This window comes from Dyadobacter sp. LHD-138 (genome assembly GCF_030929615.1).
Taxonomy (GTDB): domain Bacteria; phylum Bacteroidota; class Bacteroidia; order Cytophagales; family Spirosomataceae; genus Dyadobacter.
In genome coordinates this window covers 1-57,671 of sequence record NZ_JAVFVU010000001.1, presented here as the reverse complement: position 1 = coordinate 57,671, position 57,671 = coordinate 1, and the positions used below count along the sequence as shown (strand labels likewise).

General features: G+C 42.6%; 54 protein-coding genes and 1 tRNA gene (1 of these 55 running past the window's edge). 19 read left to right on the top strand and 36 right to left on the bottom strand.

What is annotated here, in order from left to right; all coding sequences use genetic code 11:
• Positions 1 to 582 carry the 3' portion of a 6-phosphogluconolactonase gene (pgl, locus tag RB622_RS00275; RefSeq protein ID WP_308044466.1) on the top strand. 147 nt of this gene lie to the left of the window's left edge, so 582 of the gene's 729 nt are visible here — the last part of the coding sequence; the start codon falls outside the window, past its left edge; the stop codon is at positions 580 to 582.
• A 117-nt stretch (positions 583 to 699) separates the two neighbouring features.
• Complete coding sequence (locus RB622_RS00270) at positions 700 to 2,040, top strand: sigma-54 dependent transcriptional regulator (protein WP_308044465.1); 1,341 nt, start codon at positions 700 to 702, stop codon at positions 2,038 to 2,040.
• 88 nt (positions 2,041 to 2,128) lie between these two features.
• Here RB622_RS00270 and RB622_RS00265 read toward each other — a convergent pair whose 3' ends face one another.
• The 8 genes from RB622_RS00265 to RB622_RS00230 all read right to left on the bottom strand — a co-directional run bounded on the left by RB622_RS00265 (position 2,129) and on the right by RB622_RS00230 (position 7,144).
• Entirely contained in the window at positions 2,129 to 2,812 is a 684-nt protein-coding gene (locus RB622_RS00265) for a hypothetical protein (protein WP_308044464.1), read from the bottom strand.
• Positions 2,813 to 2,823: 11 nt separating this feature from the next.
• Complete coding sequence (locus tag RB622_RS00260; protein WP_308044463.1) at positions 2,824 to 3,204, bottom strand: GntR family transcriptional regulator; 381 nt, start codon at positions 3,202 to 3,204, stop codon at positions 2,824 to 2,826.
• Positions 3,205 to 3,217: 13 nt separating this feature from the next.
• A complete protein-coding gene (locus tag RB622_RS00255) occupies positions 3,218 to 3,988 on the bottom strand; it encodes a hypothetical protein (protein WP_308044462.1) in 771 nt (256 codons plus the stop codon).
• Positions 3,989 to 4,081: 93 nt separating this feature from the next.
• Positions 4,082 to 4,921 (bottom strand): ABC transporter ATP-binding protein, encoded by an 840-nt coding sequence (locus tag RB622_RS00250; protein ID WP_308044461.1) that lies wholly within the window; start codon positions 4,919 to 4,921, stop codon positions 4,082 to 4,084.
• Between the two features lie 437 nt (positions 4,922 to 5,358).
• A complete protein-coding gene (locus RB622_RS00245; RefSeq protein WP_308044460.1) occupies positions 5,359 to 5,937 on the bottom strand; it encodes a YdeI family protein in 579 nt (192 codons plus the stop codon).
• Positions 5,927 to 6,340 (bottom strand): DoxX family protein, encoded by a 414-nt coding sequence (locus RB622_RS00240; RefSeq protein WP_308044459.1) that lies wholly within the window; start codon positions 6,338 to 6,340, stop codon positions 5,927 to 5,929. Before RB622_RS00240 ends, RB622_RS00245 begins: the two co-directional genes overlap by 11 nt.
• A 6-nt stretch (positions 6,341 to 6,346) precedes the next feature.
• Positions 6,347 to 6,814 (bottom strand): SRPBCC domain-containing protein, encoded by a 468-nt coding sequence (locus RB622_RS00235; protein WP_308044458.1) that lies wholly within the window; start codon positions 6,812 to 6,814, stop codon positions 6,347 to 6,349.
• Between the two features lie 6 nt (positions 6,815 to 6,820).
• Positions 6,821 to 7,144: a metalloregulator ArsR/SmtB family transcription factor gene (locus RB622_RS00230; RefSeq protein WP_308044457.1), complete on the bottom strand. Its 324-nt coding sequence runs from the start codon at positions 7,142 to 7,144 to the stop codon at positions 6,821 to 6,823.
• A gap of 749 nt (positions 7,145 to 7,893) precedes the next feature.
• On the opposite strand from RB622_RS00230, the gene RB622_RS00225 reads away from it, so the two are divergent.
• Entirely contained in the window at positions 7,894 to 8,529 is a 636-nt protein-coding gene (locus RB622_RS00225; RefSeq protein WP_308044456.1) for a peroxiredoxin, read from the top strand.
• 81 nt (positions 8,530 to 8,610) lie between these two features.
• Here the strand turns inward: RB622_RS00225 and RB622_RS00220 are convergent, their stop codons facing one another.
• Positions 8,611 to 9,348: a DUF6962 family protein gene (locus tag RB622_RS00220; RefSeq protein WP_308044455.1), complete on the bottom strand. Its 738-nt coding sequence runs from the start codon at positions 9,346 to 9,348 to the stop codon at positions 8,611 to 8,613.
• 325 nt (positions 9,349 to 9,673) lie between these two features.
• On the opposite strand from RB622_RS00220, the gene RB622_RS00215 reads away from it, so the two are divergent.
• Together RB622_RS00215 and RB622_RS00210 are read left to right on the top strand one after the other, a co-directional pair.
• Entirely contained in the window at positions 9,674 to 12,190 is a 2,517-nt protein-coding gene (locus tag RB622_RS00215) for a TonB-dependent receptor domain-containing protein (protein WP_308044453.1), read from the top strand.
• Between the two features lie 169 nt (positions 12,191 to 12,359).
• Positions 12,360 to 13,061, top strand: a complete 702-nt coding sequence (locus RB622_RS00210) for an MCP four helix bundle domain-containing protein (protein ID WP_308044452.1) — start codon at positions 12,360 to 12,362, stop codon at positions 13,059 to 13,061.
• A 27-nt stretch (positions 13,062 to 13,088) separates the two neighbouring features.
• On the opposite strand, the gene RB622_RS00205 is transcribed toward RB622_RS00210, so the two are convergent.
• Positions 13,089 to 13,988, bottom strand: coding sequence for a glycerophosphodiester phosphodiesterase family protein (locus tag RB622_RS00205; RefSeq protein ID WP_308044451.1), 900 nt, complete (start codon positions 13,986 to 13,988; stop codon positions 13,089 to 13,091).
• A gap of 29 nt (positions 13,989 to 14,017) precedes the next feature.
• Positions 14,018 to 14,926 (bottom strand): patatin-like phospholipase family protein, encoded by a 909-nt coding sequence (locus RB622_RS00200; protein ID WP_308044450.1) that lies wholly within the window; start codon positions 14,924 to 14,926, stop codon positions 14,018 to 14,020.
• 318 nt (positions 14,927 to 15,244) lie between these two features.
• Between RB622_RS00200 and RB622_RS00195 the strand changes: the two genes are divergently transcribed.
• Entirely contained in the window at positions 15,245 to 16,219 is a 975-nt protein-coding gene (locus RB622_RS00195) for a polyprenyl synthetase family protein (protein ID WP_308044449.1), read from the top strand.
• A gap of 6 nt (positions 16,220 to 16,225) precedes the next feature.
• Here the strand turns inward: RB622_RS00195 and RB622_RS00190 are convergent, their stop codons facing one another.
• Positions 16,226 to 17,833, bottom strand: a complete 1,608-nt coding sequence (locus RB622_RS00190; protein WP_308044448.1) for a hypothetical protein — start codon at positions 17,831 to 17,833, stop codon at positions 16,226 to 16,228.
• A 255-nt stretch (positions 17,834 to 18,088) separates the two neighbouring features.
• On the opposite strand from RB622_RS00190, the gene RB622_RS00185 reads away from it, so the two are divergent.
• Positions 18,089 to 19,468, top strand: coding sequence for a leucine-rich repeat domain-containing protein (locus RB622_RS00185; RefSeq protein WP_308044447.1), 1,380 nt, complete (start codon positions 18,089 to 18,091; stop codon positions 19,466 to 19,468).
• 44 nt (positions 19,469 to 19,512) lie between these two features.
• Here the strand turns inward: RB622_RS00185 and RB622_RS00180 are convergent, their stop codons facing one another.
• Positions 19,513 to 21,687 carry a DUF5916 domain-containing protein gene (locus RB622_RS00180; RefSeq protein WP_308044446.1) on the bottom strand — a complete coding sequence of 725 codons (2,175 nt, stop codon included), beginning with the start codon at positions 21,685 to 21,687 and terminating at the stop codon, positions 19,513 to 19,515.
• A gap of 39 nt (positions 21,688 to 21,726) precedes the next feature.
• Complete coding sequence (locus RB622_RS00175; protein WP_308044445.1) at positions 21,727 to 22,044, bottom strand: DUF3817 domain-containing protein; 318 nt, start codon at positions 22,042 to 22,044, stop codon at positions 21,727 to 21,729.
• Between the two features lie 288 nt (positions 22,045 to 22,332).
• Between RB622_RS00175 and RB622_RS00170 the strand changes: the two genes are divergently transcribed.
• Positions 22,333 to 24,927, top strand: a complete 2,595-nt coding sequence (locus RB622_RS00170; protein ID WP_308044444.1) for a TonB-dependent receptor — start codon at positions 22,333 to 22,335, stop codon at positions 24,925 to 24,927.
• 3 nt (positions 24,928 to 24,930) lie between these two features.
• Positions 24,931 to 25,347 carry a hypothetical protein gene (locus RB622_RS00165; protein ID WP_308044443.1) on the top strand — a complete coding sequence of 139 codons (417 nt, stop codon included), beginning with the start codon at positions 24,931 to 24,933 and terminating at the stop codon, positions 25,345 to 25,347.
• Between the two features lie 72 nt (positions 25,348 to 25,419).
• Here RB622_RS00165 and ccsA (RB622_RS00160) read toward each other — a convergent pair whose 3' ends face one another.
• From ccsA (RB622_RS00160) to RB622_RS00140, 5 genes are all read right to left on the bottom strand, one after another.
• On the bottom strand, positions 25,420 to 28,014 hold the full coding sequence (gene ccsA / locus RB622_RS00160; RefSeq protein WP_308044442.1) for a cytochrome c biogenesis protein CcsA: 2,595 nt from the start codon (positions 28,012 to 28,014) through the stop codon (positions 25,420 to 25,422).
• Positions 28,011 to 28,445, bottom strand: a complete 435-nt coding sequence (locus tag RB622_RS00155; RefSeq protein WP_308044441.1) for a cytochrome c maturation protein CcmE — start codon at positions 28,443 to 28,445, stop codon at positions 28,011 to 28,013. The genes ccsA (RB622_RS00160) and RB622_RS00155 overlap by 4 nt, the downstream gene beginning before the upstream one ends.
• Before the next feature lie 5 nt (positions 28,446 to 28,450).
• Positions 28,451 to 28,681: a CcmD family protein gene (locus RB622_RS00150; RefSeq protein WP_308044440.1), complete on the bottom strand. Its 231-nt coding sequence runs from the start codon at positions 28,679 to 28,681 to the stop codon at positions 28,451 to 28,453.
• A gap of 79 nt (positions 28,682 to 28,760) precedes the next feature.
• Positions 28,761 to 29,444: a cytochrome c biogenesis protein CcsA gene (gene ccsA, locus RB622_RS00145; RefSeq protein WP_308044439.1), complete on the bottom strand. Its 684-nt coding sequence runs from the start codon at positions 29,442 to 29,444 to the stop codon at positions 28,761 to 28,763.
• A gap of 64 nt (positions 29,445 to 29,508) precedes the next feature.
• A complete protein-coding gene (locus RB622_RS00140) occupies positions 29,509 to 30,171 on the bottom strand; it encodes a heme exporter protein CcmB (protein WP_308044438.1) in 663 nt (220 codons plus the stop codon).
• Positions 30,172 to 30,429: 258 nt separating this feature from the next.
• Between RB622_RS00140 and RB622_RS00135 the strand changes: the two genes are divergently transcribed.
• Entirely contained in the window at positions 30,430 to 30,657 is a 228-nt protein-coding gene (locus tag RB622_RS00135; RefSeq protein WP_308044437.1) for a FeoA family protein, read from the top strand.
• Positions 30,658 to 30,686: 29 nt separating this feature from the next.
• Positions 30,687 to 32,819, top strand: a complete 2,133-nt coding sequence (gene feoB / locus RB622_RS00130) for a ferrous iron transport protein B (RefSeq protein WP_308044436.1) — start codon at positions 30,687 to 30,689, stop codon at positions 32,817 to 32,819.
• Between the two features lie 109 nt (positions 32,820 to 32,928).
• On the opposite strand, the gene RB622_RS00125 is transcribed toward feoB, so the two are convergent.
• Entirely contained in the window at positions 32,929 to 34,410 is a 1,482-nt protein-coding gene (locus RB622_RS00125; RefSeq protein ID WP_308044435.1) for an NAD(P)H-hydrate dehydratase, read from the bottom strand.
• 251 nt (positions 34,411 to 34,661) lie between these two features.
• Between RB622_RS00125 and rplS the strand changes: the two genes are divergently transcribed.
• Both rplS and dapF read left to right on the top strand, forming a co-directional pair.
• Positions 34,662 to 35,027, top strand: coding sequence for a 50S ribosomal protein L19 (rplS, locus tag RB622_RS00120; RefSeq protein WP_254411048.1), 366 nt, complete (start codon positions 34,662 to 34,664; stop codon positions 35,025 to 35,027).
• Between the two features lie 187 nt (positions 35,028 to 35,214).
• The gene (gene dapF / locus RB622_RS00115; protein ID WP_308044434.1) at positions 35,215 to 35,994 is read left to right on the top strand and encodes a diaminopimelate epimerase; all 780 of its coding nucleotides are present in this window, start codon (positions 35,215 to 35,217) and stop codon (positions 35,992 to 35,994) included.
• A 94-nt stretch (positions 35,995 to 36,088) separates the two neighbouring features.
• Here dapF and RB622_RS00110 read toward each other — a convergent pair whose 3' ends face one another.
• Positions 36,089 to 36,640 carry a hypothetical protein gene (locus RB622_RS00110; RefSeq protein ID WP_308044433.1) on the bottom strand — a complete coding sequence of 184 codons (552 nt, stop codon included), beginning with the start codon at positions 36,638 to 36,640 and terminating at the stop codon, positions 36,089 to 36,091.
• A 249-nt stretch (positions 36,641 to 36,889) separates the two neighbouring features.
• Here RB622_RS00110 and htpG point away from each other — a divergent pair, with 249 nt between their 5' ends.
• On the top strand, positions 36,890 to 38,728 hold the full coding sequence (gene htpG / locus RB622_RS00105) for a molecular chaperone HtpG (protein ID WP_308044432.1): 1,839 nt from the start codon (positions 36,890 to 36,892) through the stop codon (positions 38,726 to 38,728).
• A 69-nt stretch (positions 38,729 to 38,797) separates the two neighbouring features.
• On the opposite strand, the gene RB622_RS00100 is transcribed toward htpG, so the two are convergent.
• The 4 genes from RB622_RS00100 to rho all read right to left on the bottom strand — a co-directional run bounded on the left by RB622_RS00100 (position 38,798) and on the right by rho (position 42,841).
• Positions 38,798 to 39,334 (bottom strand): hypothetical protein, encoded by a 537-nt coding sequence (locus RB622_RS00100; RefSeq protein ID WP_308044431.1) that lies wholly within the window; start codon positions 39,332 to 39,334, stop codon positions 38,798 to 38,800.
• A gap of 35 nt (positions 39,335 to 39,369) precedes the next feature.
• On the bottom strand, positions 39,370 to 39,888 hold the full coding sequence (locus tag RB622_RS00095; RefSeq protein ID WP_308044430.1) for a hypothetical protein: 519 nt from the start codon (positions 39,886 to 39,888) through the stop codon (positions 39,370 to 39,372).
• Between the two features lie 28 nt (positions 39,889 to 39,916).
• Positions 39,917 to 40,813, bottom strand: a complete 897-nt coding sequence (locus tag RB622_RS00090; RefSeq protein WP_308044429.1) for an OmpA family protein — start codon at positions 40,811 to 40,813, stop codon at positions 39,917 to 39,919.
• A gap of 135 nt (positions 40,814 to 40,948) precedes the next feature.
• Positions 40,949 to 42,841, bottom strand: coding sequence for a transcription termination factor Rho (rho, locus tag RB622_RS00085; RefSeq protein ID WP_308044428.1), 1,893 nt, complete (start codon positions 42,839 to 42,841; stop codon positions 40,949 to 40,951).
• A 461-nt stretch (positions 42,842 to 43,302) separates the two neighbouring features.
• On the opposite strand from rho, the gene RB622_RS00080 reads away from it, so the two are divergent.
• The 3 genes from RB622_RS00080 (at position 43,303) to lptC (ending at position 45,907) form a co-directional block, all read left to right on the top strand.
• On the top strand, positions 43,303 to 44,025 hold the full coding sequence (locus RB622_RS00080) for a type III pantothenate kinase (RefSeq protein WP_308044427.1): 723 nt from the start codon (positions 43,303 to 43,305) through the stop codon (positions 44,023 to 44,025).
• Positions 44,026 to 44,101: 76 nt separating this feature from the next.
• The gene (locus RB622_RS00075) at positions 44,102 to 45,304 is read left to right on the top strand and encodes a hypothetical protein (RefSeq protein ID WP_308044426.1); all 1,203 of its coding nucleotides are present in this window, start codon (positions 44,102 to 44,104) and stop codon (positions 45,302 to 45,304) included.
• A gap of 18 nt (positions 45,305 to 45,322) precedes the next feature.
• Positions 45,323 to 45,907 (top strand): LPS export ABC transporter periplasmic protein LptC, encoded by a 585-nt coding sequence (gene lptC / locus RB622_RS00070; protein WP_308044425.1) that lies wholly within the window; start codon positions 45,323 to 45,325, stop codon positions 45,905 to 45,907.
• Here lptC and RB622_RS00065 read toward each other — a convergent pair.
• The 11 genes from RB622_RS00065 to RB622_RS00015 all read right to left on the bottom strand — a co-directional run bounded on the left by RB622_RS00065 (position 45,904) and on the right by RB622_RS00015 (position 55,489).
• Complete coding sequence (locus RB622_RS00065) at positions 45,904 to 46,317, bottom strand: cytochrome c (protein WP_308044424.1); 414 nt, start codon at positions 46,315 to 46,317, stop codon at positions 45,904 to 45,906. The two genes, lptC and RB622_RS00065, sit on opposite strands and share 4 nt — an antisense overlap.
• A 23-nt stretch (positions 46,318 to 46,340) precedes the next feature.
• The gene (locus RB622_RS00060; protein ID WP_308044423.1) at positions 46,341 to 47,006 is read right to left on the bottom strand and encodes an SCO family protein; all 666 of its coding nucleotides are present in this window, start codon (positions 47,004 to 47,006) and stop codon (positions 46,341 to 46,343) included.
• A 6-nt stretch (positions 47,007 to 47,012) separates the two neighbouring features.
• Positions 47,013 to 47,444 carry a viral A-type inclusion protein gene (locus RB622_RS00055; protein ID WP_308044422.1) on the bottom strand — a complete coding sequence of 144 codons (432 nt, stop codon included), beginning with the start codon at positions 47,442 to 47,444 and terminating at the stop codon, positions 47,013 to 47,015.
• 29 nt (positions 47,445 to 47,473) lie between these two features.
• Positions 47,474 to 49,132, bottom strand: a complete 1,659-nt coding sequence (gene recN / locus RB622_RS00050) for a DNA repair protein RecN (protein ID WP_308044421.1) — start codon at positions 49,130 to 49,132, stop codon at positions 47,474 to 47,476.
• A 159-nt stretch (positions 49,133 to 49,291) separates the two neighbouring features.
• Positions 49,292 to 49,519, bottom strand: coding sequence for a hypothetical protein (locus tag RB622_RS00045; RefSeq protein WP_308044420.1), 228 nt, complete (start codon positions 49,517 to 49,519; stop codon positions 49,292 to 49,294).
• Positions 49,520 to 49,558: 39 nt separating this feature from the next.
• Positions 49,559 to 50,479: a DUF4835 family protein gene (locus RB622_RS00040; RefSeq protein WP_308044419.1), complete on the bottom strand. Its 921-nt coding sequence runs from the start codon at positions 50,477 to 50,479 to the stop codon at positions 49,559 to 49,561.
• Positions 50,476 to 51,684, bottom strand: a complete 1,209-nt coding sequence (gene coaBC, locus RB622_RS00035) for a bifunctional phosphopantothenoylcysteine decarboxylase/phosphopantothenate--cysteine ligase CoaBC (RefSeq protein WP_308044418.1) — start codon at positions 51,682 to 51,684, stop codon at positions 50,476 to 50,478. The genes RB622_RS00040 and coaBC overlap by 4 nt, the downstream gene beginning before the upstream one ends.
• A gap of 163 nt (positions 51,685 to 51,847) precedes the next feature.
• Complete coding sequence (locus RB622_RS00030) at positions 51,848 to 52,159, bottom strand: DNA-directed RNA polymerase subunit omega (RefSeq protein WP_308044417.1); 312 nt, start codon at positions 52,157 to 52,159, stop codon at positions 51,848 to 51,850.
• 57 nt (positions 52,160 to 52,216) lie between these two features.
• Positions 52,217 to 53,140, bottom strand: coding sequence for an outer membrane protein assembly factor BamD (locus tag RB622_RS00025; RefSeq protein WP_308044416.1), 924 nt, complete (start codon positions 53,138 to 53,140; stop codon positions 52,217 to 52,219).
• 75 nt (positions 53,141 to 53,215) lie between these two features.
• Positions 53,216 to 53,830 carry a T9SS type A sorting domain-containing protein gene (locus RB622_RS00020; protein ID WP_308044415.1) on the bottom strand — a complete coding sequence of 205 codons (615 nt, stop codon included), beginning with the start codon at positions 53,828 to 53,830 and terminating at the stop codon, positions 53,216 to 53,218.
• Positions 53,831 to 54,001: 171 nt separating this feature from the next.
• Complete coding sequence (locus RB622_RS00015; protein ID WP_308044414.1) at positions 54,002 to 55,489, bottom strand: OstA-like protein; 1,488 nt, start codon at positions 55,487 to 55,489, stop codon at positions 54,002 to 54,004.
• A 238-nt stretch (positions 55,490 to 55,727) separates the two neighbouring features.
• On the opposite strand from RB622_RS00015, the gene tilS reads away from it, so the two are divergent.
• The gene (tilS, locus tag RB622_RS00010; RefSeq protein WP_308044413.1) at positions 55,728 to 57,074 is read left to right on the top strand and encodes a tRNA lysidine(34) synthetase TilS; all 1,347 of its coding nucleotides are present in this window, start codon (positions 55,728 to 55,730) and stop codon (positions 57,072 to 57,074) included.
• A gap of 182 nt (positions 57,075 to 57,256) precedes the next feature.
• A tRNA-Ser gene (locus RB622_RS00005) sits at positions 57,257 to 57,341 on the top strand.
• The last annotated feature ends 330 nt before the right edge of the window (positions 57,342 to 57,671 follow it).

Here is a 57,671-nt window from a genome sequence, read left to right as displayed (position 1 = left end):
ACTTTGCTTGCCGAATCTCCTTACAGCGAGAGTATTCCCTGGGAAAAACTACATTTTTTCTGGGGGGATGAAAGAGCTGTTCCCTACGAGGATTCGCGGAACAATGCCAAAATGGCCTATGACGAACTGTTGCATAAGATCGGTGCAAAAGCCGAGCATATTCACGTGATGCGCACAGACATCGGACCGGAAGAATCGGCTGCGGAATATGAAAAGATATTGAAGCAGTATTTCGATGGAGAAGAAACAACCTTTGATTTTGTATTACTGGGCATGGGCGATGACGGACATACGCTGTCGTTATTCCCGGGTACGCCGGTGGTGCATGAGCAAAAGGCTTGGACCACTTCCTTCTTTTTGCCGGCCCAGGATATGTACAGGATCACCTTAACGGCACCGGTTGTGAACCACGCGGCCTGCGTTGCGTTTTTAGCCGTTGGAGCAGGCAAGGCAGAAACCCTCAAACACGTTCTGGAAGGAGCATTTGAACCGGATACGTATCCTTCGCAGGTGATTAAGCCGGCGAAAGGAACGCTTCACTGGTTTATCGATGAACCGGCTGCCAGCTTATTGAAAGCGTAAGAACGTTTGTTTACATATTAAAAGAAGAATATCTGGCGACAGGTATTCTTCTTTTTGTTTTAGGCGTATCACAATTCCTGCTACATTTGATTATTACTCCAACTCACGAATAAAAGTTTGAAAACTGTACTAATTATAGATGACGAAGAAAAACTTCGTGCACTGCTGGCAAGGATACTGAGAGCAGAGGGTTTTGATGTGCTCGAAGCCGGTGATTGCAAATCGGGCTTGAAAAGTGTTGAACAGCACGAGCTTGATGTGGTGCTTTGCGATGTGAAATTGCCTGACGGAAGCGGGGTGGATATGGTGTCAAAGATCAGATCAAAAAAACCGCAGGTCGAAGTGATTCTATTGACCGCCTATGGAAAGATCAGTGATGGTGTGCAGGCGATGAAAAACGGCGCCTTTGATTACATTGTCAAGGGTGACGATAACGATAAAATTATTCCGCTGCTGCACCGGGCCATTGAGAAAGTACAGCTGCAAAAGCGGGTAAAAGATCTGGAAAAACGTGTGGAGGATAAGTTTTCCTTTCAGGCGATTATCGGAAAATCAAAAAGCATTCAGCAAGCCATTGAGCTGGCTCAGAAAGTAGCGCCAAATGATACCAATGTTTTGCTGACAGGCGAAACCGGGACCGGAAAAGAAGTTTTTGCGCAGGGAATTCATCAGGCAAGTCATCGGGCGGGAAAGAATTTTGTGGCCTTGAATTGCAGCGCATTCGGGAAGGATATCCTGGAAAGTGAATTGTTTGGTTACAAACAGGGCGCTTTTACCGGTGCCAATAAGGATAAAAAAGGTCTTATTGAAGAAGCCAATAACGGGACTTTGTTTTTAGATGAGATAGGCGAAATGCCTTTGGAGTTGCAGGCAAAGCTGCTGCGCGTGCTGGAAACAAACGAGTTTATAAAACTGGGTGATACCAAACCCAGTAAATCCAATTTCAGGCTTATTGCTGCAACAAACCGGGATTTAAAAGTTGAAAGCGAGGAAAAACGGTTTCGTTCGGATCTGTATTTCCGCTTGAATGTTTTTCAGATTCTGCTTCCGCCGTTAAGAGAAAGGGTGAAGGATATTGAGCCGCTTGTCCGTTTTTTTGTGGAACAGTTTTCTGCGAAAATGAACAAAAAAACGCTGATTTATTCGGATGAATTTCTGAAAAAACTCGAAACTTACAAATGGGTGGGCAACATCCGTGAGCTAAGAAATGTCATCGAACGTGCTGTGATTTTAAGTGATGATCAGCTGGATATTGAGAGTCTTCCTTTCGAAATACAGCAGTCGGAGCCGGCGGAGAAAGGTGGTCAGCTTTCCGCTTTTTCCATGGAAAGTGTAGAGAAGCTGCACATTCAGAAAGTACTGAATTATACAAAAGGCAACAAAGCAGAAACGGCAAGGTTATTGGAAATTGGCATTGCTACCCTTTATCGTAAGCTGGATGAGTATAGTATTCATTGAATCCATTTGAAAACTGTATCGGAAAAGAGAACGGGGCGCAGATCATTCTGCTCCCCGTTCTCTTTTCATGGCTAATTGATTTTTGCTTTTATTTCTTCATTAATTTCCTGAGAAGATCTCCCGATAAATTTGCCTTTGCAGTAGTTTCAAGATCAAGATCAAGGGAGGTGAAAACGTCCTGCTGGATGTTTAACGAGCTGCTGTCTTTTATTTTAATAGTGGTATTTCCCAAAACATTGTTTTTGTTAATCTGTAATCCGCTTCCTTTCTGATACGATGCGGTAACATTTTTGATAGAATTGTCATCTAAAAGTGTAAAACTGCTGGTTGACGACAAGTCTAAATGATCCGAATGCCAGCTTCTAATTTTGCAGGGAATATCCTTTATAGAAACAGAAGAGAGCTGTTGGGCTTCAATGTAAACGGCCGGCCAGCGGGCCCAGGTAAGATCCGCTGTCGGATATTTATTTCGTTCTTTTTCCAGGTAACTAATTTTCAACGTGTCTCCGGAAATGGTTTGTTTTACCCGGTCCGCCAGGTCTTTGTTAATCCGTACTTCATTACTTTTACCTTGTTGGATTTCAATAAAACCATGATCATTGCCAATCAGAACAACTGTTTTGAATGCCTTAACCGGTTTGGTCTCATATCCATAGAATAAATCATCCGGTTTAATTTTATTGTATGCCGCTTTTATTTCCAGATTGGTTCCCAACATCGCGATCATGCTAACGAGAATCAGCGCAATGATAAGTTTATTGCTTGTTTTCATGTTCGTTCAAATTAAAGTGTTGCAGGATGAGTTGTCTCAATAAATGTTTTATATCGTTTTTGCAATTCTTCAATGCTGATGTCCAGCAAATAAAGCGTGCGGAAAAAATCCGGTAGTTCGCTTTCCATAAAACGCTCTTTGCGGGATTCTAGAATGCGCTTATTGGTCTGATCGTCAGTGAAATACCCTACACCGCGTTTGTTGTAAATGATATTATTCCCTTGCAAATACTCGTAAGTGCGCATAACCGTATTGGGATTTACTTCCAGCGTACTTGCCAGGTCCCGGACAGACGGTATTCTTTCCCCGGGAGGCCATTTACCAAGTAGGAGCTGCTCGCAGATGTAGTCGGCGATCTGAAGGTAAATGGATTGTTTATCTTTAAATTCCATGAATGTTGATGGGTTAAATTTCTTTTTCTTTCAGCCTGACATAGGCCACCTGCCATAATGCTAATACAAACAGAACCAGGAAAGTTTTGACGGCCAGAAACGTTGTTTTGCTGTATTCTACCTTAATATATGTTCCGTTTCTAAATACATTCCATTTTGCAAGAGGAGGGCCTTGAACGATAGTCCCTGCCTCAACCATCTGATGAACCATGATCCAGTTTACAGAAAAGCAGATAACCAGAAAGGCAAAAAATACAGAGGCAGTTTTAATGTAGGTAGCTTTCGGGAAATAAATAGACCCCAGAAAGGTGACACCATGAACAAGATAAAATATGTAAGAGAAGGCAATCAAAATCTCTGACGGCAGTGGGTTAATTTTTTCATTCGGATATTTCCTGATCAGGATTTCTGAAAACTGATAGTGCATCGCAAAGAATGCGGAAAGCAGCACACTCATAAACAGTATGCTTGATATAAAAGCCGTGATGTATTTCTCGGTCTGGGAAGCCGGAATCAGTATTGTGGCGATCCCTGTTGTAGGTGCAGCGTATTTTTCAAATACCAAAATTGTGAACAGACTGCCACAAAACAGAGCGATGCAATAGGAGAGGATATGTAAAAAAATGGGAGAAAAACCTATTTTTCTGAAATCGACAACGGGATTCATGAGCAGCAGCATAAGTCCGATAATGACGGCCAGAGCGAGTATAGCCTTCTTCCCATTTTCTGCAAAATCCAGTTTCAGTAGTAGCCCGAACCGGCGAAAATTAAAAACCTGATTCATATAAAAAAGTTTTAATGTTTAAAAACGGAGATATTTTCGGCAGTACTTTCAGGATAAAAAATCCGAGTACCAGCAGTATTTGAATCCATATTTTCATGGTTCATGAAAAATTTTCCGGATTCGGCCGGGATTGCTCATTACGGCATTAAACAGGCGTTCAAGATCCACCCGGCTGTCTTCCTGCTCCCAGTTTTCCATGACCACCGTGTAACCTTTTAGTGATGGTTCGGAATACAAAACGCGGCTATCGTCTTCGGTCGTAACAAGGGTTGCAAAGCGCAGTTTTTCACTGATCGTTTCCAGGCTGTGGTGCAGTAATATTTTGCTGTCTTCCAGAATGATGATGGAATCGATCAGGTTATCCAGGTCGCGGACCTGATGCGTAGAAATTAGAATCACCCGGTGTGCGTCCAGTGCGGCGGAAACCAGTTTTCTGAACTGTGCTTTGGAAGGTATATCCAAACCGTTGGTGGGTTCGTCCATGATCAGATATTTTGTGTTGGTCGCCAGTCCGAATCCAATCAATATCTTCTTTTTTTGCCCGTACGACAGGTCTGTGATCTTGTTACCTTCCGGAATTTCAAATTCTTCCAGGTAGCCCCGGAACTGTGCCTCATCAAACTTCGGATAAAAAGGTGCCAGCGTGGCAATGTACTTTTCGACCGTCACGGCTGGTAAATAGATTTCTTCCGGTATCAGGAAAAAATCCTGAAGGAAGGCTGGTTGCCGCTTGCGCGGTTCGTATCCATTTACTTCAATCTTACCTGTCGTTGGAAATAAAAGACCCGCGATGTTGCGCAGCAGACTTGATTTTCCCGCTCCATTTTTTCCGAGTAATCCGTAGATATGCCCGGGATGAAGTTTGACAGACAGGTTTTCGAATAGTAACTTTTTAGGGTTATATCCAAACGACACCGAGTCTACGTGAATCATACAATACTTGTTTAGTGTTCTAGTGTAATAGTACACTTCAAAAGTATTGCTTAAGTTTTATACATTCAAAGTATTTTGTGAAATTATTTTATGAATTGAGGTTTTGAATGAAGAAGGTGTGGTGTTTTAAAATACTTAAATTGAGTGAGTTGTATGACTTTCAGATTAGGTATTTTTATCTTGATTTTAACGAAATCGTCACCTGACATGGTGGGATACTGGCCGAACGGTAAAAAAGGAAGCAGTAAAAAAAATCCCGCCGACCGGAAGTTGGAGGCGAGATAAGGCAGTAAATTATATTGTGAATAGAATTTGGAGATTTCCAATACCGGTAAATAGTAGTGAAAAATTAGTTCATATTGTTGATTTTTATAATAAGCTATTAATCATCCGGTTACTGAGCTAATCGCATATAGCTAATTGCCAACAGCCACTTATTAATCATCCAGTCCTTTCCCTTCTAAAATCCGGGGAACATTTTTTTCCACCCTTGCCTCCCTGGTTTTGGATTGTTTTGGTTGAGAAAAATGCAGGAGATAAGCGCGTTGGCGCCCGGGCGTTAATGCGTGAAAAGCAGTTTTCAAGGCGGAGATTTCGTCTAATTTTACCTGAAATTCTTCCGGGATTGTAAATTCCGTGGTCTTTTTGAGAACAACTTCCAAACCAGCCTTTTCCACCTCAATGGCTTCATAAATACAGGCTTTTATACTGGTTTCCAGCTCCGCTATTTCCTGTACGCTGGTGAACCGAATCTGACGCGCCGCCTGCACATGTTCCGTTTGCTGGATCAGAATACCGTCGGTGTTATCCAGCAATACTCCTTTGAAAAACAATAGCGCGCAATAATCCTTGAACACATGTATTAAAACAATGTTATTCGTATGCAGTGTGTAACAAGGACATCCCCACTTCAATGCTTCGTTTAGCCCGCAGTCCAGAACAATTGTTCTCAATTGTCCGATTGCTTCCTGCCATTGCGTGGCTTGATTAAAGTAAAAATCAACCTTAGGATTCATGCTGTTCATGTATTAATTGAAACGATTTTTCTGTCGGCAGGCGGCGTGTTGCGGGTCTGAAATACCAGGATACCGCAGTCAGGATTAGTAGTAAAATAGGTCCAAAAAGCTCTTTGGCGCTATCTCCGATAGCCAGATGAGAAAAAACCGCGCCCGACATGGCAAAGAAAAAACCTGCATACGCCCATTCTTTTACCAAAGGAAATTTTGGAACCAGCACCGCAGCAACGCCCAGCATTTTCCAAGCGCCAATTATCGTCAGAAAGTAGATGGGATAACCCAGATGCGTCATCATATCGACTTCCTCCTTCATTTTGATTAGCTGCACAATGCCCGTTGATACCATGCCTAATGCAAGCCAGCCGGTTGCAACCCAATAGATGATTTTATTTCGCTTTGTCATGGTTGTTTATTTTAGTTTGTTTACGATTTCCTGTAAGCGGTTATGTGCCCAATTGATACCCTGAGCAAAGGGTAATTTCAGGATTTGGTCTCTAACGCCAACTGATTTATACAGGATATGCATTGTCAGTTTGCTGGTGTCGGCGGTGAGTGGTTCAAATTCCAGGAACTCTAGCTGAATAGGGAAAGGCGTATTCTCCATTTCAAATGTTCGCGTGATTTTCTGGTCGGGGACAAATTCGTGGATGGTCCCGTTGGATTGAAATACCACGTTTCCCTGGGCGTCGGATGTTTCAAACTGGTAACTCCCATGCTTTTTATTTTCAAGTTTCAGCACTTTTGTTCCCATCCATTGTGCAACGATTTCAGGCTCTACGTATGCTTTGAAAAGTAACCCTACCGGCAAATCAAATTCCCTGGTGATCACCAATTCCTGTTTGCCGTCTTCGGCACTGATTTTTGTTTTTCTTTCCATACGATTCTATTTTTCAGGTTTGTAGTTTTTCATGATGGCTTCCAATTTATTAAATCTGTCATCCCACATCTGGCGGAACGGCTCGATAAAGTCGGCTACTTCTTTCATTTTTTTTGCATTGATGTGATAATAAACTTCCCGGCCATTTTGCTCTTGTTCAAGCAATTCACACGCCGTAAGTATTTGCAGGTGTTTGGAAACGGTCGGTCTGGCTGTGTCAAAGTTTGAGGCTATTGCCCCGGCGGTCATGGTTTGTGAAGCGACCAACAGAAGTATTGCCCGTCTTGTCGGGTCTGCGATGGCTTGAAATACGTCTCGTCTTAAATTCATTGCGTAGTTATTTGACTACAAATGTATATGTAGTTAAATAACTACGCAAATTTTTTTCAACATTTTTTTAAAACTGTTAATAAGTAGTAGTGAAAAATTAGTTTATATTATTGATTTTTATAAAAAGCTACTAATCATCCGGTTACTGAGCTAATCACATATAAGCTAATCGCCAACAGCTCCTTATTGCCATGAGTATCAGTTTAGTTTTTCAAAAATCGGGAAAAAAGTGTCCGTAGGGAAGTTGGGATTTACGAACATTTACCTCGGTTGAGTAAATGTTCTGTTGCACTGCTGTGTCATTTTTAACGAAAAAAGAAGGCCCCTAAGCAGAGGCCCCCTTTAAGTATAACTTGTTGCATTTTAATTTTTACAAACCGGGATTGGTCAGTAATGGTGTGGACCGGGACTTGAAATTTAGTTTCCAATTATTAATCAAAGAAGCTTTCCGTTAATTAAAAACGAATTAAACCCGGCTTAAAATGGGGTTATATTTGAGGATCGGGCAGGGGGACGGCGGTTTTTTTGCGGGAATCATTCGGGGTGTGCAGTTTTATAGTTTTAAATGACTTGTGGCTTTGCGCGTGCCTGCAAAATTTCCCAAAACGGCCGTATTGCGCGTTTAACGTTAAATTATTTGCAGCATCTATCAGAGAATTATTTGTATTGAATGTGAAACTATTTATCTAAATTTGCGTTAAACCCTATAATGTTAGTAGATTAGGCTATCCATTTTAAACCCATATTTTATGTCACTTCGATTAGGAGATATTGCGCCGGATTTTGAGGCAAATACTACACAAGGACCGATCCAGTTTCACGAGTGGTTAGGAACAAGCTGGGGACTGTTATTTTCACATCCTGCCGACTTCACCCCGGTTTGTACAACGGAACTTGGTAAAACTGCTCTTTTAAAAGGAGAATTTGAAAAACGTAACGTTAAGGTGCTGGCTGTCAGTGTTGATGATATTGATTCACACAACCGTTGGATACCGGATATCAATGAAGTTAATAACACTGAGGTCAATTTTCCAATCATCGCCGATGAAGGACGTAAAGTAGCTGAACTGTATGATATGATTCACCCGAATGCGAGTGAAAAAGCGACGGTGCGCTCGGTTTTTATCGTTGGACCGGACAAAAAAATTAAACTGACTTTGACCTATCCTGCTTCAACAGGCCGTAATTTCAATGAAATTATTCGTGTCGTAGATTCATTACAGTTAACTGCCAACTATTCAGTAGCAACGCCAGCCGACTGGAAAGACGGTGAAGACGTTATTGTTGTGCCGGCTGTAAGCACGGAAGATGCTGAGAAGAAATTCACAAAAGGCCTGCGTATTGTAAAGCCTTATCTACGTTATACGCCGCAGCCGAATAAGTAATTTGCAGTAAGATAAAAGAAAACTCCCAACCTATATCATTCCGTGAAGGTATAGGTTGGGAGTTTTATTATGAGCAGACCGCTAGTTTTCTATTTCAGATTTTTCCATTTCCTTTTCAGGTTCAATAACCGGCTCTCCGTAAAAGACCATATGCGTGGCTCCCTGGTAATAATACCAAATCGATGCGGCCATCGGAATATGGCTGATATCGTTGAAATTAAACCATGGGCCGAAACTGAATTTCAGAGCGTGGAAACCTGCCGCTGCCGCACCCAATGCCGTGGCAATAAAAATGTATTTGCTGCCGGGATCTTTCTTCTTTTTATATACAAATACCTCGATCATAAAGAGCATCAGAAACAAGCCGTAAAAGGCATGGACTTCAACCACTACGAAATTTAAGGTAACGAAAGTCAGAACAAAGAATATAATCAATTCGATATAATTCATATAACCGAGCCAGGAGCCCAGTTTTGGTTTAAGCAGCGGTTTAATATGCCATATCGCAGCTCTTTCAAATAAAGCAACGGCGATCATACTGGCAAACCAGCCAGGGATTTTGCCCAGCTGACCCGTCACATACAGAAATCCATGTCCTAAAACGCCGCCAATAACCGTAGCTATCCCCATAAAAAGGAAAAAATACTGGATTTGACGATACATACGGTGCGCGCGCCCAAGCCTTCCCAATTGAACAAAAGCATAAAAACAGACCACCGCCATCATAAGACTGGATAACACCGTGGAAGGTTCCAGAATGGTTATGTCAAACAATTTGATCTGATGTACTTTGCTAAAATCTATGGCAATCTCATTCATTAGGTGAAGTTTCTTTTTGGAATTAAGTCCAGGGTTGTACAAAAAATTTGTTCAAAGTAACAACAAATGGAGCCTTGTTTGCAACATTATGTCGTTTGAATCTCTCTTTATTAAAACTATGCCAGTTCGTGAACATGATACGGCACCCGTTTCTTCTTTTTGGGGTACATAAAAAATATAGTTTATCCGGTTAAAAGTACCAGATCGTAGACAAAATCGAGGTGCTGGTCTATTACCGAAATTTATGTTTGTAATATATTATTTCTTTGTATCGGGAAATATGGACCGAAAAGAGACTGACTCTCCTGAACTTAATTAAAAAACCATGGACAAAGTAATTTTAAAAAGTTTTAAAGCATTAATGCTGGCCGTTGTATTGTTTTTGCATGCACAAATGAGCCAGGCACAAGGCCCTTTGGCTCCTGCAAGTGGTGCCCCGGCTTCTGTAACGCCAAAGGGAAATTCCAAAATTTCAGGATTTGTATCCGACTCAGCCACGGCAAAGACCGTAGAGTTTGCCAGTATTGCGTTGGTCAATGCCGCCGACAACAAGGTGATTGACGGCTCGGTAGCCGACGATAAGGGGAAATTTGAAATCACAGGTGTCGCCCCCGGAAAATATAAGGTATTGGTTTCTTTCATCGGTTTTAAAGACAAGACGGTCAATAATATTTCAGTCGAAAAGGGAAAGGACGTGGATTTGGGTAAGATTCAGATGGCTGCCAATACCAAAACGCTGGATGAGGTAACCATTACCGGCGAAAAGTCCATGGTTGAGGAAAAAGTCGATCGTCTGGTTTACAATGCGGAAAAAGACATTACTTCAAAAGGCGGGGATGCATCGGATCTGCTTCGTAAAGTTCCGATGTTGTCTGTCGACCTGGATGGGAATGTTTCATTGCGGGGAAGTTCTAACATCCGTGTATTGGTTAATAACAAGCCTTCGACCATTATCGCGAGCAATGTTGCCGATGCCTTAAAGCAGATTCCTGCCGATATGATCAAATCGGTTGAGGTAATCACTTCACCGTCTGCGAAATATGATGCGGAAGGTTCGGGCGGTATTATCAATATCATTACCAAGAAAAACAATCTTCAGGGACTAACACTGAATGTTGATTCGGGTGTGGGTAACCGCGGTACCAACCTGGGTTTGAACGGCAGTTACCGCAAAGGTAAAATGGGTTTTACACTGGGCGGATTTGGCCGCGCGTTTTACAACAAAGCAACCTCGGAGCTTAATCAGGAAACAAAATCAGGAAGTGACATTTTTGGCACGAAACAGAGTTCCAATGCAAAGGACCGTGGTTTATTCGGGCATTATTCTTTGGGATGGGATTACGATTTAGGGAAAAACCAGGCATTGTCGGCTGGTGTACGTTATGGTACACGTAATTTTCTGCAAAAGCAAAATCTGAGCATTGACCAGTTTACAAACCTGGATCCTGCAACGAACTCACAGCGTAAAGTAAACCGCAAGGATCTATCAGGAACCGTTGATGTGAACGTCGACTATGTAAGAACCTTCAAACCACAGCAGGAATGGAGCTTTTCAACGCTTTTTAGCAGAACTAATTTAACAAATAATTTTGATACAGATATTCTGAACACGGGCGGAAGTGTAGCCAGTAAATTGAAAAACGTCAATCAGAACTATAACACAGAATTTACGCTGCAAACAGATTATCAGACGCCGATTAAGAAAAATCAGCTCCTTGAATTTGGTGCAAAAGGAATTTTCCGTAAGGTGAACAGTGATTATAAATATTTGCTGGCTGGTGAATCAGGTGATTTCGTGATTAATCCTGATAACCCGTCGGGGGCCTTAAATTACAATCAAAATGTAGCGGCCGGTTATGTTTCCTATACTTTGACCACCAAAAATAAATACACGTTCAAGGCAGGGACGCGTTATGAATATACGGGAATCAACGCTGATATGGGTGATAAGGGAGCCGTGAACATTCCTAGTTACGGCAATCTGGTACCGAGCATTAACGTATCCAAAAGCCTTACAGCTTCCACCACGATTAAAGCGGCATATAACCGTCGTATCCAGCGCCCGGGTATTCAACAGCTGAACCCGAACGTGAACCTGGCCAACCCGCAGAGTATCAGTACCGGGAATCCTTTATTGAATCCTGAACTGACTGATAATTTCGAACTAGCCCTAAGTACCAATGTGAAGAAGACGTATCTGAATGTTTCCGTATTTACCCGCAGTACCAATAATTCAATTACGCAGATCCGGACCACTGTTGATACACTTGCCGGCGCCATTGTGACTACTTTTGAAAACATCGGTAAGCAAAGCGCCTACGGTATGAATGTTTTTGCCAACGTGTATCTGACTTCAAAATGGACGGTAAACGGAAGTATTGACCTTTTGCAGTCGCACATGGAAGGGCAGACGACCAATGCTGACGGTCTTTCTGAGTCTGTAAGTAATTCAGGATTCAACTATGGCGGACGGTTAATGTCTCAGATATCGCTTAAAAACGGCTGGGGACTTCAGGCTTTTGGATTTTACCGGGGCCGTGAGGTGCAGTTGCAGGGAACCAGAACTGGTTTTTATATGTATTCACTGGGGTTCAAAAAGGATTTTGCTAACAAGAAAGGAAGTATCGGTTTTGGAGCAGAAAATTTCCTGACCAAAGGTGTGAAATTTACTTCGGATTTGAAATCGCCGATTTTGGCGCAGTCAAGCCAGACACAGTTGTATAACCGCAATTTCAAGATCACCTTTAGTTACTCCATTGGGAAAATGAGTTTTGACGCGCCAAAACGTAAAACACGTTCGGTATCTAATTCAGATGTGAAAGGCGGAGGTGATAGCAACTAGCAGATAGTCAGTTAAATATACTTTAAAAGAGGGCCGGATTTAGTTTCTGGTCCTCTTTTGGCTTTTGTCGCCGGGCAGATAGTTACTGGCATAAACTAATATCCCGTATTATTTGTTTATTTTTGAACTAAGGTATTATTATTTATAACTATACAAAGTAAGTTAAGCCATGAAATGGTCCTTTGTTATTCAGCAAAAGCTAAAAGCGAGTTTACTATTGGGGGGGATAATGCTTGTGATTGTATTGGGGACTATACTTTCGAGGCGTAATATTGATGGGATCGATAAGTCGTTTTCATCCATTTACAAAGATCGCCTGATTCCGGCTACCACCATTATTTACATCACGGAAAATTTATACGGGAAACGTCTTTCTCTTGAAAAATTTCTCTTAAAACCCGACACCAACGATAAGGGGAAGATTTCCGCGCTGCTTGCCAAACATGACAAGAGCATTGATTCGCTGATCGGGGTGTTTGAAAAGACCTATCTGGTAGACCAGGAGGCGAAAAGTCTGGCTGCTTTCAAAAACAGGGTAGGAGAGTACGGGCTTCTGGAAAAGATGATCCTGAACTTACATGCTTCCGGCCATTCAGAGGAAGGAAAGGTCTTGTTTGAGGGAGCCGGTGCCAACACTTTCCAAAGCACGCTGAACAATCTCAATGATCTTACCGAAATCCAGTCCGTTATTGGGGATGAACTGGTGAAAGAGTCTAAAAGTGATTTTGCCAGTTACGCGATAATATCCTTTTTACAGGTCGCATTGGCGATTATTATCGGATTGATTATTCTTGTTTTTATTCAGAATTCCAAAATAATCAACAAGCCCAAAGTACCCAAAGATGAGGGGCAGCATTTTCACCTGAATTAAGCAAAGGTGCTGCCCGCCTTCGGAATGCTATTTTTGAAACAAAGAGTGGACGAAAATAGGTTGATCGGTACAGATTATGTCCGCACCGCTTTCCCATATTTTGTTATACTTTGGAGCGGAAATTTCAGTGTTCAGGGTGTCGATATTCCCATTTGTTCCGAGTGATGTAACAATCTTCATGGAATGGATTTTCATATAGAAGGATTCTTCCTGAAGCTCCTTCGGCGTTAGGGCTACTAGATTTTCCAGAGGAAGTCCCGATTTCTCGACGTTGGTGATATGTTCCCAGCTGTTAAAACCAACGGCGAGCATGAGGGTTGAGTCCAGTGCATGTACCTTTTTTGCTTCATCAACGGAATAACAAATCACCACCGATTTGTGAATGGCATTGTTGTCTTTGAGCATTTTAACGGTTTTGATAATATCCGTTTCCGGCTTTTTATCTACGATCAGCATCAGATTTTTATCCTTGCTCCAATCCAGCACTTCCTTAAATGAAGGGATTCTATTTTTAGTCAAAAGTCCCTTGTCATCCTTTAAACGCAATTGTTTTACATCTTTCCATTGCTGATGGCTTAACAGGCCAGTCCCATTGGTCCGTAATTCCAGCTCATTGTCATGTGAGAGCACAAGCTGACTGTCTGCGGTCATGCGGACGTCAAATTCCAGCAAAACACAGGGTACATTCTGATAGGTATTTTCAAAAGTGGCGATACAATTGCCGGGATAACCGTCTTCGGTTCCTCCCTGATGCGCCATGATCATCGGCACAAACCGGTTGGATGGTTTGAGATGGGCTTTTAAACTTCCATTTTTACTAAAATTGCAATTATCTGTAACCGATGTGAACTGGCGCGAAGGGACACAGGATGTTAAAAACAATAATAATAAAACAGGGTAAGGACTTTTTAAACGTTGTGCTAACATTAGCTGAGTTTTTTAATCAGGTTTTTCGATCATTCTTTTACTTCTGCCACTTTATTCAGCGTCTCGACCGCAACCCGGTAACCTTCAATAATTAATCTTGATATATCTTCCGAATTGAAATGCTGCATATCCAGCACCAGCGGAGACGCGGGCCGGATCACGGTTAATTTCATCGGTACGCCGCGCAAAATGGAACGATCTACGTAAGATTCGGCCCAGATGATATTGCTGTTGGCGTATTCATTTACCGTGATATCCCGGACTCTCTCCACCAGTGTAATCAGATTCCTCGGATTAAGTCCTTCCGGCTGGTACAGATGGGGCGAATGGCAGGCAATGACTACGATTTCCATCGCTCCGTCGGCTATGGCCTGACGAACCGGAGCTACTTCTCTCAGGCCGCCATCCAGGTACATTTCCTTTCCAATCGAAATCGCGGGCATAAGCATCGGGATGGAAGAACTGGCGCGTACATAGTCCAGAAAATGGGGTTCCTGTGGTGATACATATTTAATTTCACCGCTTTGTATGTTCACCGCCCCCACTTTTACCTTAATGGGCGTATGTTTTAAATGTTTGTCCTTCACATTTTTACGGATCAGTAAATGCAAAGGCTCGGGGTCAACCAGACCGTCGAAACGGCTCATTAAAGTATTCATCCCTAACATAACGCGTGACCGCAGCGTTGAAATATCCTGGGGCTGGGTAATATTCTTGACCCAGAACTCAAGAAGTTTCCTCCCGGCATTCGGCCAGGTGATTTTTCCTTCTTCTTCAAACTGTCTGCCCGTTTCGTCGGCCAGGAAAGTAGCGTTAAGCGCCCCGACTGAAATTCCGTAAACCATATCAGGTTCAAAACCGCTTTCCAGAAGGGATTGGATAGCCCCGACCTGAAAAGCTCCTTTCATTGATCCACCACCAAGCACGAGTGCTTTCATAAATATTTACTTTCGGCTGTCGGCATGGGCTCCCAGCTATTGAATGATTGATGCGTTTAATTTTTTCTCGAAATTCAATAGTATAAATTCCGTATTCACATAACGGTTTTTCAACGTTGATCTACTCAATTCCTGCATTTTTGAAAATCATATTTTCAATTTTAAACATTTTCATTCTAAAATAGGTATAAAGAGAAGATTTTATTCCAAATTTGAAGATTAAAGTACAGAAGTATATAAATCAGGTTTTTTTGAACTAAACGACTGTATATCGCCTTTCAATATTCGGAGGTAAAGTAACGACTTCCTATAATTAATATGACCCTTTCAATAAAGGATATTCAAGCTCCTATTGCGGATGAGATGAAGGCTTTCGAGCATAAGTTTCGCCAGTTTATGAAAAGTGATGTAATGCTGCTCGATCAGATCATGAATTACATCGTACGTCGTAAAGGAAAACAGCTCAGGCCGATGTTTGTTTTTTTGTCAGCAGGTGTCTGTGGCCCGATCACCGAATCTTCTTATCGCGGTGCTTCGTTTATAGAACTTTTACATACGGCTACGCTCGTACATGACGACGTGGTGGATGACTCCAATTATCGCCGCGGATTTTTTTCGGTTAATGCCTTATGGAAAAATAAAATTGCCGTGCTGGTCGGTGATTATCTGCTTTCGCGCGGACTGCTGCTTTCGGTGGAACATCAGGAATTTGAACTGCTGAAAATCGTTTCAACTGCCATGCGTGAGATCAGCGAAGGAGAGTTACTTCAGATCGAAAAAGCACGGAGACTGGATATCAACGAGGAAGTATACTACGAAATTATCCGCCAGAAAACGGCTTCGCTGATTGCCTCTTGCTGCGCGGTCGGTGCCTGTTCGGTAGGATCTGATGCCGATACAATAAAGCGTATGCACGCTTTTGGAGAAAAAGTGGGGATTGCATTTCAAATCAAAGACGATCTGTTTGATTACGGCGAGGATGAAATCGGCAAACCTTTGGGCATCGATATAAAGGAAAAGAAAATGACTTTGCCGTTGATCTATGCCCTTAACAAAGCTTCCTGGCTTGAAAAACGTGGGATGATCAATATTATCCGTAACGAAAGTCACAAGCCCGACAAAGTGCTTGAAGTGATTGCTTTCGTGAAAAATTCGGGTGGATTAAAATATGCGCAGCAGGTAATGGAACGTTACGTGGAGGAAGCCAGGGCGCTTTTACACGAGTTTGCGGAATCTGCCCACCGTACAGCTTTGGAACATCTGGTGCAATATACAATCGAGCGCAGCAAGTAATTCACCTTATTTGCTGCGTTCCTCAGAAGTTTTTTGGTATAGTATTTCAAATCCGCTTCTGTACACTTCACGGTAATTTTTTTTGACGAACTGATCAATTTCGGGATACAACGCCAATTGGCAGCTTTCGTTGGTCATCAAACCGCCGGGAAGAGATAGGTCCAGAAAATATTTCGGCATATTCGTTTCCAGATCTTGCAGATATCTTTTCTGGTAATATTTCCCCAGATCCGATTTATACGTGGTTTGGAAGTCAAAATGCATATCCCTGGTTCCCATGATCATCCGGGCTGCATGATTATAGTAGGTTCCCCACCCCCAAACAGCCATTCGGTCGTCTGGCAATCGGTTTGCATAAATGCGGTCTACAAGTTTCTGGTCGATAATATCGTTCAGGTGCTGCTTTTCATTTGCCAGCGTTTTCGCAGCATTTTTAGCATTGATATAAAAAATGCAGACAATGGCCAGGCTGGATAAAGCAGGGAAATATTTGCCCGGAATCCAGTTGTATTTTAAAAGGAGCCAAATTGTGTAACCATAAAGTGGCACGACCAGCAATAAGGTATAGTGGAGAAAATATCTGCCGGGTTTGGCAATACAGTAAGCCGTGATCACAATGGTGGCTAAAAATCCTGCATGGTAAACCAGATCCATCCGTTTAAGGGGGAATTTAATTTTCGAGAAAAACAACCCCGGCAAAACCAGGCCGAAAGCAAGGAGGGGAAGCAGGGAACGGATACTGGATTTTAAAAATGTTTTAAAGAGCTCGGGACTAAACGTGTTGACCGTGGTATAGCGCAGATTTCCAATGATATAGGATTGCACGAAATCATCAAATCCGCCATAAAGCCAAATCGTGAAAAGCGCAATAGTGTGGGTGAGTATAAACCCGGAAAGAAAAATAAAAGCTTCTTTGGGTTTTCCTTTGACCAGAATCAATAAGATAAAACAGGCTCCGGCAAGAAATAAAAAAATGGGCGTGACCTGCAGCTTGGCATAAAAAGAGGCGGCGCAGGCAATACCGGCAATCGTAAGCTGTCCTTTGCTGACCTCAATATGGCAGGCAATAGCTAACAATACGCTGATGACAATGGCCAGAAGAAGCAAAGGGAAATGCTCGCTGGAAGCATGGATAAGATCTGCGTAATAGAAAAAGCTAAAAGTCAGTACCAAAGGAATTACAGTTATGCGTGCTGTGTAAGGACCTGCAATTTTTCGTATTGTGTAAAACAATATCAGAATGGAAGGAATCTGAAAGATCAGCGTGTAGAGAATTCTCAAATCTCCGTATGAAGCCCCATCTGCCGCCTTTAACATGAGCAGAGACGGGAGGAAATTCAAGGGGCCCGATGTCGTCGTATCCAGCGATATCCACGGACGTGGGTCGTAGCCTAAGATTCTGCCACCAGCCAGCATAATACTTTCATCGATATTGAGCATGCCTGCCTTAAACGAAAAAAGTTTGGTGATGAGTAGAAAAAATACGATCCCAAATAAAAACCAGCCATCGTTTTGCTGCAATGGATTTTTTTTACCGGCCATCGTTTTAAAAAGGACGAAGACGGATAAGAAACACAGTCCGGCATTACCAATAAGGTAATAATGCAGATTCATTGGAGCGCAGTAAAGTGGATACTAAGACAGCACAAGCTTCCCGATAAATGTAAGCAACATCGTATTTTTTCGCTATTAACCTTCTGTGAAATACATGGTTTTGGAATAAAAAGTTATTGTGTGGCAGATTTTGTTTGGCTTTTCGGTCTTAGGAATTCGGTTGCTCATTTGACTTGTATAAGAAAATTATATAAAAAAATATTTTCATGACTAACTTTTTAGTTATATTTATGTCTCATATAAATTATAGCCGTCATGAAAATAATACCAGTACTTATACTGTTTCTTTTTGCCGGAAATCTTAAAGCGCAGTCACGCATCTGGACGAGAGCAGATGCGGAAAAAGCAAATTTTCACGTCGATCTGTTGCCCGTGACCTACACGACAGAATTTTCGTCTGAGATTACCAAAGGGATCCATGCGAAACTTGAGGAGTGGTTAGGATCCGTGTTATCGGTCAGAGCAGATCCAGGGATTGGCGTTTTTGTCCAGGTTCTTGTTAGTGATAAAGGCCGTATCGATTATCTGGTTTTTGATGCGGAGCAGTCGAAAGGTTACAGTAAGGATTCCATTAACCAGGTTTTGAAGACCGTGTTTGAAAAGAATGCACCGCAGTGGCAAATGGCCTCAAAACCTGAAAAGCCTTTTCAGGTTTTGACATTGCAGTTTTTTGGAAAACGCATCGCGTATCGTGAAGTAAGGCGGACCGACAGTTCGGTTACGACGGTTAAAGAGGCCCAGGCTTTTATTGATACCTTGAAAATTAAGCGGATATTTTTTAACCAGCTTGAATTAACTGCCTTGCCCGACGAGGTGTACCGTTTCCCGAATACGGAAGAATTATACCTGAGTGGGAATAATCTTACAGCGCTTTCTATTGATTTTGCAAGATTGCCACGACTTAAACAGCTGCATTTGCAAAATAATAAACTCACGGAAAAGGGCCTTGTTTTATCTAAAAACAAAACACTGGACATACTGAACCTGAGAGAAAACAATTTTGCAGACATTCCCGCAGCAGCGAGAAACTGTAAGAAAATGTCCAGCTTATGGCTTGGTGGTAACAAGGTTAAGTCGCTGTCGAACCGAAGTTTCAGAGGACTAAGGCAGGTTAAAGATCTTAATTTTTATAAATCAGAGCTGGTCGTTTTGCCCAGGGGAATTAAGAGGATGAAGAACCTGGAAGTGCTGGATCTTTACTACAATAGATTTGAAAGCCTGCCGAATTCCCTGACCAAATTAAAGAAGCTGACCCATCTGGCGATATCACATAACCAACTCAAAACGCTTCCCGCCAAAATGAACCGGCTGAAAAATGTACATACTTTTTACGCACATCATAACCGGTTGAGCGTACTTCCCGAGAGTGTAGCGAAGATGCAGAAGGTTAATATTCTGGATTTGGGTTTTAACTGGTTTACGAATTTTCCGGCAGAAGTAGCCTCGTTGCAGGGGTTAAAGGAACTGGATATTTCGTCCAATAATTTTCCCGATTTCCCTGCTAAACTGCTCGATATTAAAAAGCTGGATAAGGTTTATTTACAGGGAAATCCATTCGTGGGGAAAGACATGGATATCAAATACGAACACCAGCTGGGGGTGTTGAAAGACAAAAAAGTAGAGGTGTTTTATTGATCAAAAGAAGCTCCCAAAAGGCCGTGACCTTTTGGGAGCTTCTTTTAGAGATTCCACCAATAGGTGAATTTCAATACAATAGCCCGGCTTTTTACCATGAAATTGTCGGGTAAATAGTTGTCCGTGTAAACAATGTACAAATCAGAAGCGGGTTTATACCGCCATTGCAAGCGGGAGTTCAGGTTGATGTTATCGGCCTGATTGTTGTACTGCATGAAAGTCGTGAAATACAGGTTGTTGCGGAACGTTACGTCCACGCGCGGACCTACCAGCCATAGCTGCGTGCGCTTCCATGGTTCAGGCAAATGAATGTCGTTGTAGTTCCCAGCCAGTGCAATCGCGACATAAGGCTGCACACGATAGCCCAGTTCGGTACGTAAATTGGTGCGTCGTCCGTTGCTGTAATAACCGCCAAAAATCCCGGCAAAGGTATAAGTAAATTGTTTTTGCGGGCCTGAAATAATTTCAAATCCAGCCGAAGTCCAGTTATGTTCGGTTCCTGTGGCGAGTTTTTCCTTGCCTAAGTTTGTGGGGTCAAAGGGACGCAGCAGGCGGGTGTAATTGCTCGTCACATAAGCGGACATGGTGGCACGGGTGATAAAATTCAGGTTATAAGAAAATGTCAGCTCACGGTCGCTGAATGACATTTGTTTATCCCAATAAATATTGCTCACGAATTTAGGTCCGTGACTGATAATTTTCGGATTTTTGATAAAAAACAGATAACCGAGGGTCGGATTTATTTTATAATAACCGTTGCGGGGCGCATTGGGTACATAACCGACCTCTGCGTTGTAATTTGCCCCGACATATTCATGCTGCCATTGCCAGAAAAAGTTTGCCTTGCTGAACTTTAAATCGGCCGCGTGTACAAAATCATCACCGGATTTCCCAGGCGTAAACGATTTCAAAAACATGACTTTACCAGTCCACAGGTTATTTACACTGGCAAGGTTGTATTCGGCTCCGATGTTGCGGTTGTAACGATAAGTAGCCGCATTTTTTTCATGGGAATAATTTACAGCATCGCGGTTGATGAAAATAAACCGAACATTGGAACGGGCAAAAACCTGTCTTTGCAAAGCGAAAACAGCATAATTATTTTTAGGGATCGTATCCTGCGCACCGGTTTGTACATCCAGAACGCCAATTCGCCAGTTCTTATTTAATTTCCCGCTCATACGGGCGCCAAATTGTATGGGCACCCCCAAACCGATCCTGCGGGAGAAGAAAGGACGAATGGTAGCGTACCCGAAATTGGCAAACAAATCAGCATTTTCCAGGAAAAACTGTCTTCTCTCCGGAAAGAACAATTCAAAACGGTTCAGGTTGGTCTGCTGAACGTCGACGTCGACCTGAGAAAAATCAGGGTTAACGGTCAGGTCGAGATTCATGGAAGGAGAGAGGCCAATTTTGACATCACCACCGATGCTTGTTTTGTACTTATTGGGTTTGTCGTTCTGAAAATCCCTTGTGAGGCGTGTAGCGGCGTAAGGAATAACAGAAATATTGGGCCCCGGACTTGGCGGTGGCTGATCCCAAACCAGCACGCCGGTATAAGCCAGTGAAGCGGAAGGAAATTGTTTGGGAACCGGAGCCCAGGCAGATTTCTCCGAAATCGTCAGATCCTGGCGGCTGAAATTAATCCCCCAGCGTGAAATTCCTGACTTGTAACGAATACTTTTGAATGGAATGGCGGCTTCCCAGACCCATTTGTCCGGGTCATTTTTTACTTCACTTACCCAGCGGTTATCCCAGCTGAGGTCGACAGATCCACCGTCGCCCATTTGCCCGTCCCAGGGTGCTCCGGCGGCATTTGCGCCAAAGGAAAATCCGTTGGTCCGGTCGTCGAAGGTATCCATGAACAACAAAAAGTTGTCATTTTTACCGAAAGCGAAATCCCGTTTCAATGATTCGACAATAATGGAATTCTTAACGGTCTTATAATTGACAACGAGAATGTACATGTTGTGGTTGTCATACGACATTTTTACTGTCGTTTTGGCACGGGAATAACTGGTGTCCATCGGAGTGACCATGAAAAAATCCGTTGCGGTCTCGGCTGATTCCCAGGCCAGATCATCGGCATTTCCATCTATTTTAATAGGCGACGGAGCAGGGCGGATGTGGTACTGGAACTTTTCATTGGGTTTTTGAGCCAGACAATTTCCTAGAAGAAAAAAGCACAGCAGGAATTTAATTAAGGATTTAGGTAGCACTTTTACGTTACGGGTAGGAATATGGAATAATAGAAAAAATTACATGGAATTACTGTTAGGATACTTAAAGATTTTCGCGTCTGCGATGAAGGTGCCGAATGGAATGATGGAAGCAAAGAAGGCCATAACAAATTTTTTCCATCCCCAGCTAAGTTCGAAAACGACCTGAATGAGCAGGATGACATAAAGAATGAAAAGGATTCCATGTGCCATACCAACCACGCGAACGGCGTGCGGATAACCGGCAATGTATTTCAAAGGCATGGCAATAGCCAGCAAAATAAGTAATGAAGTGCCTTCAAGGAATGCAACTACGCGTAGTCTGCCCAGAGCAGTTTTTAATAAATTGGCTAACATGAACAATTGGGGAAGAAATTTTAAAATGCATCTTTCAAATGTAAAGATAGTATTTAAGCTGTTTCTGATGGAGTAATCGTCAGGGATAATTCTTACGTATATGGAATAAATAGATGTATTCAGTGAAAAATCGAAAACATTCTGTCTAATTATCTGAGTTTTATTCTGGAAATTTTAAATCAAAGGTTAAACTTGTAGAAAAATTATTGAACGGTTACTTTTTGCGCTGCAACCGGCCCTCTTTGAATCATAACAAGCATTCATCATTTAACTAAATCATTTAACGTTGTGATTAGATTTTATTTTTCATTTTTAATGGTCTTCATTGTTTTTCAGTCATTTGCGCAAAAGTATAAGGTGGCTGGAATCATTAAGGACGAGGATGGCAAAGGGATAGCCGATGTTTCGGTCCAGGAATTAGGGACCAATACGAAGGCCTCAACCAATGTGAATGGAATTTATGAAATGAGGGTACATTACGGAAATGCAACACTGGTCGTTATCGGAGAAGGTTTTGAGCCGGTAGAAAGGGAAATTAAGGGGATAGGAACACAAAATTTTACTTTAACAAGCTTAAAAAAGTCAAGGCAGAAAGGTGTTGTCGGATCGAGGAATCTTGCGAAGACTGCAAAGGATCTCTCGTCACCGGTTGATATTATTGATGTAAAAAAGATTGCCAGTCTGAACGGACAGTTTGATCTGTCACAGTTGCTGCAATACGCATCTGCATCTTTCAACGCAAATCCGCAGCTGGGCGCGGATGGGACGGATCAGATTGATGCCACTTCGCTCCACGGCATGGGGCCCGATCAGATGTTGATACTGGTGAATGGGAAACGGCGTCATCAGTCTTCGCTGATCAATCTTTCGGGGACGCGTGGCCGGGGAAATACGAGTCCGGATTTAAGCACCATTCCCGTTGCTGCTATCGATCGTATTGAAATTTTAAGAGATGGCGCTGTTGCACAATATGGTTCGGATGCCGTTGCGGGCGTGATCAACATCATATTAAAAGATAATGTGAACGGATTTACTGCGAATGCAAACGCAGGTATAAGGAAGGCGAAATATAACCTCGATTCCAGCAGTTTTGACGGACTGAGTTATAATGGCAACCTGAATTATGGCAGGACTATTGCGAAAAACGGTTTTTTGAATGTAACGGCAGACTATAATTTTCAGGATCATACCAACCGTGCCGATGCGCGGCCTGATTCGTTGCTGAGAAGGAAGTTTGGAGATCCGAAAATTTACAATGGAAGTTTGAGCTATAATATGGCTTTTCCACTTTATAAAAAGTATGAAGTTTACAGTTTCGGGACGGCAAGTTACAGACAAGGTGAAACGTATGGCTGGACCCGCGGCGCAAAAGATTCTGCCAATTTTGTTAAACGCTATCCGAAGGGTTACGATCCACTTGTGTCAAGAAGCATTGATGACCGGTCCATAACGTTGGGGATAAGGACGGTGTGGAAGAAGTTTAACTTTGATTTGAGCCATACTTATGGATTTAACAAATTCAATTATCACGTAAAAAATTCAATGAACAAATCTTTTGGTTTGGATACGCCGACTTCTTTTGACGCAGGTGCGCTTCAAACCGTGCAAAATACGACGAATCTGGATCTGACGCGGTTTTATGATCATATTCTGGATGGTGTTCATTTGGCTTTTGGCGCTGAATACCGGATGGATGGTTATAAAATAATTGGCGGGAATCCGTTGTCATGGCGTACTTATAATCCGCTGAAAGTGGGCGGAGCTCAGGGATTCAGAGGTTATGGTGAAGCGGAAGAGATTAGCAAAAAGCGAAACAATGCGGCAGGATATCTGGATCTGGAAGCGAAGGTTGATGATCGTTTTTCAGTAAATGCAGCGGGGCGGTTTGACTATTACAGCGACCTGGGAAGTGCGGTGAGCGGAAAAGGCGGTTTGCGATTTGAATTGACGGATATGATTACGCTTCGGGGAAATTACGGTATTGGTTTCAGGGCTCCGTCTCTTGCGCAGCAGCATTTTAGCTATTCCATCATTAAGCCGACGAAGGCGAACCTTGAAATTCCGATGCAGTCTGTTATTGCAAGAACAGGCAGTGATGTAGCGGCGGCGCTGGGCATACATGCGTTGAAAATGGAAAAAACACAGAACGCGAGCGCTGGTATTGTATTTTCCCCAGACAAGAATTTTTCCGTTGCCGTGGATGGATATTTCGTGCAAGTAAAGGATAGGATTATTTTAACGGGCGCGTTTCCATCGACTGATAAGCAGGTAGGCTCTTTACTTAAAAAATTGAATGTTGATAATGCTCGGGCATTTGCCAACACCCTGTCGACTTCGACAGCAGGCGTGGATGTGACGTTAAAGTATACAACAGACCTTGCCGATGGTCAATTCAACACTTATTTGTCCGCAAATTACAATACAATGCGTATTGATTCGATCAAAACAAACGACCGGCTTGTTGGCAAAGGCGCGGTTTTCCTCGATAAGCGGGAACGGTATTTTATACTGGCATCGGCACCGCCGACCAAAATTAATCTGATGTTTGATTACAATACCGGACCTCTGACTTTGATGGTACGCGGGACACATTTCGGTGAGATAAAACTCGTGAACCGTAACTATGGATTGAAGGATAAAACCGGAAAGGATTTGACTGAAAAGGATTATCTGGATGTGTACAAGGCGATGATCCAGGCGGATGCTTCGCTGCGCTATCAGCTCAATGAACAATTATCATTTACCTTGGGAGGAAGCAATCTGCTAAATGCTTATCCAACAATGTCAAAACCAAATCGTACGGAGTCGGGTGGGGCATGGGATTCGGTTCAAACAGGACATAACGGTTCGTTTTTTTATACCCGGATTTATTTCAACTTTTAATTTATGAAGGTGGGTTATATTTTTTGCCTGGTTTTGCTGGCCAATATTGCCTACGCGCAGCCATGTAAGTTATTGACGGATACTTTTCGTGAAGCAGACAAACTGAGAAAAGATAATACGGAATTTCAGCGTTTCCGTTTTAGCAGTGAGCAGCTCGATCAGGTGCAGCTGATGCCTGGGTTGGAAAAAGGTGTGATCGGGATAAAAAATTTACAGAAGGTATTGGATCAGGACTTTGAGTCTTACACGCAGCATTTGTTCTGGCAACTGGATGAAAAACTCGCCACGTATAAGCTCAGTGAGGTTCAAAAAGAGTGTCCGGAAACGAGTTTCAAAGTGTATGCGGATGAAATTGTGTACTATAAATCAAAGTATCGTGCCTTTGATCCGAAGGTTGATAAAAATATTAAAGCGAATTAGGGTTGAGATAGCGGCATAAAAAAATCCGGTCGACTGAATCGACCGGATTTTTTTATGCCTGACGAACCGTATTTATACAGCCGCTGGTGTTCTCTTCGTTTTTGTCTTGTTTGCTTCTGCATGCTCCTTATCACGCATTTTGATAAAGTCTTTGAAGCGGCGAATGGTTGCCATGATAAAACCGATCACGAGTACGAATGTTCCAATCCAGAGAATGTTGATCAATGGTTTTTCAGTCGCTTTCATGACAATAAAATCACGCTGTGTTGTATTGACAGCAAAGGTAAACTTGCCGGTAGCCGGATCGATTTCCTGGAATTGTACACGGAAACCAAGATCCTTGTTAACCTCCGGTTTACGTGCCACCAGACGGTCACGGATTACAAACGAAGGCGTGATCACGTATTCATTGTCTTTATCCAGTACGCGGATAACCGCTTTAACGGCAGCATCCCCTTCACCAAGTTTAATGCCTTCCACTTCTTCCGTACGTACCACATTATCCAGAACGGCCACGTAATCATTGACAAAGAACGTATCACGCATGCTGATGGTAAAGTTTTCAGTCGGGCTCCAAACCGGCTCGGCAGTTGGATTGGTTACCATCGAAACATAGGTGTACAAATCTTTATCAAGCTTGCGCTGAATGTCCGGTGAAGAAACAAGCCCCATTCTCGGGTTGATCTGTGCACGCGGGAAAAGGTTAAATACACGTCCCGAAGGCTCGCGGTATTCGATCTCGTAATAGAAGTTTTCCGGGAAAATTTCCAGCGTATCTCCTTTGGCATAGTACTTTTTCTCGTTGACAACGATATCTCTAAGCGCTACGGCATGGAAATCGTTTTCGATCATATCCACCCAACTCTTTGGAATATATTCAGGAATATGGCGTGGTTCTACACGCACATCACGCCAGGTTAACATATAATCGCCCATTTTTTCAGGTTTATTTAACCAAAGCGTTATGTTTTCCTTGTTCTCTTTGTTGTCGTTATTGGTAAATTCTGCGCTGCGTGAAATCATCAAACCGGAGTTATTGATCGAAACCACCTTGGTATAAGCAGACGAAAACAAGATACCGATCAGCATCAAAGCCACACCAATATGGGTAACGGCGCCACCTGACAAATTGTAGTTTCCTTTAATAATCTGGAACAGAATAGCTCCGTTGGAAACAATCGCAAAAATGGACGTGGTCAATAATACGATGTACTGAATTTCTTTAACGCCCTGATAAGTAATTACCGCTGCGCTGATGAGCAAAGCAACCAGCAAAGGATTGTATAAAGCTTGCAATTTATCCTTGCCTACACGCTTCCACCAGAAATACTGTCCAACACCCGTCAGAACGATAATCAGCGAGAAGAACCAAAGCTGGAATTTGTTATAGTGACCAATCTGATCGGCCGGAAGTGCCATGTTTAGCACACCTCCAAAGAATTCAGCAATTTTGTTGTAAACCGGGATTGAGGTCGTTGCCAAGATCTGGAAACCGGAAAGACAAAGCAGGGTCGCGCCGATAAAGATCCAGAATTCCTGAGAATAAGTTGAAACTTCTTCCTCATCCGAAGGAAGTTCTTTCCAGCGGTAAACCAATAATCCGATGGCAACAATGGTGAAAGTCATTAGATAAATCAGCAGCTGGCCCGATAATCCTAAATCTGTAAACGAGTGAACCGATGCATTTCCTAAAACCCCGCTACGTGTCATGAACGTGGAATAAAGGATCAGGATAAAGGTTGCAATCGTTAATATAAATGAAGTTTTGAGTGCCGTTGCATTTCTTCTCGCAATGATCATCGTGTGAATTGCAGCGATCAGAATCAACCAGGGAACGATGGAAGAGTTTTCAACCGGATCCCAGCTCCAGTAGCTACCGAAGTTTAAGGTTTCATAGGCCCAGTAGGCACCCATTAAAATACCGACTCCAAGAATCAAGGCAGAAAATAAGGCCCATGGCAAAGCCGGGCGAACCCAATCCTGTATTTTTTTTGTCCATAAACCCGCGATAGCAAAAGAGAATGGAATCAGTGTCGTAGCAAAGCCAAGGAACAAAGTAGGCGGGTGAATAACCATCCAGTAGTTCTGCAAAAGCGGGTTCAGGCCGTTACCGTCTTTGGCAATGAAATTCGGGTCCATTTTGTAAACGGGTAGATCCGGCATTACTTCCTTCATTAAAAGGAATGGGGTAGAACCGATTTTTAAATCAAGCCCTGGGATTACAACACCAAGGATCATCGAAGTTAAAAACGCCTGAACCAAAGCGAAAACGGTCATGACCGGTGCTTCCCATGAACGGTTTGAGAAGATCAGAATGCCCCCCAGTACTACGTTCCAGAAAATCCACAAAAGGAAACTACCTTCCTGATCCTGCCAGAAACTGGATATGGTATATCCGGTTGGCAGGGAAAGCGATGAGTTTTTCCAGGCGTAATGATATTCGAAATAATGATTTCCAATAATCCAGTAAAGGGAGAAAACAATGCCAAAAACTGCCACCGCATGAATGGTGAAAACGGTTCTGGCGTATTTTTTCCAGGATGAGATTTCATTCAGGGGAGTGCCCGAGAGCCCTGCCTTGAAATAAGCAAAAGTCGCCAGTAAGGCGGAAGCAAATGCGATAATTGTCAGCAGGTGACCTGCACTTCCAATGGTAGTATGAATCATGATTTTGATGCGGTTGCCTCTGTGGTTTCCATTTTGCCGTTTTCGTATTTAGAAGGACATTTCATCAGGATTTTTTCTGCTGAAAATGTGCCGTTCTCCATTTTTCCTACAACAACAACCTGTTCAGATTTGTCAAAGTCCTGTGGCTTTGTACTTCTGTACACCACTTTCTGGACCATGTTTTTATTGTCAACCAAGGAAAACTCAAAATAATTCGGGTCGATTTCAGGATGGTATTGCATATCCACGATCTGTCCCGCTGCATTTTTTGGTAATTTGCCAACCACGTGAATACTTTCGGTATCACCGTTGTCAGCCATTTCTTTTGCTTTCCCAAAATCAACATAGGTACTGGCATCGCCCGCAGTTGAAACAATAATTCCAATCGCCACGGCAATAATGATGAGACCGAATATTTGGATCTTTTTCATACTAATTACTTGATATTTAATTCTTTTTCTATTTTCCTAAGCTTGAAATCGATTCTAAGCATATTGATTGCAATGCCGGCAAAAACGAGAGCAACCACCAATACGACAACCCAGATCTTTCCGTCTTCGCGCATTTTATCGGCCATCGGGACATAGTCAGGATCGGCCGTCGCTTGTGCAAACAAATTTCCTGACAGAAAGATCAGATATAGAAATAATAAGGAAACTCTTTTCATGGTATTCATACAGACTGAATTCTTAACGAATTTTTGATTTGAAATGTTTACTCTGGCTTTGCAATTTTTTAGCGGGTAATTATTTTCTGTTGTTTTCAATAAACTCTTCTTCCTTAACCCGCTTGATCACTTTAATCCTGATTCGCAGTTCGGCAAGCCACATACCCAGCAGAATATATCCGATGATTGCCGGATAAAATACTTTTCGGATATTGTTGTCAAAATCGAAAGAACCAAAGGTGTTGTTTCCCCCGCTGCCAGGGTGCAGGGAATCTGTTAGCCTGGGAAGAATATAAATAATCGGAATAAAAACGGCGAAGGCAAATATATTGTACACCGCCGATATTCTTGCACGACGCTGTTCATCCTCAAATGAACTTCTTAATAAGAGATAGGCAAAATAGATTAGTAGGCAAACTGCGGCGCTGTTCAATTTCGGATCATTTGGCCATGGATCTCCCCAGCTGAAATTAGCCCATGCTGATCCGGTAACACACCCTAAAATACCAAAGAAAATGGCTGATTTGGTAAGTTCACTGGCTACATCATCGTCTCCTATACGTCCTGCCCGCAAATATTTAACGGAGAATATCATCGCTGTAAACAGTAATATTGTCATCGCAAGCCACAAAGCAACATGGAAATAGGTATTCCTAATCGTTTCGTTGAGGATGTGCAAGTGCGGGACGGGGCCCATAAACCCCATGACGATCACATAGAATATGATTATAATACAGAGGATTTTCCACCAAATTTTTCTCATTGCTTAAAATAATAGGGTACTGTAAACTGTTTATTCAGGCGTTATAGTGTGTTGTCAGGTGTTATCAGCTTCTCCACAAAAAAGGAAAAAGAAGACAGCTCAGCGTGACGACAATTACGTCTATCGCCAGCAGTGTTGTGATCTCATCCATGCTGACACTCCAGTCCAACCCATCCATCGCATTTTTAGCGAGCCGGATCGTCATCAGAAGCATCGGAAGGATGATCGGAAAACTTAGCACGGCCATCAACGTGGCATTATTATCGGCTTTCGAGGCAATGCCAGCTACCAGCGTAAGAACCGATGCAAATCCAATGGCGGACAATACAATACATATCAGATACAATCCCACATCCTGAACCGGATTGCCCATCACAAATGCGTAAAATCCAAAACCGATTCCCGAAAGCAGCAGCATGATCAGCGAATTGTAAATGATTTTTGACACAATGATCGCCTGCGGACTGCATAGGTTGTAATAGTAAATCAGCCGTCCGTGTCGTTCCTGAGAAAAACTTTTTGCTATTGCATTCACTGCTGTAAAAAGAATAATAATCCAGAAAATCGTATTCCAGACAATAGGCGTGAGCTGACCACGACGGAGGTTGAAACTAAGGTAACAAACAAATACTGTGGATACTACGTAAAGCAACATACCACTCAGAGCATATTTTTGTCGCCATTCCAGCGTCACTTCTTTCCAGATGAGGGTTTTGATCTCGTTCAATACTATTGGCTATCGGCAGTCAGCATCAGGCTTTCGGCACCGTGATTATTTTATTCTTATCTTTCGATTTCTGTTCAGCACGCTGTTTCTTGCTTCACGCTACAAAAGTACGACACAAAAGCGATGGGTAATAATAAAAATGGGATGTTTTTGAATGATTTATAGTAGTCTTTGTATAAATCATAAGCCTAACTATTTGAATTACGGGCTGAGAATGCTTAATTTGCACTTACGTATATTTAATCTAAATAAGCTAATATGTCGGTTCGTACTGTTTCGCAGCTTCAAAAAGGGGAGAAGGCGATTATAAGATCTTTTACGGATCGTGTAATGTCTTTGAAATTATTGGAGATGGGATGTGTGCCAGGTTGTGAAGTGCGTCTGGATGCGGTTGCCCCTTTGGGTGATCCAATTTGTATAAATGTAGGTGGTTGTTATTCTTTATCTTTACGCTTAAACGAAGCTTCAACAATTGAAATTGAATAATTCGTTTCTCGTTCTATTTTGCTTTACAATTGAAACAGGAAAATATTAAAATAGCCCTCGTAGGAAACCCGAATGCTGGAAAATCAACTTTATTTAATGCGTTAACAGGCTTACGACAGAAAACAGGAAACTTTCCGGGTGTTACAGTAGAAAAAAAATCAGGGACATTTCGCCTGGCCGGCTCCAACGGCAGTGCCGACAGGGACGTAACCGTGGTGGACCTTCCCGGGACTTATAGCGTGTATCCAAAATCAGCCGATGAAGGTGTGGTGATGGATATCCTTGCAAACCCAAAGCATCCGGATCATCCCGCAGTGGTGGTTGTGGTGGTGGATGCTTCCAATCTTCAGAGAAATCTTCTTCTTTTTACTGAAATAAGTGACCTGGGAATCCCGACCATTCTGGCATTGAATATGCTTGATGTGGCTGCCAGCATGAAATTGACGGTTAATGCGGTCCAATTGGCGATGCAGCTGAATGTTCCGGTGGTTAAAATAAATGCGAGGACGAGCGAAGGGATTCCTGGTTTACAACAGGCGATTCGTCAGGTTGTAGAAAAAACGGAAAAGCCTGCCCAGAAGTATTTTTATGTTCCGAAAGGAAATGAACCTGCGCTTATTGAAGAAGTGAGAGCGCTTCATGCGCTTGATAATGACTATGTTGCGTTACAATATGTATGCCAACATGATAATTTTTCATTTCTGGCGCAGCCGGTCAGGGCAAAACTGGATTCGCTGATTGAGAAATATGCGTTTGATGAAACTGGTTTTTTAGCCGACGAAACCATTGCACGTTACAAAACAATCAAACCCATTGTTGAAAAATCCGTTAAGTCGGAAGGGGCAACCGAACAACCGCTCTGGACAAGAAAACTGGATAAAATCCTGCTGCATCCGCTTTGGGGTTATGTCACGTTTGCATTGATTTTGATGGTTATTTTTCAAGCCATTTTTGCCTGGGCGTCTTATCCGATGGACTGGCTTGACGAGAACACGGCTTCGTTTATTTCATGGGTCAAGGAAGTTTTGCCCAAAGGTGTTCTCAATGACCTGATCACGGATGGAGTATTGGCTGGTATTGGCGGCGTCATTATTTTTATCCCGCAAATTGCCATTCTTTTTGGCCTGGTATCCATACTGGAAGAATCCGGTTATATGGCCAGGGTTATGGTGATCATGGATAAGGTAATGCGGCGGTTTGGGCTCAATGGTCGTAGCGTGGTTCCGTTGATTTCCGGCGTAGCCTGCGCTGTTCCGGCGATTATGACGACACGTAGCATCAGCAGCCGCCACGAAAGACTGCTTACCATTCTGGTAACACCGATCATGAGCTGCTCGGCACGTCTGCCTATTTATAGTATTTTAATTGCGCTGATTATTCCTTCGACCAAGGTTTTAGGCATTTTTAATATGCAGGGACTGGTTCTGTTTGGACTATACTTTTTAGGTCTGGGCGGTGCATTAGCTTCCGCCTGGATTTTGTCGTTGTTTATCAAAAGAACAGAGCCCGGTTACTTCATGCTTGAAATGCCAACTTACAAAGTGCCGCGCTGGGGACATGTCGGTTTTATGATGTACGATAGTGTTAAATCTTTCGTACTGGAAGCCGGGAAAGTAATTTTAGCGATTTCAATTATCCTGTGGGTTTTGTCTTCCTATGGTCCGGGCGATCATATGGAAGTAGCCGAGCAGCAGGCTGTGCGCGCAATGTCGCAGGCACCGGAGGAAGAAGTTGCTGCAGCAGTTGCTTCGGCTCGTCTGGAAAGTTCTTATGCGGGTAATTTCGGAAGATTTATTGAGCCGGTAATCCGCCCGCTGGGGTATGACTGGAAAATCGGGATTGCATTGCTGGCTTCCTTTGCCGCAAGAGAGGTTTTTGTAGGAACAATGGCGACCATCTATAGTATCAGCGGCGATTCCGAAGATGTTTTAACCGTTAAGGAAAGACTTATGCAGGAGAAAAATGATCTTGGGGGTGTTATGTACACACCGGCTGTCTGTTATTCATTACTGATATTTTACGTTTTCGCGATGATGTGCATGAGTACCATTGCTGTTGTTTACCGCGAAACGCATGGCTGGAAATGGCCGCTTATACAACTGGGTTATCTGATGGTGCTGGCTTACGTTTCGGCATTTGCAGTGTATCAGTTAATGAGTTAGAATAATCTTAGCTGGTTTTTTATCCGTCCGACGGCAGAAAAAAGCCGTCGGACGGAGCGAGACTCCCGTCGGATGGCTTTTTCCGCCATCCGACGGGTAATGAAAAACCTCACCAACCCAGATTTTCGATAATATCTGAGGCAATCATCGCCGTTTTGGTCTTTTTGTCTGCCGCACGATCTCCTGCCAGTCCATGCTGATACACCCCTAGAATTGCCGCATTTTCCGGCGTGTAGTTTTGAGCCAGTAAAGCCGTTAAAATTCCGGTCAGCACATCACCACTTCCTCCTGTAGCCATTCCTGCATTTCCTGTCGAATTAAAATGAACATCCCCGTTTGCTAAAATAACGGCTGTGTATGCTCCTTTCAGGCAAATGATGACATTATGTTTCCGGGTGAAATTCCTCGCCAGTTCCAATCGTTCAAATTCATTGGCGCTGTCACCAGCCAGTCGTTGAAATTCTTTCGGGTGCGGGGATAAAATGGTTTGCGAAGGCAGTTTATCCAAAAGATCGGGATGTTTGGAAAGTATGTTCAGTGCATCTGCGTCAAGAATCAGCGGAACTTCTATTTTATCCAGCAATTCATCCAGCGTTCTGACTGTTAGGGGTTCTTGTCCGATACCGGGACCCATTCCTATGGCTGAATAAGAATCAAGTTCGGGCAGGGTCGTAATGTTTTTATCATGCGGGTCCACAGAAACCATCGCCTCTGGGAGTGAAATTTGCATGATTCCATATCCGCATTCCGGCAAATGAACAGTCAGTAGCCCAACGCCTGATCGCAGACATGCCCTCGCAGATAACACCGCCGCTCCGATTTTACCATAACTTCCCGCCAAAATCAAGGCATGGCCGAAAGTCCCTTTGTGAGAAAATTTTTTCCTTTTTTTGATCAACGCTTCGCCAGAAGACTTATCAGTAAAATAATAGGGCGTATCAGTTTGTTCGATGAATTTTGTATCCAGGCCGATATCCACAACACGCCAGTCGCCGGTGAATGCTGCATTTTGTGGCATCATAAAGGTTAGCTTAGGCAGTTGAAAAGTAACGGTATAATCGGGCGTGATAATGGCATCCGATTTGCCGTTTGGTTTGTCAACATACAGTCCGCTGGCGATATCTACGGAAACAACCGTGGCAGGTGCCTCATTGATGGTCTCAATCACTTCTTCAAGCAAACCGGTAACCGGACGTGATAATCCTGATCCAAGCAAGGCGTCAATAATGATCTGTTCGGCATTGAATTCAGGCATGGCATGCGATTCATAAATACTTTGCACCTGCAAGTGGTTCTCGATCAGTTTCAGGTTTTGCGTAAAATCATCCGACATTTTGTTTGTATATTCAATAACAAAAACACGGATGTGATAACCTTTGCTGCTTAAAATTCTGGCAATCGCCAGTCCGTCACCGCCATTGTTTCCCTTACCACAGAAAACAGAAATGGAATGACTGATATCGAAGCAGTTTGTAAACCATTTCACAAAAGCGTGCGAAGCCCTTTCCATCAGCTCAAAGGATGAGATCGGCTCGTTTTTTATCGTATGTGCATCCAGCGCCCGGATATGTTCTGCATTCAGTATTTTCATAATCTGATGATGATTTCTGATAAGGTATTCAGGGAATTATATTTTTTTGCCGAAGAACTTCATGCTAACAATACTATTTCACTGCAAAATAGTTACTTTTTGCTACATAAAATTAAGCTAACTCTTTCACATATTAATAATTAATCTTAGCTTTGCACTCGTTTTCGCAATAGCTGTTTTGAATGAAGGGGCGTCACCTCATCCGCTGGGAACTAGCTGCAATTATTTTAATCAATATATAAAGCATCGTCATGAGCGAACTTATTAAACTCGTAGAAGCTACGATTGAAAATCGTACATCCGAGTATCCTGTATTTAAATCAGGCGACACGATCAACGTACACGTAAAGATCAGAGAAGGTAACAAAGAGCGTATTCAGCAGTTTCAGGGAACGGTAATGCAACGCCGCAACCTAAGCTCAAGCGGTGAAACTTTCACGGTACGTAAAATATCTAACGGAATTGCTGTAGAACGTGTTTTCCCAATTCTTTCACCAAGTATCGCGAAAATCGAATTGATTCGTCGTGGTAAGGTGCGTCGTGCGCGTTTGTTCTTCTTACGCGGTCGTCAGGGTAAAGCCGCTCGTATTAAGGAGCTAAAAGTAGCGAAGGCATAAGATATTTTCTTCGGACGAAATTAAAAACCCTGCAAGAGAATCTTTTCTTTGCAGGGTTTTGTTGTTTGGGAGCGGTTGGTTATTAGCTGTTAGCGACTGGCTTTCTGCACCAGTAAAAACCAAATTATAGAATAACTTTCAAAATGCGATGTAGCTAACAGCTATTGGCTAATCGCTAACAGCTAATATGGAACTTCCTTTTTTTAAATATCAGGGTACAGGAAACGATTTTGTGATGATTGATAATCGCACAGGATTTTTTCCTTCTTCGCAGGAATTGATCGAGAAACTTTGCCACCGTCGCTTTGGTATCGGTTCGGACGGACTTATTCTTCTGGAAAATGCCGAAGGATATGATTTCAGGATGGTTTATTTCAATGCAGATGGCCGTGAAGGTAGTATGTGTGGAAATGGGGGGCGCTGTGCCGTTCGTTTTGCGCATGATTTGGGTCTGTTTGAAAAAACGACTTCATTCATTGCGGTGGACGGTCCGCATGAAGGGCTCGCTTCCGAGGATATCATTCGTTTGAAAATGGCACCGGTCAACGGTGTGGAAAGACATTCTGAGTATGATTTTATGAATACGGGATCTCCGCATTATGTTACTTATGTGGATGATATTCATGAAGCGCAGGTTGTTGAAATAGGTAAAGATGTTCGCTACGGTCCGGTATTTGGCCCGGTTGGCGGAACCAATGTTAACTTCGTTCAGCTTTTGGATGAAAACCACATCAGTGTAAGGACTTACGAACGTGGGGTAGAGGATGAAACGTATTCTTGCGGTACCGGTGTGACGGCCTGCGTTTTATCGGCGCATTTGCGTGAAGGCTGGAATGGTCCTGTGAAAGTGGAAACGCTCGGCGGGACTTTACAGGTTGACTACCAGGGAAAAGAAGATGGTAAATTCGATGACATTTATCTGATAGGACCTGCGGTGCGCGTTTTTGAAGGCAGCGTGACCATATAAAAGCCCACAAAAAGAATAAAACAAAAATCCCGGCTACAATCGTAACCGGGATTTTTGTTTGCTCGTTATTTCCTGAATCAGAAATAACCTGTATTTATTGTCCAACCTTACGGCCTTTCAATGTTTCGCGTTGGTTGTTAACCTGTTTTAACAAATCCTTGTTAACGAACAGGCGCGCTCCGTTTCCTGCCTGCAAGTCAAAAGTACGCTCCTTGTAACCGAATTTGTTATTCGGTAAAACGTCCAGGAAGTAATTCTGGCCGCTTAAATTGAACTGCATTCCTTTTTTGTCCTGCTGCGTGTCATCCCATGAAACATTGATGACCCCGTTGGCCGAGCCTAATGAAACACCCGGTGTGAAAGGGCGTACATTGATCGTCTGAATACTTTTTCCGTTGCTGATACTGATTTGTCCTTCCGGATTCACCTTGATATCATTCGGGTCAGATACTTCACGACGGATCGTTATGGCTTTGTCATTGAAAAACTGAACCTTGCTCAATGGAATTCCGGCGTTTTCCAGGTCATGGCGCAGGTCCTCAGTGAAAACGGTGTAGTTTGTAAATGGTATGGAGTTCGTGGTGGTACAAGCTGATACGCCAACGATAAGTGCCAGTCCGGCAAATAGTTTTTTAATTAGATTCATGGGTTGTAATTCGTGTTTCACTATTAACTAATTCTCAAAATCCTTACGATTATGCATTCATGTAGAGAACGCAATATTACTAAAAAGCCTTGCAGGAACCAACATAGAATATACATCTCTATTAATCGGAAGGTTGCTGACAATCTGTCAGACTTTTTTGGTGGTAATTCCTATTGGAACGCAAATTTTTATGTGGTATTGCAAACGAGAAAATAATTCTAAAATATAAATTCAATAAACATAAAAATTATGGAATCAGTGATTCAGGAAAAAGGAAATCTTAGCATTCACACCGAAAACATATTTCCGATTATTAAAAAATTCCTTTATTCGGACCACGAAATATTTTTACGAGAATTAGTTTCAAATGCCGTTGATGCCAGTCAGAAAATTAAAAAACTGGCTTCTTATGGAGAATTTAACGGAGAGTTGGGCGACTTAAAAGTGGTTGTTAAACTGGATAAAGAAGCTAAAACAATCACCATCAGTGATAATGGTATCGGTATGACTGCCGATGAAATAAAGAAATATATTAATCAGATCGCTTTTTCCGGTGCAACCGAATTTGTTGAAAAATACAAAGACAAAGGCGAGGATGGAAAAGGAGACAAAGGAATCATCGGACATTTTGGTCTTGGTTTCTATTCTGCTTACATGGTGGCAGATAATGTTGAAATCATTACAAAGTCTTACAAAGAAGGATCGGATGCTGTTCGCTGGATATGTGACGGATCGACAGAATACGAACTAACATCGGCGGAAAAGTCGGAACGTGGTTCTGATATTATTTTGCACGTCGCTGCTGATTCAGAAGAATTTTTGGATGAACACCGTTTGAGAGGCATTCTTGAAAAATATGGTAAGTTCCTGCCAATCGAAATTGAATTTGAGGATAAAATAATCAACAACCCGAGCCCGATCTGGACAAAAAATCCTTCAGACCTGACGGACGAAGATTATCTTGCTTTTTATAAAGAACTATATCCTTTCAGCGAGGATCCGTTGTTCTGGATCCATTTGAATGTGGATTACCCTTTCAACCTGACGGGTGTTTTGTATTTCCCGAAACTGAAAAATGATTTCCAGGGGCAGCGCGAAAAAATCCAGCTTTACAGCCGCCAGGTGTTCATTACAGATGAGGTAAAGGATATCGTTCCTGACTTCCTTCAATTGCTGCACGGTGTTATCGATTCTCCGGATATTCCATTGAACGTTTCAAGAAGTTATCTTCAGGCGGATGGAAACGTGAAAAAAATCAACGGGTACATCACGCGCAAGGTGGCTGATAAACTTTCAGAGATCTTTAAAAATGACCGTGAAGGATTTGAAAAGAAATTTGACGATATCGGACTTTTTGTAAAATACGGTATCATCAGCGACGAGAAATTCTATGACAAAGCGAAAGATTTCTGTCTGCTGAAAAATGTCGATGGTAAATACTTCACGTTTGAGGAATATCGTGAGACTGTTAAGGAAAACCAGACAGATAAAAATGATATGCAGGTTTGGTTGTATACAACCGACGAGAAAAAGCAGGATGCTTTTATTGAATCTGCAAAAAAACGCAGTTATGACGTGCTTTCATTGACGAGCGTTATCGATTCTCATTTCATCAATACTTTGGAGCAGAAGGTTGAAAAAGTGCAGGTTAAACGTGTCGATGCCGATACTCTGGATAAACTGATCGAAAAGGATATCACTTTGGAGAGCATCATCTCGAAAGATGAGGAAGAAAAAGCGCAAAAATTGTTTGAAGAAGTGGTAAGCAGCAAAGCGGGTACCGTTAAAATTGAAGCAATGCCTGTTGATGAATTGCCGGTGGTGATCACTTTCCCAGAATTTATGCGTCGTATGACGGATATGCAGGCGTCTTCAGGGCAGCGTTCCATGTTTGGGGACATGCCGTTGATGTACACCATTTCGGTGAATGCCAATCACCCGGTTTTGGGACGCATTCTTCAGACTGAAAGTGAAGATGACCAAAAGACATTGGCGAAACAGGTTTATGACCTTGCGTTATTGTCTCAGGGCCTGTTGACCGGAAAGGATCTGACACAATTCATTCAGCGCACCGTCGTGAGTCTTTAATTGAGCTTACGTTTTAAAACAAAAAATCCGCTCTCGTAATGGGAGCGGATTTTTGTTTGTAGGCAAATATTATTTTCGTCCGGCGATCAGTTTGTCCTTCAAAATTTGAAGATCATCCCATTTGCCTTCTTTGGCAAGTCTTGCCTGCTCAGGCCAGGTCGTTGGGTCATGCATCTGAAATCTCGGACCCGCATTTTTAAGAATGTGCGAGATCCTGATATGTGACGTGTTGGATAGCTGTTCGAAAGTATAAATACCTTCCTTATTGATCAATTCTTCAATTTTTGGTCCTATGCCCTCAACCTGCTGCAAATCATCAAACTGTGCCGGATCGATTTTTTTCGCCACAGGCTCAACAATGGGGTAGACAGTTTTGGATGCTTTGCCTACCATCGGTTCAGCGGATTTATATTCGAGTTTTTGAGAACGGCACGCTGCGAGTTCCAGCTTTCTTTCTTCTATGGATTCACGGAGTACTCGTATACGTCCATTGGCAATAAGCCTGGCTATCAGCCAGCCTATCAATGCTGCCGCAATCAGCAAAATCAATATTTCGGATATCGCGACAGGTCTGTTGAAGGGATTAATTTCTAAGAAAATCATCATGTGTCTGGTTATCTTAAGTAAAAAGATGAATCAAATTATTCTACTCGGCCTCCATTCAGTTCGTCCTGCCATGCTTGCAGTTCCTCCCAGTTTTCATTGGCGGCCAGTTCTGCCTGACGCGGCCAGGTAGCAGGATCATGAATTTGATAACGCGGATCCGAATTCACAAGAATTGCTGAGATTTGTTCCGGCGTTTTCTGACTTAGCTGACGGAATGAATAGATACCCGCGTCTTTAAGAACACTTTCTATTTTAGGGCCTATGCCTTCGATGACCTTGAAATCACTTTCCTGAACTTTTTGGTCCGTCAGAGGTAAAGAAGCTGCGGTGTTAGGAACCGAATTTGTGTGATTATTTGATTTTTCCATGACAATTTTCTGATCCTGGCAGTATTTCAGATCGCTGTCGAGTCTGGATAGTTCGTTTTCAAGGTCTGTTATGGTGCTCTTACCAGAAATATAGCCAATGATATATCCCAGAACGGCTGCAACGGCCAGCATCAGTATATGCTGCCATAATGCATCGGGGTTTGCAAGAGGATTTAATTCAAACATGTTACAAGGTGTTTAGTATGGATAAAAACTATTGGACCACAATGGTTACGCGACGGTTAGCACGTTTTCCTGCCGGCGTATCGTTGGGCGCTTTAGGCTCCGATTCACCTTTTCCGTCAGTAAGAATCCGGTCAGCAGGCATTCCAAGCGCTATAAATTTCGTTTTCACAATATTAGCTCTTTTCTTGGAAAGTGTGAGATTCCAGGCTTCGCTGTCATCGCTGTCGGTATGGCCGGTTAGCAGCAGTTTTTTATCTTTATGCTCAGCTATGAACTTTTTGGCCTCTTCAACAAATTTCTTGTTTTCATCCGTTTTGATGTATTCTGCACTCGCAGGAGGGAAATAAAGATCCATAGGCTTGAAGATACTCTCGTACTTTTGTTCATTAGCCAGGTCATTTTCTGTGGTGGCAATACGTTTGGCAAAAGTAAAGTCAATGCCGCCGCTCATGGAATCGGGACTGAAAACAAGGTCGTCCATTAATTTCCCGTTTAATACAAAAACAGAATCTGGCAAACCCTTGCTCATCAGATACGTTTTGATGCCCGCAGCCCGCGCGATACCTAAGTTCGGGAATGACGTGGTATTGGTTTCCTGTGAAGCGTACAAGCCGGTGATTGTAATGATTTTACCAGGATTTGCGGCGGCAAAAGAAGCCAGTGAATCAATCTCAGCCTTAACGGCGTTCATGTTGGCCTCAGCTCCGGATTTGGCAAAACCAAAGTTACCGGTCGATTGCAGGTTGAGCTCGGTTCCGTCTACAATCGTAAACGGCGTAATTGTCGGTGCGTGTGTATCGGTGTTTACCGTAGACGTTGAGAGTGGCGCATCGCAAAGCTGCTTGATTTTACAAACATGCCAGTAGGTTGATCCTCCCATCCAGCCAATAAGTAAAATCCACCATAGTGTTTTGTTGTTTGACATAAGTATTTAAGGATTAATTTATTAATGGACTGAAAAAAGTATATTCGGTCACATAAAATTAACCTTAAATTGTAATTTTCAAATAAATATTAATAAAAAAAGCCCCGGTGCTGATGCGACCGGGGCTTTCTCTGATTATCGGTTCATTGAAATTAAGAACTCTTCGTTGTTTCGGGTGCCTTTCATATGATCCAGCAGGAAGTCCATCGACTCCATGGCGTTCATATCCGACATGTGTTTTCTTAAAATCCAGACTTTTTTGAGTGTTTCTTTATCAAGAAGAAGATCTTCTCTACGTGTACCTGAAGCCATTACGTCAATAGCAGGGAATACGCGTTTGTTGGAAAGTTTACGATCCAGCTGAAGTTCCATGTTACCGGTACCTTTGAATTCTTCAAAGATAACTTCGTCCATTTTGGAACCTGTGTCGATCAGCGCCGTTGCGATGATGGTTAGAGAACCACCGTTTTCAACATTTCTGGCCGCTCCGAAGAAACGTTTAGGCTTATGCAATGCATTAGCATCAACACCACCGGATAATATTTTTCCGGATGAAGGAACAACTGTGTTATAGGCACGTGCCAGACGTGTAATAGAATCCAGAAGGATCACCACGTCGTGACCGCATTCTACCATTCTTTTTGCTTTTTCAAGAACAATGCTTGCAACCTTCACGTGGCGGTCGGCCTGCTCATCAAAAGTAGAAGCAATAACTTCCGCACGCACGCTGCGTTGCATATCTGTAACCTCTTCCGGACGTTCGTCAATCAGAAGGATCAGCAAAAATACTTCCGGGTGGTTACGGGTGATCGCATTGGCAATTTCTTTCAGAAGAACGGTCTTACCCGTTTTAGGCTGGGCAACGATCATTCCACGCTGTCCTTTTCCGATCGGAGCAAACAAATCCAGGATACGTGTTGAGTACTGATCCGGACGTCCGCTCAATCTTAAGCATTCTTCAGGGAAAAGTGGCGTAAGGTATTCAAAAGGAATACGGTCTCTGATTTCTTCTGTGGTTTTGCCGTTGACCGTTTCAACCCGCAGCAGTGCAAAATATTTTTCTCCTTCTTTCGGCGGGCGGATCTGACCTTTTACAGTATCACCGGTTTTAAGGCCAAATAATTTGATTTGAGAAGGCGATACATATATATCATCCGGACTTGCCAGATAGTTGTAATCAGCAGATCTAAGGAATCCGTAGCCGCCATCCTGCATGATTTCCAAAACGCCTTCATTGATAATAAGTCCGTCAAATTCACGTACGTAATTATTATAGTTGCGTTTGATCTTGTTGGAAGGATCCTCTCTTGGCAGAGAAGGTTGGTTGGCTTGAGGAGTATTTCTCTCCGGGGTTTCTCCTTGTTGTTGCGCCGGTTTTTCTTCGTTGGCAGCAACAGCGGTATTTTCAGGCGTTTCGGTATTGTCCGCCTGGCTGGCAGTTTCATTTGAAATCGCATTTTCAGCAGCCGGAGCAGCTTCTTCACGTCCAAGATCTTCCAATGTGTCTTCATCAGAATCAAGATCGGTCGCCGAATCTATATTTTTAGAAACGGTATCTCTTTTTGGCGTGTCAAAGCGCTTGCCAGGTTTCTCGAAATTTTTCGCCGGTGTTTCACGTCTTGCCGGAGCCTCACGTCTCGCGGGTGTTGCACTGGCTATCGGATCAGCGGAAACAGGTTCTTCACTGGAAGTGTCGGGGACCTCAGCAGCCTTTGGCGCCGTGTCAAAAAGAGGTGCAGATGCCGCTGTGTCGGAAAGAATATCTTTCCTCGGTTTTCCGGTCCTTACATTTATAGGTTTCACAGGTATAGCAGTTTCGTTAACTACTGTACGTCGTGCTCTTTTCTTCTTAGGTTCATCGCCTTCGGGAGCTTCTGCCTCGCTGGCTTGTTCAAGTTCCTGTTGTGCGATAATTCTAGATACTAGTTCTTTTTTAGGAAGTTTGGCATAGTCCTGAATGCCGTTTTTTCCTGCTATTTCTTTCAGCTCAGATAGGAGCTTAAGGTTCAATTCATCAATTGTAAGCATACAGAAAATATACAGTAAAGATAAACTTTACCAGATGATTAATGGGATAGTGAATTTAGATGGAAAATGATGGGAGAACGCAGCTCTCGGGTCACGTAATGGTCATTGGTGCGTGATGTGTGTTTTTCTTGTACGAGTCTAGGGTGAAAGACTTTACAATCAGGTAAATTAATATAGATCAACTGGAAAAGTTGCAATTTATTGAAAAATGAAGTGTGGAAAATGGGTTCTTAGATCACTTTTTTTCGCCAGTTTAGAGAGCTAACGAACGCTGGATGCACTTGGATAGTAAAGGGGTTTACTACCATTGAAACGAAGGTACAAAAGTGTTTTGTTAAAAACAAATTCTGCGGGAATCAATTTTCATGATTTGAATAAATATTTTTTTACGGATATATATCGCGACTGTCTTTCATGGAATGTTAGTATTTCTCCCAAGAAAAGAAGACTTTTGTGGGAATATGAATATTGTAGTAGATTCCGGGAATACCTACGCGAAAATTGGCTGGTTCTCAGGAGATAGTTTAATTCGTTATCAAACGAGGCTGAGTTTTCCGGAACTTATTCAGTTGATAAAATCGGAATTGCCGGAACGTATCATGTATTCGTCGGTAAGCCGTTCTGCCGCGGATTTTCTGAAAGCACTGGGCGAAGATATTCCGGTGCTGAATTTAACGGGGGAAACATCGGTGCCGATCGTGAAAAATTACCTGACACCAGCCACATTAGGAGCAGACAGGGTTGCGGCCGCAGCGGGTGCCAACTGGATGTTTCCAAAAGAGGATGTACTGGTCGTGGACATGGGAACGTGTATCACCTACGACCTTGTGGAAGGGAACGGTACTTTTCAGGGCGGATTAATTTCTCCGGGTGTTCGGATGCGGTTTAACGCACTTCATACGTTTACTAAGAGACTCCCGTTGTTTGAACCTGAAAATGATCCCGAATTGATAGGGAAAAGCACGAAGGAAGCTATTCAAAGTGGCGTTATGAATGGTGTACTTGCGGAGATAGAAGGAATAATTGAAAGATACCGTCACAAAATGCCGCATTTACGCGTAGTTATCTGTGGCGGGGATGTGCCTTTTTTTGAAAGTAGCCTGAAACCGCCCATATTTGCAGTGCCGGAATTGGTATTAATTGGACTGAACAGAATTTTAATATATAATGTCGCTTTACAATAGAATAGGATTACTCACGATAGCAATTACGCTCGGATGCAATTGTTCGGTCTTAATATCAAAGGTTAATGCACAGGGATTGGGGAACTCTCCATATTCTTCTCTGGGTTTAGGAGAGCTTTATAGCGACGCATTTACTGGATCTTCCGGGATGGGCCAGTCCGGGGTCAGTACCGCAAACAGTTTTGAAATTAATAATCTTAACCCGGCTTTATGGGTGAGAAATAAATTTACAACACTGGATTTCGGGGTCGTTGGACAATATAAAAAGATTGAATCCGGATCGGCCCGGCAAACCAACGGCGGCGGAAATCTGGGTTATGTGGCTTTGTCTTTCCCGGTTGCCAGCAGGTGGACGCTGGGTGTAAGTATCAAACCTTACAGTTTTACCGATTTCTCCAATAAGTCGTCTAAAATTATTGCAGGAACACCAATTTACGCGGATTATTACAATTCAGGGAAAGGCGGAATTAATAAAGTTTCGATTACCAATGCGGTTCAGATCGGGAAATATTTGAGCCTTGGTCTTGAGAGTTCTTACATTTTTGGCAATGTGCGTAAAGCTTCGGAGGCTGCCATTGGTGACGGAACGGATTACCTTGCCAGTGTTAATGATCGTACGACTTACAATGATATTGCTTTCAAGGGTGGGGCTGCGTTGAGAATTCCCATTAAAAAGAATAACAAACTTAACCTGAATGTGGGTGGTGCGTACAGCTTAGGAACCAGGATCAATGCGGTTAATACCGTTTCATTTGAACTTACCCAGTCGTCGTTCCCGGTCATTGAGCCTGATACATTGGTCAATAAAAGGAATGGTTCGGTAAAACTTCCTGCCCAGTACCAGGTTGGATTTAGCTTTGAATGGCCATATAAGCTGACACTTTCAGCCGATTACAGCCACGAATCATGGACCGATTACAGAAGTTTTGGCAGCTCTGACCCAAAAAATGGTTTGAGCGACGTGGACCGCATGCATTTGGGCGTTGAATATACACCGCGCTTCGGTTCATTGAGTTACTTTGACAATGTCCGTTATCGTGCGGGATTCAGTACAGGAAACACACCTTACGTGGTTAAGGAAAACAATATTAAAGACACCAATTTCAGTCTTGGGTTTACTTTCCCAATGGGCCGTGGTTACCAGAACTTTGTTTCTCTTTCCTTCATCGGAGGTCAGCGTGGCGTGATGGGTACCGGCATGATCCGCGAACGTTATGGAAAGGTAGCGCTCGGATTAACGCTGAGAGAGAGTTGGTTTCAAAAACAAAAAATCGACTAAGAAAGCCGACCTATACGTATGTTAGGTATTAAAAATATATGTAGTTTAATACAAAAAGGAGATAAATTCTTATCTCCTTTTTGTATTCTGGTCGTTGCGGGAATTTTATGCATGGCCTGTGAACCCAACAAGGATAAAGTTGGTAAGCCCTATACCGGTCCCGTTGAAATTGTCAATGGCGTGGATGTGAAATACAGCGAGCAGGGAATTTTAAAGGTGATCATGAAAACACCCAAACGACTGCGCTATCAGAACGAAGATATCGTGTTTCCAGATACGGTAAATATTAATTTCTATGATCCGACGGGCAGCATGGTAATCACCCGTTTACGTGCAGATTCCGGGCGTTTTGATCCGCGCAAGAATGTTTATCTGGTAAAAGGGAACGTTCGGGTCGTGAAATCAGAAACGAAGGAAATATTGACTACAACCGAACTCAGCTGGAGCCCGGATACGCGGAAAGTGTTCACCGAAAAATTCGTGTCGGTAAGAAATTCCGTTACCAACGATGTGGTGAATGGCAAGGGAATGGATGCCGAACAGGATTTTTCACATATAAAATTCCCGAATGGCACCTTTAAAATGAAGTTCAAAGAACTCTAGTGTTTTCGGCAGCTTTCCAATGCTTTGATAACCGTCTCAGTGGGGGTGTAGACACTGTCCTTTCCCCATTTCATGTTGACGTAGGTTATAATTTCAGCAATTTCCAATTCTTTTAGCGCAGCATTTGCAGGCATGGGCCTGCTGAAAGCCTTGCCGTTCACGATAATCGTATCCTTCATACCATTTTTGATAACACAGGACATAGCAATTTTGTCCTGTATCATTTTGGATCCAACCAGCGGGGGATATAAGTTCGCCATTCCTTTTCCGTCGGCCTGGTGGCAATTGGCGCAATTTGTAGTATACAGCTGATAGCCTTCTGCAAAATACTGTTCACTTTTGAGCTCCTCAGCACTTTGGCATGAAAAGGCTGCGAAAGCGGTAATAAAAAATAATGCTTTTTTTATCATTACGCTGAATGTCCGGAGACAAACTATTTTTTGTACTCTTCTAATAAAATTTTCATGTCCTTCAGTAGTTTCTGGGTTCCTTCTTCGGTGGTTCCGTCGTACATACCGCGGATATATTTGTCTTTGTCAATCAGAATGAATGCGCCGCTGTGAAGGAATCCTCCTTCGGCGGTTTTGTCTTCCTGGGCAGCAGATAAGTAGCTTTTTTGACCGATGGCATAAATATTTTCCTTCGGGCCAGTCAGAAACTGCCATTGATCGCCTTCAATTCCCAGATCTTTTGCAAAGGTATTTAAGACCTTTGGCGTGTCATGTTCAGGATCAATGGTATGGGAAAGGATCATCACGTCAGGGTTTCCCTTAAACTCATTATATACTTTGGTCATTTGTCTTTTCATAACCGGACAAATGGTAGGGCAGGAGGTGAAGAAAAAGTCAGTTACGTAGATCTTCCCCTCTACAATTTTTTCCGTAACGGTATCTCCGTATTGATTCGTAAAGGAAAAAGGAGGGATTTGGTTGTAAATGGTATCCACTACATCTTTTCCGTCAACCTTTTTTGTCACCCAGTCACGTTCGCCAAGTATTGGTAATTTTTTCTTTTCGCCGTTGCAACTCCACAATGTCAATGCTGTGATCAGCAAGACAACTGCTGTACCGTAAATTTTTTTGTACTGTAAATCAAACATGTTCTTTTAATCTAAAAATGATTTCGCTTCCTGTATTGTTCTGGAAGTAATTTCTTTAACCTCAATAATCTTACTTTTCTGGCTCTCGAAATAGATGATTGCATCAGCTGCTTTAAGCTTTTTCGCAGAGTCGCCACGGTAGGCATGCATCCAGTCCATCATCAATTTATCACAATCGTTTAGTTTCTGATTAATTTCAGTCGCTTTCATACGCTCTTCCGCCAGATTATTTCCGGCCACACCCTCATTTTGAAGACTATCCATACGCATAATTTTTTTGGACAGCTTTGACTTTAGCGTCATGATATCGTCCATTTGCGGCATTACCTCGTCATGAATCTGCATCACTTCGTTTTCGAGCTCCAATACTCTGTCGGCATCTGTATTGCAGGAAAAAAGCAAAATGCTTATCCCAAGTGCAAGTATGTATTGTTTCATAATTTATGTGGGTTGTTCATGGTGGCTAATCAATTAGCCTTTAAAATCATTTCACGGGCATTATTAATGACAGACTCGGTAGGGTTGTGGCCGCCGATCATCTGGGCAATTTCCATCACGCGCTCATCAATCGACAATTTCTTAATCTTACTGACTGTTTTTTCCGACGAATGATCTTTGTATACAAAATAGTGTGCCTTTCCGCTACTTGCGATCTGGTGTAAATGCGTGATGGCAATAATCTGGTGATTGTCTGACATTTTGATCATCATCTTGCCCATCTTTTTGGCAATTTCTCCGGAAACACCGGTATCGATTTCGTCAAAAATAATGGTCGGAAGTTTACGTTTATCGGCAAGAATATACTTGATGACCATCATCAGGCGGGAAAATTCTCCCCCCGAAGCTACCTGCCGCAGTTCCTGTAAAGCCAATCCTTTATTGCCGCTGAAAAGAAAAGCGATCGAGTCGATTCCTTCACTGGATGGCTGTGTTTCGGTAATTTGTATGGATAAAGATGCGTTCGGTATACCCAGTTCGATAAGGCGTTCAATGATCAGGGACTCTATCGTTTTAATCACCTTGTGCCGCTCTTTTGACAAAGCCTGAGCACTTTTAAGCATGATTTCTTCCGTTTTGGAAACCAACTTTTGCGCCTTGGCTAACGATTCGTCAAGATTCAAAACGGTCCCCACTTTTTTACCCAGCTCGTCGAAAATACCGATAAGCTCGTCGATGGTTGAAGCATGGTGCTTTTTTTGCAGCTGATAGATTAAATCCAGGCGCTCACGTACCAGCGCTGTTCGGCCTTCGTCAATATCGACCGAAGAACTGATCGTATCAATTTCATCAGCCAGGTCACGTAATTCTATCAGACTGCTTTGCGCTCTTTCGCGTAGGGGCTCATAGGCAGGTACAAGCCTGCTGGCCTGTGTAATGGACGAAACGGCACTTTTTAAAAACTCAAGGATAGAGTTTTCCGGATTGTCAAGATAGGTATAGGCCAACTGAAGACGTTCCCGGATCTCAACGGCATTTTCAAGTATAGTCAGTTCCTGTTCAAGCTGATTCTGCTCGCCACTCTGAAGGCCGGCATTGCTTAACTCCTGATATAAAAACTGATCGTAATCGAACGCTTTCCTGAGCTGAACTGCTTCATTTTTCAAAGCTTCGTAAGCCCGCGCAGCGTCTCTATAGGCGTTAAAGTTTTTACGATAAGCATGGAGCAACCCGAAATTTTCTGCGTAGGTATCGACGACCTGCAACTGAAATTCGTTACTTCCCAGCAAAATCGAATCGTGCTGCGAGTGAATATCCAGCAATTGACCGCTGATTCTTTTTAGTGTATCCAGGTTAACGGGGGTATCGTTTATAAAAGCTCTGGATTTTCCGCCAACCGAAATTTCTCTCCGAACAATACATTCTTCCGCAAAATCAAGATTTTCTTCTTCGAAGTTAGGGGAAAGATCATAGCCGGAAAGATCGAAGCTGCCCTCAATTACGCACTTTTCGTTAGGATCATAAAGCGATTTTATATCGGCGCGGTTACCAAGCAAAAGCCCAATTGCACCGAGCATAATCGATTTACCTGCACCCGTTTCACCCGTAATAATATTCAGACCTGGATCAGGCGACATTTCCAGTTGCTTGATCAGGGCGTAATTTTTAATAAGTAAATTTGAAAGCATGCCTTATGTAAGCAGATTGTCAACGTTGGTAAAACCCGGTCACGGTTCAAGGTGGTACGGATTCGACTTTGACACGAATATAGCTATGTTATCGTCAAATAGGAAACACAAGTAGTTCTTTAATGCGATGCCCCGTCAATTGCCCGAACAAACAGTGATTTAAAGCTTGCTTTGTGCATCGTAAACTACTTCATAAAGATCGTGGATCGCGAATTTATGGCTATGTTGCCTGGTGTCCGACATCGTTAAATATTCATTTGTCACCGAAACTAGCTTCCCGAAATAGGTCTTTCCCGTTTGTGATATTGCATTAAGCTCCACACCTTTTAACTTTTCAAGTTCTTGAAAAATATTTCCGGAATTAATTCGAACCAGGCGTTTACCCATGTGTTTGTGTTGAATAACTAAATGAAAATTTGAATGGGTTTATTGTGTCAGTCTTTGATAAAGCTGGGTTTTTGAAGGGTCGAGATTAACCAGAATAGACTGTGCCGCCTTCTTTTCTTCTGGCGTAGCTTCTTTCATGATCTGGAAAATTTCGTCGGATTTCGAGTCAAAAAATGAATTCACGACCACGCTGCCGGGCCGTAATTGCGCTACTGCTTTGATTGAGTTCAACAAATCCAGTGTTTTTGTGCGGGTCTGCGCCGGGTTTTGCGTGGCAACATCCAGTCCCTGACGATAGTAGTTATAAAGACTTTCTCTAAAAAGAATAAACTGCTGACTCATCAGGTTTTCGATAAGCCAGTATCTGTTACGAGAATCCGCACTTTTACGCTGGTCCCAGCCTTTTGCCGCCGTAGGCGCACCGGACGCGAGATTGGCCAGATTAAATGCTTTTTGAAGATAAGGTGTTCCGCCAAGATTACTGAATGAATCGAAATCAAATATCAGGGCTGTGTAGGCGTAAAATGCTAAAATATAAGGTAGTTCGTCCGTGTAACTGTTTTCGTTGAAATACAACTGCGTGGTTGGTAGGTAATTAAATGAAAAGTTTCTATCTACGAAACTGAACAACACCGTTTCATAACTGGCATTGAAAACTGGGCGGGCAATGATCAGCTGAGCGGTTCCTTCGAAAGTTCCCTGGGTCACAGAGCGGGTCAGGTTGATGTTCAGTTTACACTTGATCCTTTCGTCTTTGGAAAAAGTCTCTTTGGTCCAGCTCGTATTGTTCAAAAAATCACTGATGTAGGATTGCAGTTTGGTCATCGACTGCGGGTCCGTTTTTTGCTGTGCAACCAGCTGATCATAGTTAAGGCTCACCGTAAATTGCAATTCCTGGGCAGATGCTGTTCCGGAAAAAAAGCCGGCCAAACCTAAAAAAAGAATGATAAATCTTTTCATGCTTCGCTCCATTTATTCAGAATAATATTTAAAATATCTTGTGCTACCTCATGTTTTGATTTCAGAGGGAAATGCTGAACATTTTCCAGCTTATCAATAACGGTAATTTTGTTGGTATCGTGTGCAAATCCCGATCCGGCATCATTGAGTGAATTCAGGATAATATAGTCAAAGTTTTTGCGACGTAATTTGTCTTTTGCATGTTCCAGCTCATTTTCCGTTTCGAGCGCGAAACCGACAAGCAACTGACCGTCTTTTTTTTGAAGACCTAATGTGCCGGCAATGTCACCGGTTTTGATCAGGTCCAGCTTCATTTCATTTCCCTGCTTTTTTATTTTTTGATCGGCCACCCGGGCAGGTGTATAATCGGCGACTGCTGCTGAGAAAATAACCACATCATTTTCGGAAAAATATTCCTGTGTTTTATCGAGCATTTGTTTAGCCGTTTCCACATTAACCCGTTTGATCGTCTCATCTGGTGTCGGCAGATTTGTGGGACCACTGATCAGTGTCACCTGGGCGCCAGCCTGGGCAAAGGCTTTTGCAAGGGCATAGCCCATCTTTCCGGAAGACCGGTTGCTGATATACCGAACGGGATCTATGGGTTCGGCCGTGGGGCCTGCCGTTATCAGTACTCTCTTTTTGGCGGCGACAGTTTTTTTTGCAAAATGAGCGATCAGGTCAGCTGTAATTTTTTCAGGCTCAGCCAGCCGGCCTTCTCCAATTAATCCACTGGCAAGTTCGCCATATTCGGCCTCAATAATCCGGTTGCCAAAATTGATAAGCGTATTCAGGTTATGCCGCGTTGACGGATGGCGATACATGTCAACATCCATGGCCGGGGCAAAAAATACCGGACAGCGTGCGGAGAGGTAAATAGCTGTCAATAAATCATCACAGTTGCCCGTAGCACATTTGGAGAGCGTTCTGGCCGTGGCGGGGGCTATTACCATCATGTCGGCCCATAATCCCAGGTCCACATGGTTATTCCAGGTCCCGTTTTCAGATTGTGTAAATGCGCTGTAAACAGGGCGTTTGGATAATGTTCCGAGGGTTAGGGGCGTGATAAACTGTTGTGCAGTGTCAGTCATGACAACCTGAACTTCCGCTCCTTCTTTCACGAGCAATCTGACAAGTAACGCAGATTTATAAGCCGCTATGCTGCCTGAAACACCAAGCAATATTTTTTTGCCTTTCAGATCCAACCTTTTAAATGCAGAAGCACGTTTATTTTTATGATAGAGCGTTTTTTATGACAGGCGTTTTACCAGTCCATTTGCCGTAATACGATTCCTGGTAAAGCAAAACCAGTCGTAAGAACAAAATTAATGTTTACGACTGGTTTTTATGTAAAAGAATAATGAGAAATTATTCCTCAGAAGTATCTCTGTAGCTATGATAAGTTTTTCCGTCGATAAACTCGTCGATAGCAATACTGCCTGCTTTAGGCATACGCTCGTAAAATTTAGAAATTTCAATCTGCTCACGGTTTTCAAAAACCTCTTCCAGATTGTCAACTCCCGAAGCAAACTCAGCAAGCTTGTTATTGAGTTCCTCTTTCATTTTGCTGGATATCTGACGCGCTCTTTTTGAGATTACCGATACCGACTCATATAAATTCCCTGTTACGTCAGCTATTTTGTCCGTATCGCGGGTAATGATGGATGGATTCGTTGCCATGCTTACTTTGATGATATAGTTAAAAATCTTTATATATTGACTGGCTCGCCGGTCATGTTAATTTTGCTTTTGATCCGTGCTGTTAGATGCTGTAACCTTTGTCGGCTTCGTGCCGGAATCCGGTTGAGCTTCCAATAGTTTCTGACGCTCTTTTTCGGCTTGTGCAAGAACTTCCAGTTGTTTTTGGCTGTCATCGTACATTTTTTCTGCGTTACTCAGGTATTTGCCAGTCGGATATTTATCCACCATTTCCTTGTAAAACTTGATGACGTCAAGATATCTGTCTTTCTGTTTTAAAATAAAACTATTGCTCGCTAAATTGTACTGCGACTCAACTTTCAGAAATGCCAGTTCTTCATTAAATTTAGAATCAGGGAAATCTTTACGGAAATTGTCAATTGAGATTACCGCTGCTTTAAGTGACATCGGGTTGAACTCACTGATCTTATAATATAGCTTCGCTTTGTCGTAAGCTTTTAGTTCAAGTTTTTCACGCAGTTCAAGAATGTATTTAGTACACTCATCCCTAAATGTACTTTGCGGATACGTGTTGATGAAATCCTGCATCGCAGAGATCGCCGTGAAAGTACTGGCCTGATCTAAATTGTGCGGGGCAGAATCTTTATACAGAGAAAAAGCATGCATATACAATGCCTCCTGAGCGAAATCACTTCTTGCATAAGTATCGTAAAACTTCTTAAACAAAAACTGGCTCGTATTGTATTGGCCCTGCTGATATTGGGTATAAGCATAATAAAACTGTGCCAATTCTGACTCATTACTACCTTTAAGCAAAGGTATAAGTTCTTCAAACAGAAGACCGGACCGATAGAAGTCACCCTTCTTATAGTAGGTCATCGCGGCATCATACTTCTGCTGGTCTGTACCAGTCTTCTGTAATTTGGAAAACTTACTACAGGAAGTAATTATAAGTACGGCAAAAAATAGCAAGAAATAACTTGCACGGTTGTTTTTTAGCATATAGCTGCAAAGATAATAAAAAAAAGCTACATCATCCTTAACGAATGCGCAGCTAATAATAGTATTGTTGAAAATCTATTGTTGATGGCGTACGAGCATTTTTTTTGTTGCTACTTTTTTGCCGTCCAGCGCCAATTGGTAGAAGTATAACCCGGTTGACATCTCACGCGTGTTGATCCGGAGCTTACTTTCGTTTTTCGAAAGAGAATATTCCTGCATCTGAGAGCCCAGTACATTATAGAAAATCAGTTTGGCGTCTCTTATTTCGGAAGACATGGCATAATCCACCTCAGCGTATTCACTCGCAGGGTTGGGGTAAATATTGGATACTGTTATTTTATCATTGGAATAAAGCTGCTCTTCTGTACGAACGCTGCTTTCCGCCACGGGATTGCGTTTTTCGACCGTTTTTTCAACCGGTTCGGATTGAATTACAGCGGTACTTTCAGTAGCGGAAGTATTAGAAAACAGAAGTGTTCTATAAAAATTATTCAAAGCCATCGGCTTTTGAAGAGACAACGGTTTGTAGTTTAATACAGCAGGCACATTTGAAAACTTCAGGTCTCCCGCAGGTATTGATTTCTTTTTAGGCGTTAAATTTAAGCGGCTACCGTTCGCGACGGTTTGGGCTTGGATTCCGGTCCAGGCAAAGAATGTGCATATTATTAAATAAAGTACAGTTTTTTTCATAGCAATAATTCGTAATACTTTTATCAACTCCTACTAGCCTCATTCAAAAGTACTTTACAAAAATATAGAGAAAAATTTGGAACTTCAAAATATATTGTGCGAATGGGCGTTTTTATTTTTAAGTGTAAAATAATCGTGCCTGAATCGCTTGAAATACTTAAATAAAGCGGATTATTCGAGCCATAACGTTTTTTTCTTCGTCGGTTTGTCTGAAACACGCCAGTTAAAGCCATCCAACTGTCTTTCGATGGGTTTAATTTGTCGGGGTGGTATCAATCTTCCGTCTGGTTTACCGATAAACGCGATCCTGTTTACCTTGTTGTCGACAAAAAGAAGGTTCATTTTTCCACACTCTACACGGTTCAGTCCAATCATTTTTTCTTTATCATCAATTGCATAATAAGCGCTTTCGCCATTGCCGTCTACCAGCACCTGCCGGAGTTTGCTTTCGGCTGCAAAATATGCATTGATCGTTCTTCCTTTCACCTGATTATACTGATGTACAAGTGTGTCTTCCGTGATTACAAAAGCCTTGCTCCTCAATAGTATCCGGTTAATCGCATTATTTACCAAAAAAGCACTGATCGTGTCACCTTCCATCTGATAATGCTGATTGCTCCACAAGATCGGTTTCTTGAAAAACAAAATCGTGGAATCAGCGGTATTATAACTCACAGAATCACATTTTCCCTGAAAATCAGACTTATAAATAAAAACATTTCTGTCTCCAACGAGTCTGCGCGTACTATCTTTTAGATTTTCAAAAGAGTACAAGGTGTCAGCTCTGATGTACAATGTGTCATTTGAAACAACATTTCTGACATAAGCACGCCCGTAAATTTTCGAAAAACCTTCTGCTTTTCTGTAAAATCCGTGGTCACCGTTGAGAATTGTGTTATCTTTTTTTGCAACGATCACCACATTTCCTTTTCCCTGTCCATTGTTTTTTTGTCCGTCAACAAAAAGTGAATCGGCCGTTAGGGTATAGGTGTCATTGTCGACGGTTGTCCTGGTTTTAAAAACCGATTCACCCGTCAGTGAATTGTACTGACCTTTTTTACTCAAAAGCGTTCCGTCTTTGTTCACAATTTTGCTTGGACCATTAAAATACGCCCACTTTGTGACGGAGTTATAGAGTAAAGTATCGGTAGTCAGCGTATATTTTTTATTTACCAGTTTTACTTTGTTGTAATAGGTAAAATCCTTCGTATTGGTGTTGTAAAAACCTTCATTGCTGGTCAGGACATTTTCGGCATCGACGGTACGTCCCGGGACTTTATAATTGGCAATCCCGTTTGCCATATCGTATTCGATTCTCCGGGTGGTTAGTGTGCTTTTTTTGTCTTTCAAAACGGCTTTTCGTCCGCTGACAATCGCCAACCGGCTATTACCGTAATAATGCAGCGTATCTCCGGTCACCGTGATCGTGTCCCCCTGTACGATCCTGACATTTCCGTAAGCTTCAATGATATTTGTGCTGACATTTTGAATGGCCAGATCGCTATACAAAAGCGCGCCCTTGTGCTTGAAAATCCCATGGGTCACCCGACGGCTGTCTATACCATTTTCACTGATCAGTTCAAGTTCGTCAGATTTCAAAAGCTCCACAATATCGGTTGCTGGTCCGGCTTGCGCAGCCGGATTTACTCTCTGGGCCATAAGATACGGCGAGGTAAACAGTAAGGCAAAGAACGTCAGTCTTGTTATATGGTCTTTGATTGATATGACGCACAAAAGTTTAAAAGGGTTGCAAAGTTTTATAAATATTTTTTTCTTCATCTTGCTATGGTTTCTTTTACCTTTGAAATGAGGACTATTGCCTCATTTGTCGTGTTCCGGGTAAAAGAGATCTGTTGATATGTTCGGCAAAATTACATCAAATACAACGCTTCATGTTATGTTGGAGGCTTTTTTAACTTTTATTAACCAACAAAAACTGGATATTGCCGGAAAGTCGACACTTTTGACTGTCAGCGGCGGGATGGATTCCGTGGTTTTGGCACATTTATTTCACCGCGCCGGGTTTTCTGCCGGCATTGCCCATTGTAATTTTGGTCTGAGAGGAGAGGAGTCGGAAGGGGACGAATTATTTGTCAGAAATCTCGCTGCATCATACGGATTCCCATTTTTCGTAAAGAAATTGGCAGCGAAAGATTATGCACATGCGCAGGGCATATCGACCCAAATGGCTGCCAGAGATTTGCGTTACGACTGGTTTGAAGAAATCAGATCCACAAATCATTATGAAACGATAGCGACAGCCCATCATGCCGGAGATTCTTTTGAGACGGTGATCTTAAATCTGGTTCGTGGTACGGGTTTGGCTGGATTGCACGGGATTGCCGTTCAGAATAATAAATTAATCAGGCCGTTGCTTTTTGCTTCAAGAGATGAAATCAGGCAATACGTGAGCGATTATCAGCTGGCCTGGCGGGAGGATAGTTCCAATGCAAGTCATTATTACAAACGAAATCTGGTTCGGCACGAAGTGATTCCGGTTCTTAAAAAGATTAATCCTTCATTGGAAACGACTTTTAAGACAACAAGTCAACGATTAAAATCTGCTGAGGTGTTATTGGAAGGTTTTTTGCAAACCTGGCAGAAGGAAGCGGTAAAAAAGGTTGGCGAAGATTTATACATATCGATTGAAGTTTTGGCTGCTGCACCGGAACCTGCATACCGGCTTTGGTTTATTTTGCAGCATTCCGGATTTAGCTATCATCAGGCTGAGGAGATATATAAATCGGCCAAGGGTTTATCGGGTAAAATATTCCATTCGGCTTCCCACAGCGTTTTGAAAGACCGGGAGGTGTTTATTCTTACGAAAAAAAAGAGGGATAGTCCTGAGGGAAATTTAGTCATTGAAGCTTATGAAGGACTTTATCAGCATGGGTCGATCGTTTTAAATGTCAAGAAGCAAACCTGGTCGACAGATTCTCAGCTGGAAGTAAATGCAAACCGGGCCTATTTTGATTCGGAAAGACTAATATTTCCACTGACCGTCCGGAACTGGCAGACAGGAGATCGTTTTTGCCCGCTTGGGATGAAAGGGAAAAGGAAAAAAGTGAGTGATCTGCTCATTGATTTAAAATTGAACATAAATCAAAAGCAAAAAGTGAAAGTGCTGCTGAACGGCAACGGAGATATCCTTTGGATCATTGGGTTTAGAACAGATGATCGTTATAAAATTGAAGACTTGACAAAGACGGTAGTAATCGTGAGTAAAGCCGTAATCGGGGATTGAAAGATTGGGAAATATTGATTTTTTGGAAAAAAAATCAATGGACTAAATCTCTGTAAAGTAGCTATTTAGGTGTTTGAAGCGTATTTTTTGAATCTTTTTTCAAAAAATATTTTCTCTCAATAGTTGTATGTAAACATTTTTTTTCTACCTTTGCACCATGATTCGGATACGCCGAAGCACACAGAGAGATGGCAGAGTGGTCGAATGCGGCGGTCTTGAAAACCGTTGTAGGGTAACCTACCGGGGGTTCGAATCCCTCTCTCTCTGCAGGTGAGCCTTAATTGGACGTAATCGCAAATAAAACCACATATGCAAGTATGTGGTTTTCTTGTTTTTAGACCAATTTACTTCAACAATTCACCTCAGGTTACGGCACAGGTTACGTGGAAAAATTGGGATCAAGCTGAAAAGTTGGGGGGAATGAAATAAATTATTTGCTTTGTAGCCCGAACCAATCCCGTTTGTGTTGAACGAATCTTATCAAGCCTTAGTCCGTATCCTTTTGCCAGAAGGCATCCTTGAATATTTCGAGCTTACCAAAATTGTGGAGTCTATTCCTGGCTTGAACATCTACCTTGAAGAGAAAAATATTGCTCC

What these genes read in the sequence shown, in the direction of transcription:
- RB622_RS00265 (WP_308044464.1), bottom strand. Translation starts at nt 2,812, where the DNA reads ATGAAAACAAGCAATAAACTTATCATTGCGCTGATTCTCGTTAGCATG.
- RB622_RS00260 (WP_308044463.1), bottom strand. Translation starts at nt 3,204, where the DNA reads ATGGAATTTAAAGATAAACAATCCATTTACCTTCAGATCGCCGACTAC.
- RB622_RS00255 (WP_308044462.1), bottom strand. Translation starts at nt 3,988, where the DNA reads ATGAATCAGGTTTTTAATTTTCGCCGGTTCGGGCTACTACTGAAACTG.
- RB622_RS00250 (WP_308044461.1), bottom strand. Translation starts at nt 4,921, where the DNA reads ATGATTCACGTAGACTCGGTGTCGTTTGGATATAACCCTAAAAAGTTA.
- RB622_RS00245 (WP_308044460.1), bottom strand. Translation starts at nt 5,937, where the DNA reads ATGAATCCTAAGGTTGATTTTTACTTTAATCAAGCCACGCAATGGCAG.
- RB622_RS00240 (WP_308044459.1), bottom strand. Translation starts at nt 6,340, where the DNA reads ATGACAAAGCGAAATAAAATCATCTATTGGGTTGCAACCGGCTGGCTT.
- RB622_RS00235 (WP_308044458.1), bottom strand. Translation starts at nt 6,814, where the DNA reads ATGGAAAGAAAAACAAAAATCAGTGCCGAAGACGGCAAACAGGAATTG.
- RB622_RS00230 (WP_308044457.1), bottom strand. Translation starts at nt 7,144, where the DNA reads ATGAATTTAAGACGAGACGTATTTCAAGCCATCGCAGACCCGACAAGA.
- RB622_RS00225 (WP_308044456.1), top strand. Translation starts at nt 7,894, where the DNA reads ATGTCACTTCGATTAGGAGATATTGCGCCGGATTTTGAGGCAAATACT.
- RB622_RS00220 (WP_308044455.1), bottom strand. Translation starts at nt 9,348, where the DNA reads ATGAATGAGATTGCCATAGATTTTAGCAAAGTACATCAGATCAAATTG.
- RB622_RS00215 (WP_308044453.1), top strand. Translation starts at nt 9,674, where the DNA reads ATGGACAAAGTAATTTTAAAAAGTTTTAAAGCATTAATGCTGGCCGTT.
- RB622_RS00210 (WP_308044452.1), top strand. Translation starts at nt 12,360, where the DNA reads ATGAAATGGTCCTTTGTTATTCAGCAAAAGCTAAAAGCGAGTTTACTA.
- RB622_RS00205 (WP_308044451.1), bottom strand. Translation starts at nt 13,988, where the DNA reads ATGTTAGCACAACGTTTAAAAAGTCCTTACCCTGTTTTATTATTATTG.
- RB622_RS00200 (WP_308044450.1), bottom strand. Translation starts at nt 14,926, where the DNA reads ATGAAAGCACTCGTGCTTGGTGGTGGATCAATGAAAGGAGCTTTTCAG.
- RB622_RS00195 (WP_308044449.1), top strand. Translation starts at nt 15,245, where the DNA reads ATGACCCTTTCAATAAAGGATATTCAAGCTCCTATTGCGGATGAGATG.
- RB622_RS00190 (WP_308044448.1), bottom strand. Translation starts at nt 17,833, where the DNA reads ATGAATCTGCATTATTACCTTATTGGTAATGCCGGACTGTGTTTCTTA.
- RB622_RS00185 (WP_308044447.1), top strand. Translation starts at nt 18,089, where the DNA reads ATGAAAATAATACCAGTACTTATACTGTTTCTTTTTGCCGGAAATCTT.
- RB622_RS00175 (WP_308044445.1), bottom strand. Translation starts at nt 22,044, where the DNA reads ATGTTAGCCAATTTATTAAAAACTGCTCTGGGCAGACTACGCGTAGTT.
- RB622_RS00165 (WP_308044443.1), top strand. Translation starts at nt 24,931, where the DNA reads ATGAAGGTGGGTTATATTTTTTGCCTGGTTTTGCTGGCCAATATTGCC.
- ccsA (WP_308044442.1), bottom strand. Translation starts at nt 28,014, where the DNA reads ATGATTCATACTACCATTGGAAGTGCAGGTCACCTGCTGACAATTATC.
- RB622_RS00155 (WP_308044441.1), bottom strand. Translation starts at nt 28,445, where the DNA reads ATGAAAAAGATCCAAATATTCGGTCTCATCATTATTGCCGTGGCGATT.
- RB622_RS00150 (WP_308044440.1), bottom strand. Translation starts at nt 28,681, where the DNA reads ATGAAAAGAGTTTCCTTATTATTTCTATATCTGATCTTTCTGTCAGGA.
- ccsA (WP_308044439.1), bottom strand. Translation starts at nt 29,444, where the DNA reads ATGAGAAAAATTTGGTGGAAAATCCTCTGTATTATAATCATATTCTAT.
- RB622_RS00135 (WP_308044437.1), top strand. Translation starts at nt 30,430, where the DNA reads ATGTCGGTTCGTACTGTTTCGCAGCTTCAAAAAGGGGAGAAGGCGATT.
- RB622_RS00125 (WP_308044435.1), bottom strand. Translation starts at nt 34,410, where the DNA reads ATGAAAATACTGAATGCAGAACATATCCGGGCGCTGGATGCACATACG.
- rplS (WP_254411048.1), top strand. Translation starts at nt 34,662, where the DNA reads ATGAGCGAACTTATTAAACTCGTAGAAGCTACGATTGAAAATCGTACA.
- dapF (WP_308044434.1), top strand. Translation starts at nt 35,215, where the DNA reads ATGGAACTTCCTTTTTTTAAATATCAGGGTACAGGAAACGATTTTGTG.
- RB622_RS00110 (WP_308044433.1), bottom strand. Translation starts at nt 36,640, where the DNA reads ATGAATCTAATTAAAAAACTATTTGCCGGACTGGCACTTATCGTTGGC.
- htpG (WP_308044432.1), top strand. Translation starts at nt 36,890, where the DNA reads ATGGAATCAGTGATTCAGGAAAAAGGAAATCTTAGCATTCACACCGAA.
- RB622_RS00100 (WP_308044431.1), bottom strand. Translation starts at nt 39,334, where the DNA reads ATGATGATTTTCTTAGAAATTAATCCCTTCAACAGACCTGTCGCGATA.
- RB622_RS00095 (WP_308044430.1), bottom strand. Translation starts at nt 39,888, where the DNA reads ATGTTTGAATTAAATCCTCTTGCAAACCCCGATGCATTATGGCAGCAT.
- RB622_RS00090 (WP_308044429.1), bottom strand. Translation starts at nt 40,813, where the DNA reads ATGTCAAACAACAAAACACTATGGTGGATTTTACTTATTGGCTGGATG.
- rho (WP_308044428.1), bottom strand. Translation starts at nt 42,841, where the DNA reads ATGCTTACAATTGATGAATTGAACCTTAAGCTCCTATCTGAGCTGAAA.
- RB622_RS00080 (WP_308044427.1), top strand. Translation starts at nt 43,303, where the DNA reads ATGAATATTGTAGTAGATTCCGGGAATACCTACGCGAAAATTGGCTGG.
- lptC (WP_308044425.1), top strand. Translation starts at nt 45,323, where the DNA reads ATGTTAGGTATTAAAAATATATGTAGTTTAATACAAAAAGGAGATAAA.
- RB622_RS00065 (WP_308044424.1), bottom strand. Translation starts at nt 46,317, where the DNA reads ATGATAAAAAAAGCATTATTTTTTATTACCGCTTTCGCAGCCTTTTCA.
- RB622_RS00060 (WP_308044423.1), bottom strand. Translation starts at nt 47,006, where the DNA reads ATGTTTGATTTACAGTACAAAAAAATTTACGGTACAGCAGTTGTCTTG.
- RB622_RS00055 (WP_308044422.1), bottom strand. Translation starts at nt 47,444, where the DNA reads ATGAAACAATACATACTTGCACTTGGGATAAGCATTTTGCTTTTTTCC.
- recN (WP_308044421.1), bottom strand. Translation starts at nt 49,132, where the DNA reads ATGCTTTCAAATTTACTTATTAAAAATTACGCCCTGATCAAGCAACTG.
- RB622_RS00045 (WP_308044420.1), bottom strand. Translation starts at nt 49,519, where the DNA reads ATGGGTAAACGCCTGGTTCGAATTAATTCCGGAAATATTTTTCAAGAA.
- RB622_RS00040 (WP_308044419.1), bottom strand. Translation starts at nt 50,479, where the DNA reads ATGAAAAGATTTATCATTCTTTTTTTAGGTTTGGCCGGCTTTTTTTCC.
- RB622_RS00030 (WP_308044417.1), bottom strand. Translation starts at nt 52,159, where the DNA reads ATGGCAACGAATCCATCCATCATTACCCGCGATACGGACAAAATAGCT.
- RB622_RS00025 (WP_308044416.1), bottom strand. Translation starts at nt 53,140, where the DNA reads ATGCTAAAAAACAACCGTGCAAGTTATTTCTTGCTATTTTTTGCCGTA.
- RB622_RS00020 (WP_308044415.1), bottom strand. Translation starts at nt 53,830, where the DNA reads ATGAAAAAAACTGTACTTTATTTAATAATATGCACATTCTTTGCCTGG.
- RB622_RS00015 (WP_308044414.1), bottom strand. Translation starts at nt 55,489, where the DNA reads ATGGCCCAGAGAGTAAATCCGGCTGCGCAAGCCGGACCAGCAACCGAT.
- tilS (WP_308044413.1), top strand. Translation starts at nt 55,728, where the DNA reads ATGTTGGAGGCTTTTTTAACTTTTATTAACCAACAAAAACTGGATATT.